The 57,671-nt window shown below is 49.4% G+C and carries 46 protein-coding genes (2 of these 46 running past the window's edge); 19 read left to right on the top strand and 27 right to left on the bottom strand.

Translation table 11 applies throughout. The features are described 5' to 3' along the window. Positions 1 to 961: the 5' portion of an efflux RND transporter periplasmic adaptor subunit gene (locus G441_RS18345; RefSeq protein WP_034474772.1), read on the bottom strand. It extends 380 nt beyond the left edge of the window; 961 of the gene's 1,341 nt are visible here — the first part of the coding sequence; its start codon is at positions 959 to 961; the stop codon falls past the left edge of the window. 197 nt (positions 962 to 1,158) lie between these two features. On the opposite strand from G441_RS18345, the gene G441_RS0109375 reads away from it, so the two are divergent. Next, complete coding sequence (locus G441_RS0109375; RefSeq protein ID WP_026376118.1) at positions 1,159 to 2,547, top strand: sigma-54-dependent transcriptional regulator; 1,389 nt, start codon at positions 1,159 to 1,161, stop codon at positions 2,545 to 2,547. Continuing rightward, a complete protein-coding gene (locus G441_RS0109380) occupies positions 2,537 to 3,889 on the top strand; it encodes a sensor histidine kinase (protein ID WP_026376119.1) in 1,353 nt (450 codons plus the stop codon). The genes G441_RS0109375 and G441_RS0109380 overlap by 11 nt, the downstream gene beginning before the upstream one ends. Here the strand turns inward: G441_RS0109380 and G441_RS0109385 are convergent. The 3 genes from G441_RS0109385 to G441_RS18350 are packed head-to-tail and all read right to left on the bottom strand — an operon-like array spanning position 3,886 to position 10,056. After that, positions 3,886 to 4,545 (bottom strand): hypothetical protein, encoded by a 660-nt coding sequence (locus tag G441_RS0109385; RefSeq protein ID WP_026376120.1) that lies wholly within the window; start codon positions 4,543 to 4,545, stop codon positions 3,886 to 3,888. The genes G441_RS0109380 and G441_RS0109385 overlap by 4 nt on opposite strands. 55 nt (positions 4,546 to 4,600) lie before the next feature. Then, positions 4,601 to 8,305, bottom strand: coding sequence for an autotransporter assembly complex protein TamB (gene tamB / locus G441_RS0109390; RefSeq protein WP_026376121.1), 3,705 nt, complete (start codon positions 8,303 to 8,305; stop codon positions 4,601 to 4,603). Beyond that, the gene (locus G441_RS18350) at positions 8,302 to 10,056 is read right to left on the bottom strand and encodes an autotransporter assembly complex protein TamA (protein ID WP_051275460.1); all 1,755 of its coding nucleotides are present in this window, start codon (positions 10,054 to 10,056) and stop codon (positions 8,302 to 8,304) included. Before G441_RS18350 ends, tamB begins: the two co-directional genes overlap by 4 nt. A 181-nt stretch (positions 10,057 to 10,237) precedes the next feature. On the opposite strand from G441_RS18350, the gene G441_RS0109400 reads away from it, so the two are divergent. Next, a complete protein-coding gene (locus tag G441_RS0109400) occupies positions 10,238 to 11,458 on the top strand; it encodes a multidrug effflux MFS transporter (RefSeq protein WP_034474774.1) in 1,221 nt (406 codons plus the stop codon). Position 11,459: 1 nt separating this feature from the next. On the opposite strand, the gene G441_RS0109405 is transcribed toward G441_RS0109400, so the two are convergent. Together G441_RS0109405 and ilvC are read right to left on the bottom strand one after the other, a co-directional pair. Beyond that, on the bottom strand, positions 11,460 to 11,801 hold the full coding sequence (locus tag G441_RS0109405) for a hypothetical protein (RefSeq protein ID WP_026376123.1): 342 nt from the start codon (positions 11,799 to 11,801) through the stop codon (positions 11,460 to 11,462). Between the two features lie 388 nt (positions 11,802 to 12,189). Further along, positions 12,190 to 13,674 (bottom strand): ketol-acid reductoisomerase, encoded by a 1,485-nt coding sequence (gene ilvC / locus G441_RS0109410; RefSeq protein ID WP_026376124.1) that lies wholly within the window; start codon positions 13,672 to 13,674, stop codon positions 12,190 to 12,192. A gap of 128 nt (positions 13,675 to 13,802) precedes the next feature. Here ilvC and ilvY point away from each other — a divergent pair, with 128 nt between their 5' ends. Further along, positions 13,803 to 14,669 (top strand): HTH-type transcriptional activator IlvY, encoded by an 867-nt coding sequence (gene ilvY / locus G441_RS0109415; protein ID WP_026376125.1) that lies wholly within the window; start codon positions 13,803 to 13,805, stop codon positions 14,667 to 14,669. Here the strand turns inward: ilvY and G441_RS0109420 are convergent. Beyond that, entirely contained in the window at positions 14,666 to 16,174 is a 1,509-nt protein-coding gene (locus G441_RS0109420; RefSeq protein ID WP_026376126.1) for a YifB family Mg chelatase-like AAA ATPase, read from the bottom strand. The genes ilvY and G441_RS0109420 overlap by 4 nt on opposite strands. A 404-nt stretch (positions 16,175 to 16,578) precedes the next feature. Between G441_RS0109420 and G441_RS0109430 the strand changes: the two genes are divergently transcribed. From G441_RS0109430 to ilvA, 3 genes are read left to right on the top strand one after another with little or no spacing between them, the layout of a single operon-like run. Then, a complete protein-coding gene (locus tag G441_RS0109430) occupies positions 16,579 to 17,511 on the top strand; it encodes a branched-chain amino acid transaminase (RefSeq protein ID WP_026376128.1) in 933 nt (310 codons plus the stop codon). 20 nt (positions 17,512 to 17,531) lie between these two features. Then, on the top strand, positions 17,532 to 19,385 hold the full coding sequence (gene ilvD / locus G441_RS0109435; RefSeq protein WP_026376129.1) for a dihydroxy-acid dehydratase: 1,854 nt from the start codon (positions 17,532 to 17,534) through the stop codon (positions 19,383 to 19,385). Next, on the top strand, positions 19,382 to 20,926 hold the full coding sequence (gene ilvA, locus G441_RS0109440; RefSeq protein WP_026376130.1) for a threonine ammonia-lyase, biosynthetic: 1,545 nt from the start codon (positions 19,382 to 19,384) through the stop codon (positions 20,924 to 20,926). The genes ilvD and ilvA overlap by 4 nt, the downstream gene beginning before the upstream one ends. 64 nt (positions 20,927 to 20,990) lie before the next feature. On the opposite strand, the gene plsB is transcribed toward ilvA, so the two are convergent. Continuing rightward, positions 20,991 to 23,426, bottom strand: a complete 2,436-nt coding sequence (plsB, locus tag G441_RS0109445) for a glycerol-3-phosphate 1-O-acyltransferase PlsB (protein WP_026376131.1) — start codon at positions 23,424 to 23,426, stop codon at positions 20,991 to 20,993. A 133-nt stretch (positions 23,427 to 23,559) separates the two neighbouring features. Between plsB and G441_RS0109450 the strand changes: the two genes are divergently transcribed. Next, positions 23,560 to 24,531 (top strand): FAD:protein FMN transferase, encoded by a 972-nt coding sequence (locus G441_RS0109450; RefSeq protein WP_026376132.1) that lies wholly within the window; start codon positions 23,560 to 23,562, stop codon positions 24,529 to 24,531. Between the two features lie 80 nt (positions 24,532 to 24,611). Further along, positions 24,612 to 25,595, top strand: a complete 984-nt coding sequence (locus G441_RS0109455; RefSeq protein WP_026376133.1) for a catalase family peroxidase — start codon at positions 24,612 to 24,614, stop codon at positions 25,593 to 25,595. Between the two features lie 72 nt (positions 25,596 to 25,667). Here G441_RS0109455 and G441_RS0109460 read toward each other — a convergent pair whose 3' ends face one another. Beyond that, entirely contained in the window at positions 25,668 to 27,689 is a 2,022-nt protein-coding gene (locus G441_RS0109460) for a S9 family peptidase (protein WP_034474776.1), read from the bottom strand. Positions 27,690 to 27,735: 46 nt separating this feature from the next. Next, positions 27,736 to 28,164 (bottom strand): Lrp/AsnC family transcriptional regulator, encoded by a 429-nt coding sequence (locus tag G441_RS0109465; protein ID WP_026376135.1) that lies wholly within the window; start codon positions 28,162 to 28,164, stop codon positions 27,736 to 27,738. 181 nt (positions 28,165 to 28,345) lie between these two features. On the opposite strand from G441_RS0109465, the gene G441_RS0109470 reads away from it, so the two are divergent. Together G441_RS0109470 and G441_RS0109475 are read left to right on the top strand one after the other, a co-directional pair. Next, entirely contained in the window at positions 28,346 to 29,365 is a 1,020-nt protein-coding gene (locus tag G441_RS0109470; protein ID WP_026376136.1) for an arginine N-succinyltransferase, read from the top strand. Between the two features lie 22 nt (positions 29,366 to 29,387). Further along, entirely contained in the window at positions 29,388 to 30,191 is an 804-nt protein-coding gene (locus tag G441_RS0109475) for a DUF1338 domain-containing protein (RefSeq protein WP_026376137.1), read from the top strand. A gap of 63 nt (positions 30,192 to 30,254) precedes the next feature. Here the strand turns inward: G441_RS0109475 and G441_RS0109480 are convergent, their stop codons facing one another. Beyond that, complete coding sequence (locus G441_RS0109480) at positions 30,255 to 30,683, bottom strand: hypothetical protein (protein WP_026376138.1); 429 nt, start codon at positions 30,681 to 30,683, stop codon at positions 30,255 to 30,257. 111 nt (positions 30,684 to 30,794) lie between these two features. Between G441_RS0109480 and G441_RS0109485 the strand changes: the two genes are divergently transcribed. Then, the gene (locus G441_RS0109485; RefSeq protein WP_026376139.1) at positions 30,795 to 31,964 is read left to right on the top strand and encodes an E22 family MetX-like putative esterase; all 1,170 of its coding nucleotides are present in this window, start codon (positions 30,795 to 30,797) and stop codon (positions 31,962 to 31,964) included. A 14-nt stretch (positions 31,965 to 31,978) separates the two neighbouring features. Here G441_RS0109485 and G441_RS0109490 read toward each other — a convergent pair whose 3' ends face one another. The 5 genes from G441_RS0109490 to G441_RS0109510 all read right to left on the bottom strand — a co-directional run bounded on the left by G441_RS0109490 (position 31,979) and on the right by G441_RS0109510 (position 36,302). Continuing rightward, a complete protein-coding gene (locus G441_RS0109490) occupies positions 31,979 to 32,266 on the bottom strand; it encodes a TMEM165/GDT1 family protein (RefSeq protein WP_026376140.1) in 288 nt (95 codons plus the stop codon). 13 nt (positions 32,267 to 32,279) lie between these two features. Continuing rightward, entirely contained in the window at positions 32,280 to 33,863 is a 1,584-nt protein-coding gene (locus G441_RS0109495) for an AMP-binding protein (RefSeq protein ID WP_026376141.1), read from the bottom strand. 7 nt (positions 33,864 to 33,870) lie between these two features. After that, on the bottom strand, positions 33,871 to 34,947 hold the full coding sequence (locus G441_RS0109500; RefSeq protein ID WP_026376142.1) for a methyl-accepting chemotaxis protein: 1,077 nt from the start codon (positions 34,945 to 34,947) through the stop codon (positions 33,871 to 33,873). 120 nt (positions 34,948 to 35,067) lie between these two features. Next, entirely contained in the window at positions 35,068 to 35,517 is a 450-nt protein-coding gene (locus G441_RS18355; protein WP_051275461.1) for a protein tyrosine phosphatase family protein, read from the bottom strand. After that, complete coding sequence (locus tag G441_RS0109510; RefSeq protein WP_026376143.1) at positions 35,514 to 36,302, bottom strand: sulfite exporter TauE/SafE family protein; 789 nt, start codon at positions 36,300 to 36,302, stop codon at positions 35,514 to 35,516. Before G441_RS0109510 ends, G441_RS18355 begins: the two co-directional genes overlap by 4 nt. Before the next feature lie 122 nt (positions 36,303 to 36,424). On the opposite strand from G441_RS0109510, the gene G441_RS0109515 reads away from it, so the two are divergent. Then, a complete protein-coding gene (locus G441_RS0109515) occupies positions 36,425 to 37,354 on the top strand; it encodes an ATP-grasp domain-containing protein (protein WP_026376144.1) in 930 nt (309 codons plus the stop codon). A 5-nt stretch (positions 37,355 to 37,359) separates the two neighbouring features. Then, entirely contained in the window at positions 37,360 to 38,112 is a 753-nt protein-coding gene (locus tag G441_RS0109520; protein ID WP_026376145.1) for a sulfite exporter TauE/SafE family protein, read from the top strand. A gap of 87 nt (positions 38,113 to 38,199) precedes the next feature. Here G441_RS0109520 and G441_RS0109525 read toward each other — a convergent pair whose 3' ends face one another. Genes G441_RS0109525 through G441_RS0109540 form a run of 4 tightly spaced genes read right to left on the bottom strand, consistent with a single transcriptional unit; the run spans position 38,200 to position 43,085 of the window. Further along, the gene (locus tag G441_RS0109525) at positions 38,200 to 38,415 is read right to left on the bottom strand and encodes a YgaP family membrane protein (RefSeq protein ID WP_026376146.1); all 216 of its coding nucleotides are present in this window, start codon (positions 38,413 to 38,415) and stop codon (positions 38,200 to 38,202) included. Positions 38,416 to 38,424: 9 nt separating this feature from the next. Continuing rightward, the gene (locus tag G441_RS0109530) at positions 38,425 to 39,747 is read right to left on the bottom strand and encodes a hypothetical protein (RefSeq protein ID WP_026376147.1); all 1,323 of its coding nucleotides are present in this window, start codon (positions 39,745 to 39,747) and stop codon (positions 38,425 to 38,427) included. Positions 39,748 to 39,751: 4 nt separating this feature from the next. Next, the gene (locus tag G441_RS0109535; RefSeq protein WP_026376148.1) at positions 39,752 to 40,540 is read right to left on the bottom strand and encodes an outer membrane lipoprotein-sorting protein; all 789 of its coding nucleotides are present in this window, start codon (positions 40,538 to 40,540) and stop codon (positions 39,752 to 39,754) included. 10 nt (positions 40,541 to 40,550) lie between these two features. After that, positions 40,551 to 43,085 carry an efflux RND transporter permease subunit gene (locus G441_RS0109540; RefSeq protein ID WP_026376149.1) on the bottom strand — a complete coding sequence of 845 codons (2,535 nt, stop codon included), beginning with the start codon at positions 43,083 to 43,085 and terminating at the stop codon, positions 40,551 to 40,553. 126 nt (positions 43,086 to 43,211) lie between these two features. On the opposite strand from G441_RS0109540, the gene G441_RS0109545 reads away from it, so the two are divergent. Together G441_RS0109545 and G441_RS0109550 are read left to right on the top strand one after the other, a co-directional pair. Next, the gene (locus tag G441_RS0109545; RefSeq protein ID WP_026376150.1) at positions 43,212 to 43,811 is read left to right on the top strand and encodes an IMPACT family protein; all 600 of its coding nucleotides are present in this window, start codon (positions 43,212 to 43,214) and stop codon (positions 43,809 to 43,811) included. A gap of 65 nt (positions 43,812 to 43,876) precedes the next feature. Beyond that, entirely contained in the window at positions 43,877 to 44,497 is a 621-nt protein-coding gene (locus G441_RS0109550; protein WP_034474781.1) for a sulfotransferase family protein, read from the top strand. 2 nt (positions 44,498 to 44,499) lie between these two features. Here the strand turns inward: G441_RS0109550 and G441_RS18360 are convergent, their stop codons facing one another. From G441_RS18360 to G441_RS0109570, 4 genes are all read right to left on the bottom strand, one after another. Next, positions 44,500 to 45,396, bottom strand: coding sequence for a YcjF family protein (locus G441_RS18360; protein WP_051275462.1), 897 nt, complete (start codon positions 45,394 to 45,396; stop codon positions 44,500 to 44,502). Positions 45,397 to 45,410: 14 nt separating this feature from the next. After that, on the bottom strand, positions 45,411 to 46,787 hold the full coding sequence (locus tag G441_RS0109560) for a YcjX family protein (protein WP_026376152.1): 1,377 nt from the start codon (positions 46,785 to 46,787) through the stop codon (positions 45,411 to 45,413). A gap of 240 nt (positions 46,788 to 47,027) precedes the next feature. After that, positions 47,028 to 49,064: an NADPH-dependent 2,4-dienoyl-CoA reductase gene (locus G441_RS0109565; protein ID WP_026376153.1), complete on the bottom strand. Its 2,037-nt coding sequence runs from the start codon at positions 49,062 to 49,064 to the stop codon at positions 47,028 to 47,030. Positions 49,065 to 49,068: 4 nt separating this feature from the next. Beyond that, on the bottom strand, positions 49,069 to 49,935 hold the full coding sequence (locus tag G441_RS0109570; protein WP_026376154.1) for a crotonase/enoyl-CoA hydratase family protein: 867 nt from the start codon (positions 49,933 to 49,935) through the stop codon (positions 49,069 to 49,071). A gap of 94 nt (positions 49,936 to 50,029) precedes the next feature. On the opposite strand from G441_RS0109570, the gene G441_RS0109575 reads away from it, so the two are divergent. After that, positions 50,030 to 50,629, top strand: coding sequence for a TetR/AcrR family transcriptional regulator (locus G441_RS0109575; protein ID WP_026376155.1), 600 nt, complete (start codon positions 50,030 to 50,032; stop codon positions 50,627 to 50,629). 446 nt (positions 50,630 to 51,075) lie between these two features. On the opposite strand, the gene G441_RS0109580 is transcribed toward G441_RS0109575, so the two are convergent. From G441_RS0109580 to G441_RS0109590, 3 genes are all read right to left on the bottom strand, one after another. Then, on the bottom strand, positions 51,076 to 51,939 hold the full coding sequence (locus G441_RS0109580; RefSeq protein ID WP_156896333.1) for a hypothetical protein: 864 nt from the start codon (positions 51,937 to 51,939) through the stop codon (positions 51,076 to 51,078). Between the two features lie 43 nt (positions 51,940 to 51,982). Next, positions 51,983 to 52,558: a gamma-glutamylcyclotransferase gene (locus tag G441_RS0109585; protein ID WP_026376157.1), complete on the bottom strand. Its 576-nt coding sequence runs from the start codon at positions 52,556 to 52,558 to the stop codon at positions 51,983 to 51,985. A gap of 84 nt (positions 52,559 to 52,642) precedes the next feature. Then, complete coding sequence (locus tag G441_RS0109590) at positions 52,643 to 55,573, bottom strand: TonB-dependent receptor plug domain-containing protein (RefSeq protein ID WP_026376158.1); 2,931 nt, start codon at positions 55,571 to 55,573, stop codon at positions 52,643 to 52,645. 230 nt (positions 55,574 to 55,803) lie between these two features. On the opposite strand from G441_RS0109590, the gene moeA reads away from it, so the two are divergent. Both moeA and G441_RS0109600 read left to right on the top strand, forming a co-directional pair. Further along, on the top strand, positions 55,804 to 57,045 hold the full coding sequence (gene moeA, locus G441_RS0109595; RefSeq protein WP_026376159.1) for a molybdopterin molybdotransferase MoeA: 1,242 nt from the start codon (positions 55,804 to 55,806) through the stop codon (positions 57,043 to 57,045). Continuing rightward, on the top strand, positions 57,042 to 57,671 hold the 5' portion of the coding sequence (locus G441_RS0109600) for a HesA/MoeB/ThiF family protein (RefSeq protein WP_026376160.1). Its footprint extends 129 nt past the window's final position; 630 of the gene's 759 nt are visible here — the first part of the coding sequence; it begins with the start codon at positions 57,042 to 57,044; its stop codon lies off the right edge, out of view. The genes moeA and G441_RS0109600 overlap by 4 nt, the downstream gene beginning before the upstream one ends.

Consider the following 57,671-nt stretch of genomic DNA (forward strand, 5'->3'; position numbering starts at 1 on the left):
CTCTCTGACCAATGTCAACGCGATCCAGATAGTACTCGTCGATATTGGCGGTTAATTTGAAATCATTTGGCGTATCGATTTGGCCCAGGCGTTCGCCGCGTGGAATGCTTTGGCCGATTTCAACATCAAAGCCTGACAGCTTGCCATCAACCGGCGCGCGTACATTCATGTTTTCCAGATTCTGGCGGGATATCTCTAAATTGCCTTCCAGCCGTGCACTGGTTTTTTTCAGGAAGGCCAGCTGCTCTTCCTGCATGCGCGTATCCGTTTGCTGGCTTTCCAGGGTGACTACTTTACGATTGCGGTACCACTCAAGTGTGTCCCTGGTGTCTTCATACTGGTTCTTGGCAAATGTGCCGTTTTCGACTAACTGTTTTTCCCTGGCTTCCTGACGGGTCAGCATTTTTATTTGATAGTCGATGTCTACCAGATTGCGTTTATGCTGCAGGCGGTTTTGTTCAAGGCTGAGCTCGATAGAGCGCATGTTATTGAGCTGCTCGGCAACGCGCGCCTCGTTGCTCAATACATTGAGCTGCAGCTGGGCGTTGGAGAGCTTAACGATAAGTTCGCCGGCTTTGAGCATGGCGCCATCTTCAACCAGGATTTCTTCTACCCGCCCACCTTCAATCGCATCCAGGAAAACGGTTTGTGCTGGCGTTACCCGTCCACGTACTGGAATAAAATCGTGAAATACGCCCGATGTCACAGTAGAAATCTGCATCCGGCTTTCGTTTACCTGTAGGCTTCTACCGGTGGATGATTCAATGACTTGTATGACCATATAGATGATCAGCGCCACGCCTACACCAATCAGCGTCCATTTCTTCCAGGGCGACGTGCGCTTTTCAACGCGCCTGTCCATATCTGCACCTGAAACAGCACCTTGTGTTTTCGTACCTGAGGGTTTGCCGGAGGCAAGCTTGAGTTTGTTAGGTGTCGCTGACAACTTTTCCGTGGGCATTTGATGGTTACCTTTGACGCTTTGTAATGACTTCGTTTTTCAAACCTGTTGATACAGTTGAGCAAGTTACAGACCAATTTTTTAACTGTTTGATAAATATAGGAAAGGTGGTGTACTTATTAGATTTTTAGAGGATTGAGTGTACGATTTCGAACATCGGGTGTACGATATCGAACAGTACAAGCAGAGGAATTGGCATGAAACAACAGGGACGCATACTCATCATTGATGACGATGAAGACATCCTGGCTGCAGGTAAGCTGTTACTAAAGAGACACTTTACCCAGGTCACGGCCTGCAGCACGCCCGAGTCGATTGAGCAGTTAATGGCGGATGATCATTACGATGCTATTTTACTGGATATGAATTTTGGCCCAGGTGAAAGTAGCGGCGAGCAGGGTTTTCATTGGCTAGGGGTTATCAAGCGAGTCGATCCTCAGGCTGTGGTCATCATGATCACCGCTCATGGTGGCGTGAATGTTGCGGTAGAAGCGATGAAGCTGGGCGCAACCGATTATGTTGCTAAACCCTGGGAAAATGAAAAACTTGTTGCCACGCTGTCCGCTGCCGTACAGCTTGGCCGCTCTAGAACCGAAGCGTCTGAACTTCGTGAGCGCAATAAAGTATTAGCCGAGGTCAGCGCATCTTCCAGCGATCAGCTTATTCTGGGTAACAGTCCCGCTATGCAGGACGTGCAGTCGCTTATTGACCGCGCCGCGCCGACAGATGCGAACGTGTTGGTACTTGGTGAAAATGGCACAGGTAAAGAGCTGGTGGCTCGCGCCCTACATCAACGAAGTAAACGCGCTGATCAGGTATTTCTTTCCGTCGATCTTGGCGCGCTGTCCGAGACCTTGTTCGAAAGTGAGCTGTTTGGTCATAAGAAAGGCGCGTTCACGGGGGCCAAAGAAGACCGTGTCGGGCGTTTTCAGGCCGCATCAGGAGGTACCCTGTTTTTGGATGAAATAGGCAACCTTCCTATGCACTTACAGGCGAAGTTACTGACCGTGCTGGAGCAACGAGAGGTGGTGCCTTTAGGTGCAAACAAACCGATTCCTTTTGATGTCAGGATCATAACGGCGACCAATTTACCACTTGCTAAACTGCAAGATGAAAGCGTATTCAGGCAGGATTTGTTGTTCAGATTAAATACGGTAGCAATAGATTTGCCGCCCCTTCGAGGGCGTGGAGATGATATCAGGTTGATAGCCGAGCATTACGTCCGGCAGTACACACAGAAATATCAGAAACGCCTTAAGCCTATTTCGCAAAGCGCGTTAACGGCAATGCTTCAGTATGCATGGCCCGGCAATATTCGCGCGCTTAGACACGCCACAGAACGCGCAGTGATTCTGTCTGAAAGCGACGAGTATGTAGCGCAGGATTTTCAGCTAAGGCCTGACGCTGACGCGGGGCGACCCGCTGCCGAAAACGGTGAGCCAAAGGAGTTAAATCTGGAAAAGCTGGAGTTGCAGGCGATAAGAACGGCACTCAAAAAGCATCGATACAATATTTCCCATGCTGCAAAGGAGCTCGGACTGACTCGCGCGGCGCTTTACAGAAGGATGGAAAAGCATGGACTTTAGGCGTTTCTCATTTCTGTTAGCGGCCCGCATTTTACTGCTTGTTCTCACTTGTGCGGGTGTGATTGCTGTCATTAACCTGCAAGGGTACGTCGCCGTGACTATCTTACTAAGCGGACTGCTTACGGCACAATCTCTGGACATTTACCGCTTCGTGAGCAAAACCAATAAAGAGCTTACCCGGTTTTTAGATGCTGCCCGATACGCCGATTTCTCACAACGCTTTGAGCTTAAGGGGGTCGGTGCAGGGTTTGACGAGTTGGGTGCGACATTAACCGATATTTTGCAACGTTTTCATGAGGTTAGGGCCGCACAGGAAGCGGAACTGAAATATATTAGAGCGATGGTTGAGCACGTGCCCGTGCCGTTAATCGTTGTGCAGCAAAATCATCAGGTTTCTCTATTAAATAACAGTGCCAGGCGGCTGTTTGGCAATCATGCCATCAGTAAGCTTGCTGATTTGGAACAATTTGGTTCAGACATTACCAGCACGCTTGCTAATGCCGTGCCCGGAGAACGGCAGCTGGTTAATTTTGAGATCGATGGCATGACACATCAATTATCTATTGCCACCACGCAGGTGGTGATAGGTCCGAAAAAACAAAAGCTCGTCAGTTTACAGGATATTCAGGGAGAACTAGATAGAGCGAAACTTAGCGCCTGGCAGGATTTGGTTCGGGTACTCACCCATGAAATTATGAACAGCATTACGCCAATCGCTTCATTGGCAACTACTGCCAAGGCGCTGGCTGCCGACACGGAGGAAAAGACCCGTGATCTGCCAGACATTCATGATGATGTGCAGGATCTGGTAGATGCAGTGGGGACGGTCGCCAGGCGCAGTGATGGCCTGATGAACTTTGTCAGCAGTTACCGGCAATTAACGCGGTTACCTGAGCCAAACAGGCAGCCCCTCAAAGTACGGGAGGTTTTCGATAATGTACTGGGTATCGCCACACTGAACTGGCAACAGTTAGGAATAGCTGTCGATGTGAATATTCAGCCTGAAGGGCTGCAGTTAACGGTTGATCCTGGCATGGTTGAGCAAGTGCTGATAAATCTGCTTAAAAATGCAGAGCAGGCTCTGAGCAGCGTTGAAAATGCCCAGGTAACACTGCGCGCGTTTCTTAATAAACGCGGGCACGTGGTGATGGAGATTGAGGACAATGGTCCCGGCATTAGTGACGAATTAAAGGAAAAAGTCTTCGTGCCCTTTTTTACTACCAAAAAACAGGGTACCGGGGTTGGCCTGGCGCTAACGCGGCAAATCATGATTGCTCACGGTGGTGGCATTAAACTGACATCGGCTAACGAGACCGGATGTATATTTACTCTCACGTTTTAAAGCACGTCTTCAATAATGCCGTTGCGATGCGTATCCCATTTATATACCTGTTCCAACGACGCAAAATTCTTTTTCGCAGACTCGCCCGGTTTGCCCAGCATCAGGTTCCGTTCACTGATACCGCGTATTTTGCGGTCGACATCATGACTCATTTTGCGGGAAACAAAAAAGAATATGCCAGCTGCACAAGGTAACGGCAGTAATTGCATCAGCACGATGGTTGCTGCTGTTAACGAGTCAAGAGATCTGACGATGTCAAAGTCCAGGCCGATAATGAACAGGACCGTAACCGCATATAAAGCCACCAACACGGACAACGTGGTCAATACTGTCAGAATACGCTTTAGCACTTTAATTTGACCGTTTACGTCCTGACGCAGTGCATAAAGCTGGTCGAGCAGCTGATCATTATGCTTGAGCCATACCGGATGAGTAATTGTTACGTAGCCGAGCTGCAGTTGAAAGTCAGGTCCTGGCTGGCGCTCTTTGTCTATTATGAACTCTTTAAAGCGCTCCAGTGACTTTATCCGGGCACTGATCCTTTCTAGCCGCACGGGTAGCTGTCTGGCGTGAATTCTGTCCAGAAAGGCCACGGCAAAATGTAAAGCAAACCCTATTTCGAAAAGGCTGGTGAACTGGCTAAGATTTACGGTCATGTTGGATTAGGCAGACAACGATTCAAAAATTGTGTGGTTTATCATGCCTGTTCAATTAGTCGCGAGTAAAGGTGTAATACAAGTCAAGCGCGTTGCTGATGCCGCTGACCGCTTCCAGGTAGAGTCGTGGCATCCATTCATAGCGCAATGCGACTTCAGGTGCTGAGTCAAACACGCCCACGCCATATCGGACTTGCAGGCCCGGCGCCAGATAACCGCTTACGGTCAGCATTGTCTGCTCGCCCTGACCCGTGGTGGTAAATTGCAGGTTTTCGATACCCAGTGAATTTCCAACCCGGGTTGACAATGAATCGCTGCCCTTGAGGCCGTAACTCAACAGTAAATTGGTTAGCAGCACATTGGACTCTTCGCTTTGCTGGTTACCCGGGCTGCTGCCGGTCAGTAAATAATACAGTGCGACGTCCTGTGCCATATCAGGCTCAGAGAATACCGTTACTTCCGGCTCCTCGGCGGGGCCGGTTATTCTCAGGCCAGCAATGACATTATCGTTGGTATACGCCGGGTCGCGAATCGCTTCAACATTCAAAAATGGCTGCTCAAGCGGGCCATTGAACTGGATCATTCCTTCACGAATGAGCAGATTCTGCCCATAGGCCTTAAACTTGCCCTGATTTAGTGACATCTGTCCGTTGGAGTTAAGCAGTCCCTGTGATTGTGTTAACGCTAATTCACCCTGAACCTGCGTTGTCAGGCCGAATGCGTCAAAGCTGACTGACCCGAGTTTTTGAGGGTCGACCATGACATTGATATCCAAATTCACCATCAGTCCTTCCTGCTTAGTCTGCTGCTCTTCAATAATTACAGTGTCAGCTGAAGGACTGATAGCTGTCTCTGGCAGACTGTCGATAACAAAAGCGGCTTTATCAACTACCACATCGCCATTGATGTCCAACGTATTGTTACGGTAACCAAGCGACAGGTGTGGACTCAGTGTCGCGTTTACCAGGGGGTCAAAATGGAAGGTCAATTGGTCGGCGTTGAGGGTCATGTCCGCTGTAACTGCATTCTGCCAACTCACGCTGCCAGCAAGATCACCGACGCCGTCTGGGTGTGCAAACGTGCCTTCTAGTTGAAGGGCCTGCCCTTTAAATAGCAAAGTGCTTTGAATATCACTGAAAACAAGTTTGCTCGGTGAGTGGTGAATAGCGCCCTTATCAAAAGATAGCTGTCCGTTGACGTTTGGCCGGGTGAGCGTGCCGTCTACTAATAACCTGCCATTCAACACCCCTTCAAGCGTGTCCAGCTCCTTCTGTAGCGGTGCCAAAAGAGCTAAATCGAGCTGCGCAATATCAACGTTACCCTTTGTTTGATAGGTGTCTTGGGCGGGAGTGAGGGTAATGTCTGATGACAGGCTACCGAGCAGAGGTCCCTGTAAGGAAGAAGACAGCTGAACTTGGTCGTTGTCTAGCAGTACGTTGGCACGAAGCTCATCAACGTTGACGGATAACGGATTATCCGCGTTCAGCGTCCAAGTGGAGGGACTGAAGTGCAGCTCTGTGGTGGCGTAAATGCCGTTTTCCGCTTGCCACTTTCCACTGCTTGAAAACGACAGTGTACTCAAGGTGTCGACGATAGGGTTCTGGGTAAAGAGCCAATTCGCCCAGGGTAGGAACGCAATATCTGTGGCATTCACCAGCCAGTCTGCCTGGCTCTGATGGAATTGGGATTTGGCGATGCAGAATGCGCTCTGCCCGGCGCGCCAGCAATGTTCGCTCCATGTAGCTGACGGTGCGGATGTGTCGATATCAACCAGCACAGTGCGATCTGGTGAGAATTTTCCGGCTGGCGTTTTAACATCCGCTTCTACTAACTGCCCGAGCCAGCGAGAACCCTCTGCTTCTCCCTGCCAGCGCTGGTAAAGTTGTACGTCGCCAGCACTCATGTCAATGGTAAAGTCGTGCTCCTGCTGCGAGCCATTTAACGACGCGCTCACTGACTCGATAAGCACAGATTGCAATGTCAGGTTTTCTGCCTCGACACGAAATTGACTGTCCTGTACCTGTGCCGCATCCAGAATGCCTTGAAGTCTCAGGGTGTCGATAAAGCCCCATTGAGAGTCCAGATAAGAAAGACGCAGGTCCGTGTTTACTTTGGGTGCGGAAACCTTGTTAGAAATTGCAACACTGCCACTGACCTGCCCGCCGACATAAGGCTGCGCATGATATAAATCATCAGCCTGAATGTCAGCGTTGAGATTGATGATGCCATTGGCGCTTGATACGTCGGCCTGGCCATGCAGCGACACCAGGTTGCTGCCGTTGACTAACTCCATGTTAACTTGCTGGATATTGCCTGAAAGCGCCGCTACCAGATCGCCCCCAACGGCAAGTGGAACGTCACGGAAATGGCCGCCAAAACCAAAACGTGGAAGTGTAATACGGCCTTGATTATCTAGTCCTGAAACTTCTAAGACCGCAGTGCCGTTGATATTGGCAACATAATCTGGCCACTGCAGGCCAGGGTTGACATGAGACAGTGTCAGCTCACCAACAAAATGTGGTTGCGCGTTCAAATCCAACAGGCCTTGTAAAGAAGCCGTGCCGTCTAATAGTTCGAGATCTAGCGCCTGTATGTTTATCTGGTTTCCTGCCACCACGGCACTGGCAGTAATAAGGGTGCTGGGAACTGTTGTTGCGCTGATGCCTGTTTCAACCGTCGACGTAATGCGCTGCGTAATACCACTCGCCGTCAGGTTACCTTGATGGATTTCTGCGGTCATATCGTCGTTACGATAGGAAAATGCTTCCCAGTCTAGTTGTGCGGAAAAGGGTAAATCAGGATCGGTAAGGTTTGCGCTCAGTGTTGCTTTCGCATTGGTTAATGACTGCAAGAAAAGTACGATATCCAGGTCGGCCAGTGAGCCATGAATGGTGCTTTCAACGGTATTGCGTTGAAGTTGGGGATCATAGTCCGAGAGATCTGCTGTGGCGCTTAGTTGCAGATTTAACGGCAGATTATCCTGCAATGCCAACCATCCGTTGACACCCAGTTGACCTTTCTCACTACTGAGATTCAGGGCGCTGATATCGATTCGCTGTGCCGAGGCGGCAAGTTCGCCTTGCAGAGATAATACGGGCAGTAGTGACGTCTTGGACTGAGTCACTGAAATGTTGGCCAGCGACAGGTCGTTGAGTTCGATATCAAGTGGCAGCTGCATCGCATCGAATTTCACACCAGTAGGCTCAGATGTCGCAGCGCCGTTTGATTGTGTTACTGCAAGCGCAATATCCAATGCACTGACTGACAACGTCGTTAGCTCAATTGCGCTGTCCTTTGCTTTGCCGCGGATGAACAGATCATCAAGTGCTAACGCGGTTTTATCCGGTAAATTTACGGTAAAATGTTTCACTAACAGTTCATTTAGCGTCACTGCGACGGGAAGTACGACACGCTGCGCAGCCGACGATTCGCTTGAGCTGTCGCTGCCAGAAGCTGCTACCGTCAGACTAATATGCTGTGCAGACAACGTTTCAATGCAGGCTTCACGAGATAACAGGCAGGTCCATTGGTGATTGATATGAAATTCTGACACCGACAAGTCTATGCCCTGCCCCGAGAAGCGCACTGTATCTGCGCGTAGGTCAGCAAACAGTGAACCACTTGGGTTGTCAATCTTAAGACCGTCCACAAACTGACTGGCCAGGCTTATCCAAATGGGTGTGGCAAAAGGACTTAACGCAAACACAATCATTAGCAATATCGCTGACAAACTGATTAACAGATGTCGTTTAAGCTTCATAACGCCGGCCCCAGTGAAACGTGGATTTCCGTGCCACCTAAGCCATTAAAATCACTGTCACCACGCGCAATATAAACGCGCACCGGGCCAATAACACTGAGCCAGGTGGCGCCAACGCCGTAGCCCACAGCAAAACCTTCATCAAAGTCGTTCGTCGCCGTGCCGGTGTCGACAAAAACATTGGCTCGCCATGATTCGGACAGGCGGTAGGAGTATTCGGCGCTGGCGACCGCCAGGTACTGACCACCTGTTAAGTAGCGCTCGCCACTTCGTTGATTAGTCTCTATTGGAGACAGGGTTTTATAATCAAATCCGCGCACGGTTTGATCACCACCTGTGAAAAACCTAAGTCCAGGTGGAATAGCATCAAAATCGTCTGTAGCGATGGCACCCAGTTCTGCGCGCAGTGTAAACCTATGGTCTGAGTAGCTGCGGATCCACTTTGTCAGGGCATTGATGCGAACCATGTTGATATCTGACGCGACATCCTTACTGGCAAATTCGGCAGTAACAAGGTGCTTATTACCGTACGCAACATCCAGGTTGCCGTCACTCTTTAGATAGCTACCGCTGTAGCCTGGAATAAAAAGGTCGCTGGTCTGCTCAGGCTGGTCGCCCTGAATGAACTGTTCCCTTTCATAGCGTAGAAACCCGGCGTGTTGCCAGTTGGAGCCTTCGTCTGACCAATGCCGCATAAATGTCAGGGAGTAATTATCTGACAGTGTGTCGTTATCATCCGTGCGCTGAAAGCCAGCTTTAAAGCTCATATAGTTGCTTTCCGTATCCCTGAGCGGGATCTTATAGCCCATTGCCACGGACTGCTCCGGCTCGGTGATGTATAGCTCACTTTGAATCGAATGCCCTCGGGTGTTGACCCAGGGACGTTGCCATTTGGCACGCAAGCGCGGACCCACGTCTGACGAAAATCCTCCGCCAAGCTCGTATCTGTCTTTGGGTTTCAGATACGCGATAACTTGAATGGGGACAGTCTGCCCGACTTTCTGTGCGACAACCGGCCTGACAATCGTGCGCTCAAAATAACCTGAGCGGGACAATCGCTGGTGAAATTTGGCCACTGCGGAGGCGATATAGGGTTGGCCAGCTTCAAATGTTTTAAGGCGATGAATCAACATGCTGGTTTCAAGATCACCGGACAGCATCAATTCTCCGAACTGATGTCGTTTTCCGGAATTAGCATGTAATGTAATGGTTGCCTGCCTGGTTTCTTTGGCGACCGATATTTCTGTTTTTACCCAGGTAAAATCAAAGTATCCATGTGACAGCGCAGCGTTGCTGAGGCGTCTTTTGGCATCTTCGTAATCAGGGTGAAAAAGAATGGCGCCCTGCTTCAGAGAAAGTGAAGCCAACGGTTTCTGAAAAACAGCGTCTTGATTTCCCGGACCATCGATAACGATATCGACTGCAGCGATGTGAACGGGGTCGTGCAAAGTGACCGTGGTCGTCACGATCCATTTGTCGGGGTTATCCGTGTTGACGGAAAAAGACAATTCACTGTGGTAGTAGCCATAGGCCTGCAATGCTGGTACAGCGAGTTCGGTCAGTTCCGCTTGCAGGAGAGCAACATCGTTATCCTCGGCGGGCCTTTTTACGCCTTGCCAATACAAGCGGATATTATTGATGACATCTGTGGGCGTATTGCCTTCGAATTGATATTCAATCTTGCTCGCCAGACATGTCGGCTGAAACAGCAGCAGAAAAACTACAGCAAGTAAGCCCTTCCTTGACATCATACGTTAGCTAGACACCTTCAAAATTGGCGGTTGGAGTAAACACGTTTTTTCTGTTTCATAGTAACATGGCAACAACCTATTATGGCATGCAATTACTGAACAAATTCTTAATACGCGTATTGCAAAAACACGCTACACTGCGCAGCCCTGCTGCAATCCTAAAACGGTTATCGTGAATTCCATGCAAACAGAAAAGCCGGCGCTGCCATTGCCGGAGTTTGTCGCTTTGATGGCGCTGATGACATCGTTAGTCGCGTTAGCCATCGATGCCATGCTCCCCGCATTGAATCAGATTGGTCAGGAAATTGGAGATGGCAGTCAACAGCAAGCGCATCTGGTGGTGTCTTTGTTTTTCGCCGGAATGGCGCTGGGGCAGTTGTTCTTTGGTCCCCTATCTGATGCTCGTGGGCGTCGGTTCACTATCCTTGTGGGTCTGGCGATTTTTATTTTAGGTACGCTTATTTGTATGTTCGCGACCGACATGACGACAATGCTTATGGGGCGGTTTGTTCAGGCATTTGGCGTGTCTGGTCCGCGGGTAGCGTCGTTGGCGGTGATACGAGACCAGTATCAGGGTGCGGCGATGGCACGGGTGATGTCCTTTATCATGATGGTCTTCATCCTTGTGCCCATGGCTGCGCCCATAATAGGACAGACAGTATTGCTGTGGTTTGATTGGCGGCAGATTTTCACACTTTTTTTAGGCGTTGCAGCCATAGCCGGTGGTTGGTTTATGATCAGGCAGCCCGAAACTCTCAGTAAAGAGAGGCGTATTCCATTTCGCTTCAGTCAGTGCATGGCTTCTGCAGGGTTCATATTGAGTCACAAAGCGGTGATGGGCTATGTTGGGGCAATGGGATGCATCTTTGGTGCGTTTTTGGCCTACTTGAGTGCGTCACAAACTATTTTTCAAACCTTTTACGGGTTGGGTCAATTATTTCCGCTGATTTTTGCGCTATTGGCATTTTCGATAGGTCTGGCTTCACTATTTAATGGACGTATGGTGATGAGGGTCGGCATGGCAAGGCTATGTCGCTCTGCGCTGATAGGCTGCGTGTTTTGGTGCAGCTATATGATGGTGCTAGTGCTCTTATTCGATGGGCTGCCGCCCATATGGCACTTTGTTGCGGTGCTGTTCGCACTGTTTTTTTGCATCGGTATTTTGTTCGGTAATCTGAATGCAATGGCGATGCAGCCGCTTGGTCATGTTGCCGGAATGGGAGCTGCCATAATTGGCTCTCTTAGCAGCCTGCTGTCCGTACCTATTGCGATAGCAATAGATGCATTTATCAGTACAGATGTGTTGCCCGTTGCTATTGGGTTTAGCGTGTTCGTGCTGATATCCTGGGCGTGCTTTGAATTCGCGCGCTGTGGTGAGCAGAGCGAACACACTCCTGACTGACTCAAGCTTGTTTGACGAGTTCTACAACGGGTTTAGTGGGACGTGTATTTTCAACGATTTCAATCGTTCTGGGAATGCGTTGACCATTTTTAATCTTGTCGTAACTTACGCTTTTCATTTCCAGCATTTGACAGAATTCATAGAAGGCTAAAAAGTCCTTGCGCGTAAACTCTTCACCTTCCCTGGTCATCTGTGTGTCGATGTAAATTTGGTCTCCGTTCGCGGTCATATTGGCGACTGCTGAATACGGTTCGCCATAGGTGTTAACCCGCAATGCTCTAACCATCTTCACTTCAAAAATCCAGTCACCGACTTGAGTAAAACGAGAAATTGTCTGTTTCATTCAGTAGTTCCAGAAGAAAAAGGATAAAAACAAACCTCGATTACCCAAACTAGGAATAACACATGGGTAAACAACAAAAGGCTATGGATGCGCAGCAATTTCTAGACCATCACTGCAAAGCCTGAAAACAAAGGGATTCTACTGGCGATTATCACAAACAGGTCACCTTTATGCGACAGTTTTGTGTATTTAGCCGTGAATTCAGACTAAAAAGTCAGAAAAGGTATAGCAAAGGCTAAATTGTCGACGTTTTCTGCTGTTGTTGTGTGTTTTTTAAACATCTGTCGTGTCGCAATTTGGCAACATACGTTAAGTGTTGAAAAAAGCCCGGCCAAAATGGCCGGGCAAAAGGGCTTGGTAAAGCACCTAACGACAGAAACTGTTTTCGCTATGCGGACTCGACAATGGCTTTCATGTCGGTCATGTAGCCGCGCAATGTTTCGCCAATATTTTCCACGCCGTGCTGGCGTATAGCGGTGTTAACTTTCACCAACGTCATGTTATCTACTCCATTTGATGGATTGGATAGACCTTTGCCGATATGTTGTAGCGATATCTTCGGCATGATTTCGTCTCTCAGTTGCGGCACAGCCTGGTTGGCGAACAGGTAGTTACCGTATTCTGCAGTATCCGAAATCACGACATTCATCTCGTACAAACGTTTACGCGCAATGGTGTTGGAGATCAGTGGCGTTTCGTGCAGAGATTCGTAATAAGCAGACTCTGGCAAAATGCCGCTTTCCACCATGACATCAAACGCAAGCTCAACACCGGCTTTAATCATCGCAACAAGGAAGATACCTTTATCAAAGAACTCCTGTTCACTGATAGAGCCTTCGTAAACCGGCGCTTTCTCGAACCCGGATTGACCGGTTTCTTCGCGCCACTTGAGCAGATTTGCATCGCCGTTTGACCAGTCTTCCATCATTCCGCGCGAGAATTCGCCACTGATAATGTCGTCCTGATGTTTTTCGAACAACGGTCTCAGCGTTACCTTTAATTCTTCTGATAATTCATGTGCAACGATTTTTGCCGGGTTGGACAGACGATCCATCATGTTGGTTACGCCACCAATTTTTAATGCTTCCGTAATGGCTTGTAAGCCAAATTGGATGAGTGCAGCGGCATAATCTGCGGGCATGCCCTCTGACGTCATTTTATCGAACGCCAGTAGCGCTGCTGCCTGTTGCATACCGCACAGAATGGTCTGTTCACCCATCAAATCTGACTTAACTTCGGCGACAAAGGACGATTCGAGAACGCCCGCCCTGTCCCCGCCAGTCGCTGAAGCAAGTGCTTTGGCGATGTCCCATCCGTGACCCTGAGGGTCATTTTCAGGATGTACCGCGATTAACGTTGGTACACCAAATCCGCGTTTGTATTCTTCTCTCACTTCAGTGCCAGGGCATTTTGGCGCGCACATCACGACGGTGATGTCTGGGCGGATCTGCTGTCCTTCTTCAACGATATTGAAGCCGTGCGAATAGCTCAGTGCTGAGCCTTGTTTCATTAAAGGCATTACCGCTTCAATCACACTCGAATGCTGCTTATCCGGTGTAAGGTTGTATACCACGTCAGCGTCAGGAATGAGTTGCTGGTAAGTACCCACGGTAAACCCGTTTGAGGTGGCGCGTTGATAGGAGTCACGCTTTTCATCGATTGCCGATTGTCTTAATGCATAGGCAACGTTAAGGCCTGAATCGCGCATATTAAGGCCCTGATTGAGGCCTTGCGCTCCGCACCCTACGATGACGATCTTTTTGCCTTTCAGGAATTCGCAACCGTCGCTGAATTCCTCTCGTTGCATAAATCTGCAGCGACCCAGCTGGTCGAGCTGCTGTCGTAACGAAAGGGTGTTGAAGTAATTAGCCATGTCTATCTTGTTCCAGTCAGTCGAAATCGACTTGTTTTGTGATGATGTTACGGCTGCTAGATTAACCGAGCTTTGTTGTTGTGAAAAATGATATATTGGCAATACTGTGTTGCATAAAGTGAAACAATATGGACCTTAGAACCTTAAAGCTTTTTCAACATCTGGCCACGTCTTTGCATTTCAGTCATACCGCTAATGCCTTGTATGTGTCGCCATCAACGCTTAGTAGAACAATACAGCGACTAGAAGAAGAATGTGGTGCCGTGTTGCTGGAGCGGGACAATCGCAGTGTACGTCTAACGGCGGCTGGCCAGAAAATGTTGGTGTTTGCAGAACAGACACTACTCGCCTGGCAACAGCTAAAAAGTGAGCTCGCCAATGACCTGCAAGTACTTACCGGCGAATTAAGCCTTTATTGTTCGGTAACGGCCAGCCAGTCACACTTGCCACAACTGTTAGAGACCTTCCGGCAGCATTATCCTGCGGTTAATTTTCACTTGTTAACCGGTGATCCCGCGCTGTCCGTGAGCAAAGTCAAACAGCAGGAGAGCGATGTTGCCATTGCCATTAATACGCCAGACTTCCCCTCTGAACTTGAGTTTGTCAGCCTGGATAACATTCCGCTTGTTTTGGTCGCGCCGCGGGCCTGGGGAATAACCAAACTGCAGCATCTGGACTGGCGTCAACACGAAGTGGTAATGCCAGAATCAGGACCAAGTCGACGGATTGTTTACCATTGGTTCGCTGAGCATGGAATCAGGCCCAAGATTTACGCGGATGTCGGCGGTAACGAGGCACTGCTGAGCCTCGTTGCATTAGGTTGTGGGGTAGGCATCGTGCCTCAGGTGGTGCTGGATAATTCGGTCAGTGCCAATTTGGTAACGCGTATCGGTCTGGATGATATTGAGCCCTACGAATTGGGTTTGTGTTATCTACGTAAACGCCGCGATGATGCGGTGATTAAAGCCCTGATTGAGTTAGTAACACAGCGTTAGTCTCTACCGAGTTGGGCGACCATTCTCTCCACTGCGCGATATTGCATGGCCTCTTTAAGCTGACGATTGTTGACTTGCCTGGTCTGTTCAATATCGGCAACGGTACGTGCTACACGCATAACCTTATGCAGCCCACGCATTGACATGCCAAGTTTCTCGCATGCAGCATGTAAAAAACGGCTGTCTTGAGTACTGAGCTGGCAAGCATCAACGAGGTCACTGCCACTTAGTTGCGCATTGAGCTTGTTGGCGCGCTCATATTGCACCTCTCTGGCATGATGTATTCGCGCGAGGCGCGCCGTTTGCCCATCTGCTTCCTGAGAGTGAGGTTGTTCAGTCAAGGGTACTCGTGCGACCATGATTTGCATGTCAAATCTCTCAAGTAAAGGGCTGGATAGACGCCCGATGTAACGTAAAATTTGCTCGTTTGTGCTTCGCCCATCGTTAATGTCGCCAGTTGGGGACGGATTCATTGCAGCGATTAATTGAAAAGTCGCTGGGTAGGTTACGCTGCCTGATGCTCTTGAAATATGCACTTCACCAGTCTCCAGCGGCTGCCTGAGTGCATCAATAACTGACCTGCCAAATTCGGGTAACTCATCAAGAAACAACGCGCCATGGTGAGCCAGTGAAATTTCCCCAGGTTGGAGTTGCTGACCACCGCCAATCAGTGCCACTGAAGAGCAGGTGTGATGAGGCTGACGGAAAGGTCGTAAGTGCCAATGCTGGGTGCTGCGGGTGACCCCAGCCGCTGAATATATACAAGCCGTTTGCAGCGCTTCTTGAGTATTCAGCGGCGGAAGCAGAGACATAAAGCGTTGCGCCAACATACTTTTGCCACTGCCTGGCGGACCACACAGCAGCATATGGTGGCCACCCGCCGCCGCAATTTCCAGTGCTCGTTTGGCTGCATGCTGACCGATGACATCATCGATAGTGGGTGTACTTGGACACAGTGATACAGATGGCGAAGTGTCAACCTGATTCAGGCGTTCCCTATCGGTGAGATGATTATACACGTCGGCCAATCTAGGTGCGGCATAAACAGTACAGTGTTCGGGCATGACAGGCTCATTGACTTGTTCACTGGCGATCAATGCGGCTCGTTGAGCCCGTTGACTAGCCATCAGAAATGGCAGGGCAGCGTTTACTGAGCGTAACTCTCCTGTAAGAGATAACTCTGCGAGCAGCTCATAGTTATGCAGCGTTTGTTGGGAAATTAGCCCTGCTGCAGCAAGGATCCCTATGGCGATAGCCAGATCATATCGTCCACCGCCTTTGGGTAAATCAGCAGGTGCCAGATTTACGGTTATTCGCCGCGCTGGAAATTCAAAGCCGCTGGCCATGATCGCGCTTCTCACTCGCTCCTTAGCCTCACGCACAGAGGTGTGCGCCAGGCCGACCAGATTAAATGCGGGCAACCCACGGCTAAGGTGAACTTCAATACACACCAGTGGCGCATCGAGCCCTACACTGGCGCGACTGTAAACCCTGGCAATGTTCATTAATGTTTTCCCGTTACTACCACTCATCACAAATTTAGGCATATTTCGCTTGTCTGCCTACTGGACAGAAGATCTGTTTTGTGTCAGCGTAAAAGAGTGATGAAGCCTAAATCTTGTTCCTGACGGCATAAACGCGTGATGCGTTTGCGCCGGTAACGCGTTGGTATTGCAACCAGTACGCGGGGCAAGTGTGGCATTTTCAACGTAATTTGACACAACCCCGCTGACCAGCGGGGTTTTTTGTTTGTGTTGTCTGGTTGGACTGACAATTCTGCTTTACGCACTGAATGTGTGAATTTGCTGACCAGCAGCCTGCGATGCATGTATGATCAGCGTGTTGATTAATTGAAGATTCACGCGCGTTGCCATAACACTTAGGTGGCAGCGGCATAAAAGGAACAATTATGGCTAAAAAACCAGCAGATCTGATTTGGTTCAACGGTGACATCATTGAGTGGGAAAAAGCCACCGTGCATGTCATGACCCACGCTATTCACTACGGCTCATCGGTATTTGAAGGGATCCGCGCCTATAACACGCCGGACAGAGGTACCTGTGTTTTTCGTCTGCAAGAGCATAATCGCCGGCTGTTTGATTCGGCTAAGATTTATCGTATGACCATTCCCTATTCTCTGGAACAGGTCAATCAGGCGACACTCGATATTATTCGCGCGAACAAATTGCAGTCTGCTTACATTCGACCTATTGCGTTTTATGGTGATATTGGCATGGGTCTGCAAGTTCCCTTTGGTCAGGAAACAGAACTGACGATAGCAGCGTTTGAGTGGGGCGCTTACTTAGGTGAAGAAGCGCTTAAAAATGGGGTGGATGCCGGTATTTCTTCATGGAACAGGCTCGCAGCCAACACGATGCCGACGGGCGCTAAAGCAGGCGGTAACTATCTGTCATCACAGCTTATTTCAATGGAAGCGCGCCGTCACGGCTATGGTGAGGGTATCGCCCTGGACCGCAATGGTTACATCAGTGAAGGTGCCGGTGAAAATATTTTTGTGATCCGCAATGGCGTGGTTTCTACCACACCAAAGACGGCGGCTATCCTGCCTGGTATCACTCGAGACACCGTCATTACGCTACTGAAAGAAATGGGCTATGAAGTGCGGGAAGAAAATATTCCTCGTGAATCGATGTATCTGGCCGACGAGATCCTTATGTGTGGTACCGCCGCAGAGGTCACGCCAGTGCGTAGCGTCGATGGTATCGCAGTAGGCAACGGAGGCCGTGGGCCGATTACCGCAAAAGTCCAGGATATGTTCTTTGGATTATTTAACGGCAGTACAGAAGATAAATGGGGCTGGTTAACACCGGTCTACGAATGATGAAAGAGTAGGAGGCATCTATGCCCAAGTTACGTTCTGCAACGACCACTCACGGTCGCAATATGGCTGGAGCCAGAGCTCTTTGGCGGGCGACCGGCATGACAGACAGTGATTTTGGTAAACCGATCATAGCGGTAGCCAATTCATTTACGCAGTTCGTTCCTGGGCATGTGCACCTGAAAGACCTTGGTCAGCTGGTAGCGCGCAGTATCGAGAAGGCTGGTGGTGTGGCTAAGGAATTCAATACTATTGCCGTAGATGATGGTATTGCGATGGGGCACGCAGGCATGTTGTACAGTTTGCCCTCACGGGAAATCATCGCTGACTCAGTTGAATACATGGTCAATGCCCACTGTGCGGATGCGCTGGTGTGTATTTCAAACTGCGATAAAATCACGCCCGGAATGCTGATGGCAGCGATGCGTCTGAACATTCCTGTCATTTTTGTATCAGGCGGGCCGATGGAGGCGGGTAAAACCAAGCTTTCAGAAAAACTGATCAAATTAGACCTGGTCGATGCGATGGTGGCCGCGGCAGATCCCACGGTTGCAGACGATCACGCTGAGCAAATTGAACGCTCAGCATGCCCTACCTGTGGATCATGTTCGGGCATGTTTACCGCAAATTCTATGAACTGCCTCACGGAAGCGTTAGGTCTGTCGCTGCCCGGCAATGGCTCGTTGCTGGCAACCCATGCAGAGCGTGAAAAGTTATTCGTGCAGGCTGGCACTCAGATAGTAGAGCTATGCCGACGCTATTATCAGCAAGACGACGCGTCGGTGCTACCGCGCAACATTGCTAATTTTAGTGCGTTCGAGAACGCCATGAGTCTGGATATTGCGATGGGCGGCTCAACCAACACCATTTTGCACCTCCTTGCAGCGGCGGTTGAGGGAGAAGTCGATTTTTCCATGCAGGATATCGATAGGCTGTCACGAAAGGTTCCCCACTTATGCAAAGTCGCCCCCTCAACGCCTGAATACCACATGGAAGATGTACATCGTGCTGGTGGTGTGATGGGGATATTGGCTGAACTGCATCGAGCAGGCTTGCTTAACGACGATGTCAATCATGTGCTCGGGAAACCCATGTTGGATGTTATCGCCGACTGGGATATCACCAACCCCGAAAATACAAGCGCGCAAACTTTTTACCGTGCCGGACCTGCGGGGATCCGCACAACACAGGCATTCAGTCAGGATTGCCTATATCCGACGGCTGATACTGACCGTCAGCAAGGTTGTATTCGTGCACGTGAATTTGCTTATAGTCAGGATGGTGGTCTCGCCGTATTGTTTGGCAACCTTGCGGAAAACGGCTGTATCGTGAAAACCGCCGGCGTCGACGAATCTATCCTGACATTTACTGGTCCTGCCAAAGTGTATGAAAGTCAGGAAGACGCTGTACAAGGGATCCTCAGTGATGAAGTCAGTGCCGGCGATGTGGTGGTGATCCGCTACGAAGGGCCGAGAGGCGGACCGGGCATGCAAGAAATGTTGTATCCCACCTCGTATCTCAAATCTAAGGGCCTGGGCAAATCTTGTGCGTTGATAACGGATGGTCGCTTTTCAGGTGGCACCTCAGGTCTTTCGATAGGACACTGTTCGCCTGAAGCCGCTAGTGGCGGTGGATTAGCGCTAGTAGAAGACGGTGACCTGATAACCATAGATATCCCCAATCGTCGAATGGAAGTGCAACTGAGCGATGAACAGCTTGAAGAGCGACGCAATAAGCAGCTCACTCGTGAGCGTCCTTTTACACCGCTGACCCGCCAGCGCCATGTGTCCGTATCGTTACGTAACTTCGCCATGTTGGCGACCAGTGCAGACAAGGGAGCGGTGCGCGATCCTTCTAAGTTGACGGACACATTATGACGACGCTCAGCGCCCACGATTACCTGAAAAAGGTCCTGTTATCACCGGTATATGATGTGGCGGTGAACAGTGACCTTGTTACCATGCCGCTGTTGTCGCAGGAACTATCGAACACTATTTACCTGAAACGCGAGGACCAGCAGCCAGTTAAGTCTTTCAAGCTGCGCGGTGCTTACAATAAAATCAGTCAGCTTAGTGATGCGCAATTACAGGCCGGTGTGATAGCTGCATCGGCCGGAAATCACGCACAGGGGGTGGCTTATGCAGCACGTATGAAGCGCATCCGGGCGGTAATTGTGATGCCTGAGACGACACCTGATATCAAAGTTGACGCGGTGAAGCGCTTCGGTGGTGAGTGGGTGCAGGTGGTTATGCATGGCACCAGCTTTGACCAGGCCAGCGAACACGCCCGGCTGATAGCTGAGCAGCAGGGCCTGACTGTAGTGCCGCCATTTGACGATCCTGATGTCATTGCGGGTCAGGGTACTATTGCTCGTGAATTGCTGGAGCAACAGCCTGATCTCGATGTGTTATTTGTGGCAGTTGGTGGTGGCGGTCTGGTCGCCGGTATCAGTGTCTATCTTAAACAGTTAAAACCGGATATTCGTATCGTTGCCGTAGAGGCTGAGGATTCGGCCTGTTTGAACGCAGCATTGCAGGCCGGACAGCCAGAAACCTTACCAAGCGTGGGCATTTTTGCCGATGGCGTGGCAGTAAAAACTATCGGTACCGAAACGTTTAGACTGTGTCAGCAATTTGTTGATGAAGTTGTCACGGTCTCCAGTGACGAAATTTGCGCCGCTATCAAAGACATTTTTGATGATACTCGCGTTATCGCTGAGCCTGCAGGTGCTTTGTCTGTTGCCGCAATACGCAAATACGTGGGTGAAAATAATCTACATGGCAAGAAAATAGGCGGCGTGTTGTGTGGAGCCAATATCAACTTCCACACGCTGCGTTATGTCTCTGAGCGCTGTGAGCTGGGTGAACAAAAAGAAGCCGTGTTCGCTGTTAAAATTCCCGAGCGAAAAGGCGCGTTTCGTGATTTTTGTAAATTGTTGGGTGGAAGGGTCATCACCGAGTTTAACTACCGATATGCCAGTGGTGCTGAGGCGCACATTTTTGTAGGCGTTAAACTGCGTCGTGGGCGCGCTGAATATCAGGAATTGCAGGAGCAGCTTGTTGCCGAAGGTTATGCCAGCTTTGATCTCTCGGATAACGAGTTAGCCAAACTTCACGTGCGCTATATGGTAGGTGGGCGCCCACAAACATTGTTAAATGAACATGTATTTTCGTTTCAGTTTCCTGAATATCCTGGGGCGCTGATGAATTTCTTAAATACTTTGGGTGAGCTGTGGAATATCACCTTGTTTCATTATCGCAACCATGGCGCGGCAGATGGTCTGGTGTTGGTCGGTTTTGAGCTACCGGAGGGCAGTCGGGCGGAATTTGAACGACATCTGGATAAACTCGGCTATGCACATGTCGAGCAGACTGGTAATCCTGCGTATCAGTTCTTTTTATCCGATACCACTTCCTGACGCACCGTAAACATCACATGGAAATGAGCAGCACATAACGTTATTTGTCAGTGCTGCTATGTGATCAGAGCTTCTGTAGCTGTTGTGCAACTTCTGGCGCAATCAGCGTCATTACCTGAGATTTTAATGCCTGGCTAGCATCACTGCGTGCCAGTTGACCCTCGTCACTGCTCAGGATGATGTGCTGTTCGCGCAGAGCTGAAATGAGCGTCGCAAACACGCTCTTATCATAGTACTCCGGCGAGTCCACACCATATAACTGACATAGGCGCTCGGCGACGGCCCGCGATTCTTTCTCCAGACTGGCGCGGCTGGTGGTAGGTGACTTATCCAATAAGCACATTACGATTGCATAGCGTTGTAACGTGTCCTGAATACTGCTTTGCAATAACCACAGACTATTAAAATGCGCAGATTCAGAGTCAATGACGTTAAGACTTTCGCCGTCCTCAGTGAGCAATCCAATTTCTATCATTCCAGCAATAACACGTTCGCTGTATTGCAGCGCTTGCTCTGTCGACATGTAAATAAACAATTCACGCTGTAGCAGTGGGTACAGGCGTTCCACCAGATCCATGATTTGCTGCTTTTGTGCACCGCGATAGGCGAAAATGATGGCGGCTATCAGACCCGGAATCGCAAATAGATGAATGGTGTTGTTACGGTAATAAGTCAGCGTCGCCGTTTTGCGATCGTTGAGACTGATTATTTTACCGTAATCATCTTCACTGACATCCAGCTTCTGTAGCCGCAATACGTTATGTAGCAGCTTGGATGCGTCTATTTGAGGGAGTGAAACGTCATCACTAAATGGCGCAGATTTGAACAGAGCCAGGTAATCGCTCATTGCCTGGACTAATTCATGTTCGCTCATGGTGTGGGTGCGAGAGGATAGCAAGCATGTGGCTGCCAGTGACATTCCATTGACCGCTGCCGCGCGGTTAATGCGTAGCATGACAGTATTGGCTAGCTCGTTAACAGCCGGAGTCAGCCAGCTCGGCTTTTTGTCCGGATCGGCTGACTGACTATCTCGCCACTCAGGTACCTGGCTGTCTAAAAAATGCGAAATCTGGACTGGTTCACCGAAGTTCAAAAAACCATAACCATAGTTTTTGAGTTTTCTGACCGCAGAGAAGATTTGCCAGAACGATTCTTTCTGCTTGGAGCGGCCACGGAGCTCGCCAAGGTAACTGTTGACCTCCATCACATGCTCGTAGCCGATGTAGACAGGCACAATACTTACCGGGCGATTGACGCCTTTTAACACTGCTTGCAGTGTCATGGCCAGCATGCCGGTTTTGGGTGGCAACAGTCGGCCAGTACGGCTACGTCCGCCTTCTGGATAATATTTGACGGAGTAACCTTTATTGAATAAAAGCTCAAGGTATTCTCTGAATACCGCCGTATACAGCTTATTGCCGGCAAAACTGCGGCGTAGAAAGAACGCACCGCCTCGACGGAATAGCTTGCCTACGGGCCAGAAATTCAGATTAATTCCAGCTGCAATATGAGGCGTAACCAGTCCCTCGTGATAGATCACGTAAGTCAGTAGGAGGTAGTCCATATGGCTGCGGTGACAGGGCACATAAATAATTTCGTGACCATTTTGTGCTAGCTCTCTGACTCTTTCAGCGTGCTTTACGTCGATACCATTATAGATTTTGTTCCAAATACGCGTCAGTAAGCGGTCGCCAATTCTGATCAGCCCTTCCCGATAGTCTGCGGCGATTTCATCAATATATTTTCGTGCCTCGATGCGCATATCTTCATGGCTGGTATTTTTCTGTCGGGCCTGCTCAATGATGGCGTGCTTAACGGCTTTCGAACCCAGCACTGAATTGTATAATTCCTGGCGTTCGAGCAATGTAGGGCCGGTCAACGTCTGACGGCGACGGTGGAAGTGTGTGCCGGCAACCCTTAGCAGTTTATGCGCAATCTGTTCATCAGAGCCATGCTGATTGGCCATGATGCGCGATGATACGGCTTTGCTGTAACAGACAAAATTATCGCGTCCCAGGAACAACACGATAAAAAATTTTCTTAACCAGCTGGGTGAGACTCTGTCAGCAATGAGATCTGCCCACCCTGAACCGCTTTTGCCTGGCGCGCGTCCCCAGCTAATAAACACAGGGACGATTTGTAAATCTAAAGACTCATTTTCACGGTGCAACTGGAATAGCTCAATGAACTGACGTGCGATCCCAGTCTGTGTTGCATTTTTACGAAACAGAGGCTGAGGTTGTTCAAGGAACATGCATGCTGGTTTGTTGGTGTCCCCAATCGTGACCTCTTTAAATGGGTTCGGCAGTCCTAGCTTTTGGGCCGACATTTCAAGGGCTAGCTGATCGGTAAGCGATTCAGTGCGCAGCAGATAAAGAATGGGCCTACTTTTATCTATCCCCAACTCTGCTTCCAAATCGGCGGGTATGCTCTTCGCTTTAACCAGCCATCTGACCGGATATCGAATGAGTAGAAGCAGCAATTTCTGCAACCAGTGCATAGCGTTCCTCTTTACACGACAAAACGCGCGAAATATAGCAGAAGCAGTATCAAAATTCCTTTCTTTGTCGTAACCATGTGTTAATGCCATGTGCTAGGCTTGCTGCATCGATTCGTTCATTTCGTGGTGTGATATGCGCATTGGTTTTATCTGTATATTAGGCGCGCTGGCGGTCCTTGCCTGGCCATGTCACAGCAAATGGTTTGTTGCGTCTGAAGGGATTATGGGGACGAACATACACACGGAAATATGGAGTGAAGATGAGGCTCTGGGGCAGAAGGCGGTCAAACTCGTTATGGGTGAGATGGAGCGTATCAACCAATTAATGAGTCCTTATATAGATACCTCAGAATTATCCAGAATTAATGCGCTGGCTGCACGAGAAGACGTGATTATCAGTGATGAAATGTTTGCGCTTTTATCATTGTCAACAGAGCTTTCGGAACGTTCTAACGGGGCGTTTGATATCACCTTTGCAAGTGTCGGCTTCTTATATGACTATCGAAATCGCATAAAGCCGAGCGACGCCGACATAGAACAAAAACTCGAGGCAATAGATTACCGCCTTGTGGAATTAGACGCGCACACCAAGTCCGTTCGCTTTTTCCATAAAGACGTAAAAATCGATTTGGGTGGTATCGCCAAAGGGCATGCTGTGGACAACGCTATCGCGTTACTGGAAAAGAACGCTATACAACATGCTTTAGTGACAGCGGGAGGAGATACCCGCCTGCTCGGTGATAGAAATGGTAAGCCTTGGATCGTGGGTATCCGAGATCCGCGCGATAGAGAAAAACAAGCCGTTGTCGTGCCGCTGGAAAATACGGCCATGTCGACTTCAGGCGATTATGAACGCTATTTCGAGCAGGATGGGCAGCGTTATCACCATATCCTCTCCCCTAGCAGTGGCAAGTCAACGCACAGTGTGCAGTCAGTGTCGATTATTGGCCCATCTGCAACAATCAATGATGGGCTTTCAACCGCGGTATTTGTGTTGGGGTTAGAGGATGGAATGGCGCTTATTGAACGCATGCCCGGCTATGACGCTATCATTATGGATAACAATCGAAGTATGCACTTTTCAAGCGGGTTAGCTGATCATTGACAAGAAGATGAAATTTATTTGCACGAATTGACCACTTATCCCGTAACTAACTGTACTGTGTCTATGGAATGTAAATCACGATGAAAATAACCGCTCTCGCTTCTGCTATTACCTTAGGTCTGACGCTTTGTTCAGGCGCCTATGCTCAAACAAAGCAACCCGTTCAGGCTGCCGATTTGGTCGAACTTTTTGAAAAGTTAAGTGGCAAGCATCCGGGCGTGCGCAAAGCGCATGCGTCTGGTGTCTGTGCAACCGGTCAGTTTGAGCCAAATGTACAGGCCGAGGAATTTGCCACTGCGCCATTACTGTCGAATGGCCCTCTTTACGCCCAAGTACGTTTTTCACTTGGTGGTGGCAACCCGAACGCTGACGAGACTGCGCCGGGTACGCGTGGTATGGGAGTGCAGATAAGTCTTCCGGACGGCACCAGACATATCTTCACCGGTAATAACTTCCCGGTTTTTGCGGGTAAAGATCCAGAGACATTCTATGGCTTCTTGTCCACGTTATTGCCAGATGAAAATGGACAGCGTAACCCGCAGAAAACCATGGAATTTGTCAAAGCAAATCCCAGTGTGCAGGCAAATGTGGCCTGGAATCAGACTGCAAAAGCAGCTGCTTCATTTGCCAATACAGAATTCTTCGGTTTACACACGTTCTATTACGGACAGGGTGATGACAGAGTGAAATTCCGCTGGCACATGACACCAGACCTAGGTGTGGAGACCCTCAGTGCGGAGCAGGCCAAAGCAACGAAAAGTCCGTTTTTGAAAGACAAACTGGCAGAACAACTCGAGCAGTCGACTGTAAGCTTCACGCTGCATGCCATCCTTGGCACTGATAATGACGTGGATAACGACCCGTCCGTACAATGGCCCGCTGAAAGAGAAAAAGTGGTTCTGGGTAAAATTATCTTGACCGATTCAGGCGGCGAGGCGTGCACGCCACTTAACTTTGACCCGAATGTTCTGTCCGCCGGATTTACCCCAAGTGATGATCCCGTGCTCAGAATGCGGTCTCTGGCTTACGCTATCTCGTTTGGCAAACGCCTGAGCGGGCAGTGAGCAGTATTGGTTAATCAAATCGCGTCCTAGCACGCGGAAGAAATTCCCGTTACGAGCAATTTGCGAAATGCTTCACTCATACCTACCAAACCACGCCAGGATGTGCTCGATTTTCGAGACCAACTGGCTGGGGCGGCGGGCGATAAAGTGCGGTGCGCCGGGCATTTCGACTAGAGCGGTATCAACCTTTCTGAGTTTTAGCGCGTTATAGAGTTGTTTCGCCTCTGATAGTGGCGTGCGGAGATCTTCTGTGCCAACCATGACCAGAGTTGGCGTTTGAATATTACCGACTAGCGAGACGGGTGAAAATTTCCAGTAATCCTGCCAGCTTTCCCATGGCTGACCTGGGATGCGGTAATCGGCATATGCATAATAGTTATCGGCTACCAGTGTTTTGCTGATCCAGTTTATGACGGGCTTAATCACTGCTGCAGCTTTAAAACGGTTATTTTTGCCAATCATCCACGCGGTCATGATGCCGCCCGCGCTACCGCCTGTCACGTAAAGCTTGTCTTCTGTTGTCAGCTGTCGTTTGATGAGTTCGTTCACACCGTCCATTACATCGTGATAATCGTCACCTGGATAGTTGTTGTAAAGCAGGTTGCCGAACTCTTCACCGTAGCTGGTGCTGCCTCGCGCATTAGGATAAAACACCAGATAGCCCGCTGCGGCATAAAGCTGCATCTCGGGTGAGAAGCGGTCACCATAATTGGCAATTGGTCCACCATGATTTTCAACAATCAGTGGTAGAGGGCCTTCACTCTTCTCATAGCCAGGAGGGAATACCAACCAGCCCTGTATTTGCCTGTCATCGACACTGGAGCGATACCAGATTTCCTGTACCTCGCCGAGTGTGCGATATGGCAGTAAATCATCGTTTAATGCAGTTATGTTTGAAGGCACTGCGTTTGGTCCTTCAACCAGTGCCACATCCGCTGGCGAATAGGCCGTACCGCGGGTGTAGGCAATGTGCCCATTGTTTGCAACGCTGTAATTGCCTCCAGGGTAAGGTCTACCAATTGATGTTCCGCCAAGGTTTTCTGCCAATAACGTAACCTCGCCTTTAAGTGAGGTGCGCGCTAACTTTGTGTCCCCTTTGTCATCATATTTGAAATGGATACCAGAATTCGTCCACTGAATTTCCTGAATACTGCGGTCCAGCCCTGTACTTACTTCACGCTTGTTACCACCGTCGCGGTCCATTATGTATAATCGCGTCACCTGATAGGTTTGCACCTTATCGTCGTAACCCAGATAAGCAATCTGTTTTCCATCCGGTGACACAACAGGTGAATAGTCAGGTCCATTGCGGTCAGTCAGCGCTATAATCTCTCCGCTGCCAAGATCTACACGATATATCTCCGAGTTACGAAACGCATATTCCCAATCTTCATTACGGTTGGCGGCAAAGTACAAAGCACCTCCGTCTTTACTCCATGCGGGGGTACCACGATGATGAAAATCACCACTGGTAATCTGACGTGCTGTACCGCCTTCCGCAGGGATCACAAATAAATGTGAATAGCCTGTTTCCAGGTAACCCCGACCGTCCTGCTCATAATTGAGGCGTGTGGTTACCCGAGGAGACTCTGCCCACTTGGCCCCTTTAGGTTTGCTCAAGCTAGTTGAAACGATAACCGGCGGCTGTTCAGGTACCAGCATGGAAAACGCGATATGCTTGCCATCAGGAGACCAGCTCAATCCCGAGGGCGAGCGTTCAAGTTGAGTCAGACGTGCTATCTTGCCGCTGGCCAACCAATACACGTAGATTTCACTGCCGTTTTCTGTACTGCTGGTAAAAGCAATTCGAGTCCCGTCTGGTGACCATGCCGGAGAGGATTCTCGAACATCGTGGGAAGTGAGTTTTACATGGTTCTTCGCATCCCTGGATACAAGCCACAGTCTGGACTGACGCGAATCCGACATGACATCCATATAATTGCGCTGATACACCACGTTCTGTCCGTCTGGCGAAATCTGCACTGACGACGCCCACTCCAATTCAAACACATCCATTGGTGAGAACGCGGAGTGTTGCTGCGCAAATACTGAAGTTGCTGTGATTAATATAAGGCTAGAAAGTAAGACGCGCATGATGATTTCTCGACTGCCAGAGATTGAGGACGTGTCATGTAAGATACTAGCGCTCGAATTTAGTCTCAAGAATAACTGAGGAATTGGTGCGTTCGACACCGTCGAGATTACCAATATCGTCCAGGATCTGACTCAACTGCTGTAAATTTCCCGCATGCACAACGGCGATGAGATCGTATTCTCCACTAATGGAATACAATGCGGAAACGTGACTGTTATTACGCAGCGCCACATTGGTTTTTTGGGTTAGCTTTTGTCTCACTTTTATTGAGACGTGAGCGCCGACCTGTGCATCTTTAAACTCGTCGCTGAGAGCCAGCACATATCCCTTTATAACGTTCTGCTGCTCAAGACGCTGCATTCTGCTTTGCACAGTTGCTCTCGATACCCCAAGCGCCCTTGCCATGTCAGAAATACTGGCGCGAGCATTAGAACGCAAGATAGAAATGAGCGACCAGTCTTTTTCTGATAACAATGCACACCTCAATATTCATATTGCAACCTCAGATAATCATTATGATAACTTTTATGTTTCTTTATGCCAATTTTGAGTATTCAAACTGACCTAGCCTGATAGCACAATAGTGAAATAACCGCATTAACGCAGAGTAGTAAAGCATGAATGCGCACAATACTTACTATTCCGGTCGTCACTGATGATCTGTTTAAGACCGATACGACAAGCCGATTTGCCAGAACTTGAGCAGATTGCGAAGCTATCTGGACCAGGTTTCACATCCTTACCTGATGACATCAGCGCACTCAATGCCAAAATCAAACACAGCATTGAATCATTCAAGCGCCACGTCACAGATCCAAAGGATGAGTGTTACCTCTTTGCATTAGAAGACCAGCATACCGGTCAATTGATTGGTACCACCGGGATCATCGCGAAAACCGGGCTCGGTTCGCCGATGTATCATCTGCGTCAGGTTAAACATGCGCTGACATGCCACGACATGGCGCTGCGCAATGAGTTTGAGTCGCTGATACTGACAACCGACTGCAGCGGCGCAACGGAAGTGTGTTCGTTGTTTCTTCATCCAGATTATCGGGTCGGTAAGAATGGACGGTTTTTATCTCGTAGCCGTTTTTTATTTATGGCGGAGCAATCTCAGCGCTTCAATTCACGGGTCATAGCAGAGATGCGTGGCGTATCATGTGCACAGGGAACCTCGCCATTCTGGGATTGGATGCGTGAACGCTTCACCGACATCCCATTTTCCGAACTGACGCATCGGGTCGGCCTCGGCGAGACTGCATTTATTCCTCATATCATGCCAAGGCACCCCCTTCCGCTGTCATGTTTGAGTGATGATGCGCGCGCCGTGGTCGGCACCGTTCACCCTGATACTGAACCAGCTAAAAAATTGCTACAAAAAGAAGGATTTTGCTTCCGTGGCTGTGTTGATGTTTTTGACGCTGGCCCCACCTTGGAAGCAGAACTGAGCAATATCCACACTGTTGTGGAGAGTCGCCGAACTAAAGTCCACATTGAACACGTAAAACCGGGTGAGACACTGATGGTTGCGAATTGCTCACACGCTGACTTTCGTGCCACGTTCACGGAACAGGCCATTTTCGATAAGGCGCAGAATACGCTTTTATTGTCACCCGTAGCGGCCGACCTGTTGCGCGTCATGAATGGTGACGATGTAAGAATTTGTACACTTTGATTTAAAAACGGGAAAACATTTTATGCACAACGATATCAATACGTTGTTTGACAACCTTTGGCAGAACTATCTGGACGTCACACCGTCTGCACGAAAAGTGCACGCGCTGCTCGGAGACGAAGAACAACAAGATCTGATTAATGATCATATTGCGTTGCGCACATTCAATCTCGACAAGGTCAATCTTGAGAAACTGGCTGCGCACTTTATTGCATTGGGATATCAGGAGGCTGGTGAATATCATTTTGAGGCCAAGAAACTTTACGCTAAGCACTTTGAGCATCCTGATCCCACCCAACCCCGCGTATTTATTTCTGAGCTACTGGTCGAGAAGTTCTCTGACGCGCTACAAAATATCGTCAAATCTCTTGTTGACCAAATTGATGAAGCAGCTGTCAGTGCTGATAACTTCCTGTATTCGGGTCGTCACTGGGATATCAGCTTTGCTGACTATCAGGCTTTGCTGGCTGAAAGCGAGTATGCGGCATGGATGGCGGCGTGGGGCTACCGGGCTAACCACTTCACGGTCAGCAATAACCACCTGAACCGCTTCGATTCAATTCAGGCCATCAATGAAACACTCAAGGCGCATGGCTTTAAGCTCAATACATCCGGCGGGGAAATAAAAGGTTCTCCAGACTGTTTACTCGAGCAGTCATCAACCATGGCTGATAAGCACCCGGTTGAGTTTTCCGACGGCGTACATGCCATACCAAGCTGCTTTTATGAATTTGCCAGACGCTATCCAAAGCCATGCGGCAATCTGTACAGCGGTTTTGTTGCGGCCTCTGCCGATAAAATATTTGAGAGTACCAACGCTAACTAGTTGTATACGTTATGCAAACAATACCTCTCTCGGCTAACCTCTTGCCGGGAGAGGATTGCAGCGCTAGCGATACTCGCCTAGACATGCGTGGCACCAGTCCATGGCGATTTCCAGCTCATCAAAAAATTGAAAGCGTAATCCGGCTATTTTAGACAAAACAGAGGTTAGCTGATGCTCTGTCAGTAGGCGCGATTGAGGTTGCTCAAACTGAATTGCAATAGCGCGCATATTATTATGATGGCGTCGCTGCATGGATGTCAGCAGATCATTTAGCGCTTCAGGTGTGTATGCACTTTCACAACGCATTACCGCCAGCTCCACCCACGGACGATGATGTAGTGCCTGTTCGTGTTCAGAAAGATCGTCGCTCAGCTGTGAAATGAGTTCATGATTGAATGGTCCGGTTGCATCGACTAGCAATAACTGCCCCTGACGCTCGATACTGAAGGTGCCATGTGGAATAAATTTGTCCCTGCCAATCCCTGAATTCACAGTCACTCCTGTTTAATGGATTACTGTGCAAAATTTGCGCAGTACTTAAGTAGTATGTCGCTAAACTGAGAATTCGCAATAATAATGGGCTGCTTTTGGGGGAATAACATCATGTTTCTACGTGTACTGGGTTTGCTGATCTGTTTTCATGTGTCAATAGTCAGCGCAACAGAGTTGCTGGTCGAAAAGCAGGCTTTCAGCATTGACAACTTTGCGACATTTAATGGCAATGTGATCGAGGAAGTGACGGTCGGGTGGGAAAGCTATGGCGAGCTCAATGAAGAAAAATCCAATGCTATCCTGATCACACACTACTTTTCTGGCACTTCACATGCTGCAGGAAAGTATTCACCAGACGACCCACAGCCTGGTTATTGGGATGCCATTATTGGCCCCGGAAAAGCCATAGATACCAATAAGTTTTTTGTGATCAGTTCAGACACGCTGATAAATGCTGGCGTGCACGATCCTAATGTCATCACGACTGGTCCTGCATCGATCAATCCGGCAACGGGCAAACCCTACGGGCTGAATTTTCCAGTGGTGACGATCCGTGATTTTGTGAATGTACAAAAAGCCCTTGTTGAGTCATTAGGGATCAGCAAACTGCATGCTGTTATTGGACCGTCTATGGGGTCAATGCAGGCCATTGAATGGGCAACCGCGTATCCAGACTGGGTAGAGCGTATGGTATCAGTAATTGGCATGGCACAAACTGATGCATGGACAACGTTGGCGCTGGAGCACTGGGCACTGCCTATTCGACTGGATCCGGATTGGAATAATGGGAACTACTACGGTAGCACGCCACCCCTGCAAGGCTTAACGCATTCACTTATGCTGATCACACAGCAGGCACTGTATCCAGACTTTATCAATCAGATTCAGCCTCAGCATTCTCCCCTTGAACAAGCGCCCTTAAATGATATTAATGCATCCCACAGTGCAGTGCAGTGGTTGCATGTAGCTGCAGCGCAAAGAGCAACGATTATGGATGCCAACCATATCTTATATCTGGTCAGGGCCTGTCAGTTATTCCTGGCAGGGCACAGTGGCTCACTGGAAGAGGGGTTGAGTAAGGTCAAGGCTAAATCGCTGTTCCTGCCTGCCAGCAGCGACTTGTTACTTATGCCATACATGGCCAGATTAGCCCATGACACTCTGGCCCGATTAGGTAAATCAACCCAGTATGCTGAAATCAATGGTATCCAGGGACATCTGGATGGCGTTTATCAGGTGCAGCAGCAGGCAGAGAAAATCAAACAGTTTCTTGAGAACTAGTTAAACAGTGGGTGCTACGCACCCGCTGTCCAGGCGCGCACAAAAGTAACGCAACCAATTACGACAAATAACACGCCAGCAATCAGTCCCATGGTGCGTTCGTCGATGTAGTTAGATAACACGTGTCCCAGCACCACACCTATACCCGCTGCCAGCACCAGTGCTCCTGACGAAGCAAGAAATACGGTCCATTTACTGACCGCTTTATCAGAGGCGAATAGCATCGTGGCTAATTGGGTTTTATCACCTATTTCGGCAACAAAAACGGCGATAAAAACCGTTAAAAAAGCTTTCAGTTCCATTTCAAAATCTCAATCAGTCAGTACTATCCCAAGTATCCGTCGTTACGCCCTGTTCGCGCAATGTGACTTTACGGATTTTATTGGTCGCAGTGCGTGGTATGGCGCTCTCTTGCATAAACCTGATATAGCGGGGTAAGGCATAGGCCGGCACGCAGGTTTGGCAATGACTAAACACCTGTTGCGCAGTAATGTTCCCATCCGCAACAATAATGGCCATTACTTCTTCTTCGCCACCAGGAATTTCCGACGGCACACCAATCACAGCTGACTCTTTGACTCCATCAAGTGCATTGATCGCGGTTTCGACCTCATACGATGAAATATTTTCTCCGCGACGACGTAGACAGTCCTTTAGGCGGTCGACGAAATAATAATACCCATCCGCATCACACCTACCCGCATCACCGGTGTGAAACCATAAATTTCGCCATGCTTCGACGGTTTTATCTGGCATTTGGTAATAACCACTCATGAAACCCGAAGCAAGTTTCGGTCTCACCTGTATTTCGCCAACCTCTCCTGCAGCACATGGTATGTCACTCTCTGGGTCAGCAATACGCACTTCAAAATATGCTGAGTATGGCTTACCACAGCTTCCTGGCCGACTGTCTTCAAGGGGATTGCAAAGGGGAATATTGACCTCGGACATCCCGTAAAGCTCTATCATCTTTACGGCGAATCGTTGCTTAAATCGCGTTATCATAGCCGGTGCCGCCGGCGCTGCGGCGATGACTCTGAGATTATGCTCTGTTTCATTGCCCATGACAGGCTGCCGGTCAATAAACTCGGCCATGACACCTAGCAAATTAGTATGGGTTGCCCGCACACGTTGAATGTCCGTTAACCACTGACTGGCGCTGAAACGGGAACGAATGACCGCTTTCGCGCCAGCAACTAAGCATGCGTAGAGCTGCATGAATAAGCCATTGGCATGAAACAGCGGAAGACAAATGTAATAGCAATTCGACTGTTTCAAATCGAGGTTATCTATTGTCCCTTGTGCGAATAGATAACAATGCGCGTGAGGCATCATCACGGCTTTGGACGGGCCCGTTGTACCAGAGGTGAAAATCAGTGCGGCCAGGTTGTTAAATTGAGATTCAGGCTCAGCAATGTTAGCCGGATCGACATACAAAGAAGATACCGGCATAACGTTAATGTTGGGGATGACGCTGACATCTTTGCCATCGATAATGATGACGGTAGTAAGGTGCGTCAGCTTTCCGGCAATCTCAGACAGTTTAGCTGCCTGATAAGCATCACACACCAAAACAGATGCTTCACTCAGGTTAAGGGCATGCAGCAAAAACTGACCAATTAATTCCGTATTTAATGCCACCAGTACACCGTCGGCTTGATGACATCCGAGCCACATATCAACAAACTCGGGCCCGTTGGGTAGCAGACAGGCCAGTTTGTCTCCAGCCGCAAATCCAATGTCATTAAGTCCGGCGGCAATAGATTTAGCGCGACGGTAGAGCTCAGAATAGGTAAAAGAGGGGCCATCAATAAACTCGATGGCTATTGCATCAGGGCGGCATTGCGCCTGTCTTTTTATAACCTGGGACGTTGTCCACTGAGTGACATTCCGTGTCACAGGTAAGCTACCTTTCTAATTGATCCAGACAGGCCATCACTTCACTGCTGGCTTTTTCCATTGCAACCAGCATGTTATTGGTCGTGTGTTCGTCGCCCGCCTGTGCTGCCTTCATTGCGGCAAAACCGCAGCGATGCACTTCTGCATGGGGCCTATCTAGAGATTTAAATGCTGAATGAGTGGAGAACTGCTGACGTCCCTCTTGCTGGTACCACTGGCCCAGACGGCATGAGGCGTGGTCCGCAAAATCATCAGGGCGTTTGTTACTGTTGCCACTGATCACGGCATACACATCGCCTTTCCAGACCACATGATCCAGCTTCACGGTCTGAATAAACGAATTCAGTGCCGCATTACTGATCATGCTGCGCATGCTGTCACAACAAGCAATGATAGATTCATAGTTGCTACTCAGGGTACCCACACCCTCGGCAAGGTGGTCATTGTTGTCTTTCAGTTCGGCCACCGAGTCTACTGCAGTGCGCGTCGACTGAATGATGCTTTGCACCAGTTCCGATACTTCGCTGGCAGACTTATTGGTCTCATTTGCCAGAGCCCTGACCTCGTCCGCAACGACGCTGAATCCGCGTCCGGCATCACCGGCCCGCGCCGCTTCAATTGCCGCATTCAGTGCCAGCAAGTTGGTTTGATCAGAAATGCTGGTAATGGTGCTAACGAATTTATTAATACTGTCGGCAGTGTCAGACAAGCCAGAGATGCTTTCACTCATGATGCCCATCTTGCCGCTCAAACCATCCATGTCCTTGGTGATCTCATTCAGTGAGCCGCTGGACTGCTCAAACAACTCATGGATATTGGCCATGGAGTCGTTTTCCTGACTGATTTGTTGATAAGAACCAAGCACGGTGTCTCGTACACCTTGCATCTGCCTGATAGAGTCGAGCATACAGTCTTGTAATGCTGAAGTTGACTCTGTTTTCTCCGATGCTGAGCTCTGCGCTTCTCTTAGTTCTTTGATCTCCTGCTCAGCCTCAGACAGTGACTGTTTCAATGCATGATGATCTTTTTTTAAGTTCTCGAGTTCTCTTTCAAGAGATTCATATTTCGATTTGCTGACAAACATGGATGTTCCCGGATAACAACGCGTTCTAGTCTACGATAGCACTTATTTCAAAAACCGCATCACAAAAAGTGGTGACACCGTAAATGAGGTTATCGGTCGACCGCACACCTAACTTAAGCATTAAATAAAGGCGCCTTGCCTGGGCTTCTGCTCGCGCAAATACGTCAGCTGTTCGGTGATTTTCGACACATCGCAGTCATGCGCTGCACACACTTCCTGTACCGATGAAATATCCTCATGAATAGCCCTGGTTAATGCCCACAGATGTATTGCGCGGTTACCGGTTCGACAGAAGGTATGAACGTGACGGTTTGGGTCGCTGATCAACGAGTAAAACGTTGAGATAGATTCGAGGCTGTATTCGAACGTGGTGACCGGAAGATAATAATAGGCGAAGCCAAACCGCATCGCCTTGTCGCGCCAGAAACTGTTGGGCATCTGATTCGCTGCCTCATTGTCGGGTCGCACATTAATCAGTGTATCCACACCCTGTTGCTTCAGGTACTGCCAATCTTCATCAACCAACGGACCTGAAACTGAGAAATTATCGGTGAGCTGTCGGATCGTCATGCCATTGTCCTCAAAAAACTCATACCGGCGTCGACCGCGGTGAACAGCCCTATCGCCAGTAACAGAAATGCAAAACCTTTCTTTATTGCCGCCTGAGGCAAACTTTGACCCAGCTTCCCTCCAGCCAGCACCCCCAGTATAGCAACGCCACCCACCACAAGCACCAAGGGCCAGTTAATGGTCACATCTACGGCAGCGAATTGATGTTGATACTTAAGCGCGGCAGCGACCGACTGCATACAAATAATCATCAAGCTTGTGCCGACCGCCATGGACAAACGGATCTTCATCACGTTCAGTAATACTGGGACAATTAAAAAGCCACCGCCAACACCGACAAAGCCTGCCATTGCGCCCACGCCGCTGCCACTGATAATGCCTTTCAAGGCTGACGCACCGGGAGCCGATGTGTCCTGACCAACTTCTTCTTTCTTGCTGCCCCGCAACATGAAAATAGCCGCAGTCAGCATCACTATACTAAACACCAGTAACTGCACTGCGCCGCTCACAAACTGACTTGCCCATGCTCCCGCGACTGCCGCAAACATGCTGGGTATGCCAAAGCGGAGGGCCAGCGCAATGTCGGTGTTTTGTTTGCGCATATTGCACCATGCACCTACGGCAGCCACCATCGCGACAATGATTAATGATTCTGCAATGGCTTGCTTTTCAGGCTCTCCTGCCAGGTACACAAGGACAGGCACAGTTAAAATCGAGCCGCCCGAGCCAAGTAGACCCAAGCTGAGCCCCATCAGAATAGCGCCGATCAGTACAGCAATGTTCAATTTGGCTTCTCACATCAGACATAATGTTTAAAGGATACTGTACACCATTGTTCGAGACACATAGGATCAATTTTCTGAATCAAAACGTAGTCCAGTTAAGACTGATATTAGCGAGCGATGTAATGAAAAAAATCTATGTATTACACGAGAACAACGAGTGGACTATACACCTGCAGAAAAGGCTTGATGAGTTGTCACTCCCATATGAACTATGGCACCTAGATGAAGGTAAAATAGATCTCTCCAGCGAGCCTCCACTAGGCGTGTTTTATAATCGCATCAGCGCATCGTCCCATACCCGCGATCATCGCTATGCACCTGAATTTACCGAAGCTGTGTTAGCCTGGTTGGAAAAACATAATCGCATCGTAATCAACGGCACCCGCGCATTGCGTCTGGAGGTGAGCAAGGTTAATCAATATATGGCGTTGAATGCAGCCGGTATTGCGACACCAAAAACCATTGCCGCTGTGGGTAAAAAGCACATTATTGAAGCCGCAGAATCACTAGGTATGGACAGCTTTATCACAAAGCATAATCGTGCCGGCAAGGGGCAGGGTGTGCAGCTGTTTCATTCGGTTCAGGCACTACAAGACTATCTGGATGGCCCTTTGTTTGATGACCCGGTCGACGGTATTACCCTGATTCAGCAATACATCAAAGCGCCGGAGCCGTACATTATTCGCCATGAATTCATTAACGGTAAATTTTTCTATGCCGTCAGAGTCGACACATCCGAAGGCTTTGAACTATGTCCTGCCGATGCCTGTTCCATCGACGACATGTTTTGTCCCACAGATGGCGCAAGTTCAGCACCCAAAGCGAAATTTGAAATCCTGACCAATTACAGACCAGATTTCATTGACGCCTACGAGGCGTTTCTTGCAGACAACAATGTGAAAGTGGCGGGCATTGAGGCAATTCAGGATGAGGACGGAAACGTTTACACCTATGACGTCAACACCAATACCAATTACAACTCTGATGCCGAAAACGTAGCAGGCAAATTTGCCATGCTGGAGTTAGCCAGGTATCTGGGCAGCTTGCTGTAGCGCTGGTGGTAAGCGACTTTTTATTACTGTTGCTGGCGGGCCTGTTAGGCGGTGTAGTGAACACGCTTGCAGGTGGTGGCAGTTTTATTACTTTCCCCGCTCTGCTCGCCGTGGGCGTGCCGCCAGTGAGTGCCAATGCCACCAATACGTTTGCTTCACTGGCAGGTTATCTGAGCGGTGCGTACGGGTTTCGGGAGGAGCTTAAAACCTATCGCACCGAGCTATGTATATGGATTCCAGTAAGTGTGATAGCCGGAGTCATAGGTGCCTTGCTGCTGTTGCACACAAAAGAATCGTCTTTTAATGCCGTTATTCCCTGGCTCCTGCTGTTCGCTACCGTGCTTTTCATATTTGGTGGGCGCATCAATGAAAAACTGCAACGTATCTCCTTAGCCTCGACAACGCCCTGGCTAATATTGCTGTGCGTCGTTTGTGTATACGGTGGCTATTTCAACGCTGGGTTAGGGATCATTTTGCTATCCATTCTTATGCTGGCTGGATATCGGAATATCCATTCGATGAATGGTATCAAGCTGTTGCTATCATCCAGCGTGTCCGCATCGGCAGTGATTATTTTTATCCTCCAGGATGCCATCGCCTGGCAACAGGGAATCGCAGTACTTACAGGCACACTGCTGGGGGGCTATTTTTCCGCTGTTGTAGCAAAGCGCATCGGACAAGAGAAAGTGAGATACGCTGTCATAGCAATGAGTTGTGCTATCACCAGCTATTTCTTTTTAGAGACGTATTTTTCGTAAGTTGGGGGCCTAGCAAGAGAGGCAACCGCCTGTTCAATTTAGTCTGTCATTCCGGACGCCGCAGGGCGGCTGTCCGGAATCTTGTTTTTATTGTCCCGTCGCCAGCTCTTTTTCAGTTTTAAAACCAAACACTTTGCGCAACACGATGGTGGCGGGGCAAAAGCCGGTAAAGCTTTGTTGAAACAAGTTGGCACCGATAAATACAGTGAACCAGATAAAGTTCTCGTGTACCCATACCGTCAAGGCGACGGACAACAACACCATAAATCCGGCAAATGCGGTTAAGGCTCTTTCTGCAGACATACTCTACTCCTAGTAATAATAACGAAACGCCATATAAGCATTGCTGGCGTCTTCAAATTGATTGAAAAAAGTGTGCGACTCATCGCCATAGAACCAGTTCAACCCACCTGATACGCTCCATTCATCCACCGGTTTATAGGTAGCGCGAAAACGCATGTAGCCATCGCTATCGGTCGGCGAATAAAAGTTAAACCAGTTTAGGGTCAGAGTCTGTCGTAACGCCCTGTACATCAACTGTGTAGTGACCACGTGACGGTTTTGCTCTGACTCATATTGAGGCCAGGGCGAAGCGTTAAGTAACGAGCTATGGTCGTGGTTATGCTCAAGATACCACTGCACTGAGCCGGTAAGATTTGCCACCAGCTCATGCTCATACCCGACCAGGAAACGACTCTGACTATTAGGCACAAGAGGATTGGAGCCGTCGCTATCATCCATAGAATCATGGAAAGCATACTCAACCTTGGCCAGGCCACTGCCAAATGGCGAGATGGCACTCGCGCCATACACATTAAGTCGAGTAAACCGGGGCCGGCCAAACTCGTCAGTGGCATTAGGTGATTTGTGATAGCCCCTATAGCCGTAAAGTGCGATATCAGTGGTATCGACACTGCGGTAATAACGAAGCGCCACTTCGGCTCCTTCCGGACGATTGTCATCGGAAACAACAAACTCTGGCGCAACGTTACTCTGTGCCATGGGATTAAAGAATGAAAATACCTCACCGTTGATATAGTTGTCCGGCGCAAAACGTGGTGTCACCACGACATCCACATTACCCCAGTCAAAATAACCAGAGACTTTGGCAGACAGGGAAGGCGCTTTAAGGTATTCATCATCACGCCCGGAAAAAAATGACTGCCAGTCTTTGGGAAACAGATCGTTAAGAAACAGATAATCACCGGTCCCCCAGGTCAGCACCTGCTGCCCGACCTTGACATCAAGGTTGTCGCCCCAGCTGTCTAACGCTGAAAGTCTGCCTTGCCATGCCAGTTCACGAACCTGAATTTCCACATTATCTTTGACCCCATCGTAATAAAGATCAGAGGTGAAATGTAAAGAAGAGGCGTCAAATAGTTTCTCCCATTGCACCTGCACGCGCAGGTCGCGCAGGGTTTTATTGCCGGAAATTGCTGGATCACTGCTGAAACGCTGTCCCACAGCCACGTCGAAAAAGCCGGTTACAGGTAAGACACTTTGCTGTTCCTGTTCTTCCCAGTCTCCCCATTCATCCATTTGCCATTCATCGTTACTGCCGGTACTTTGCGTTTCCTGCGCATAAACAGACCATCCCAAGAGGCTGGCAACCAATATGAGTGCAACGACTTTCATGGGCTTAATTCAACCATTGACGAGGTGGCGTGCGCAGGCTTCGCTCACTGAATAAGTCATCCGGTAAACCAAGATCATATTCTGCACCACGAAATTCCATCAGGGTATAGCCACCGGAGGCAAGATCGGTCACTTTGGAGCGGACCACAGTTGGATAGCCCTGAATGGTCTCTATTTGTACTGCTTCAACCTGTCGGTAATGTTCACCACTGGCTTTATAAAAGTTAATCAACACTGGCAACGATGTGGCTTTGTCTATGCTGACGTCGTAGTAGGCAAACTCGACGGTATCGGGCTTCTTGGGCTCAGCGCGCAGTACATACTGGGTGTCAGTTTCCTGCTGCAACGAAAAGCTGTCCTCAGCGATGGCTCTTCCCGACACGTCTTCATAGAAAAAATGCGAGCCGACAAAGGAGGTACGTTTATCCCCGGCTGAAATACGTTTAACCAAGTCCAGCGCAGGGAGATACAGCCAGCGATCGTCGTCCTGATCCAGCAGCGCATGTTTTTCAACTCGGAAAACGGTGTCTTTCACATCAGTAGGACGGTCGAAAAACACCAGCATTTTTTGATCGCCGTTATCCTCGACATCTTTGCGCAAGATAGTGAACTGACGCATTTGTTTTCGCCCCTGACCATCAACAATCATCATCCGCGCCTGGCTGCGTCCATCCTCTCCGGCATAATATGCCGCGCGCTCTGCCTGCTGCACCAGTTCATCGAGATTTACATCAGCGACTGCAGGAAAGTTCGCTGCTAAGGTGAGTAATGCACCTGTTACTAATGTTTTCATTACCGTCTCCTTATCTGAATACCCAGCGCCGGGCTTTGCTCATGACCGCTGGAAGTACCAGCAGCGTCACCAGCGCTGAAATCGCCATAATACTGGCCAGAAATACGCCTACGGTGATGTAGGGCACCAATGGCGCAAACAACAGTGGTGTGAATCCCAGTGCGATCACCAGTGCATTGCGACTTATCGCTGTAGCAGGTTCACCAAACATGGCTTGCAAGGTTTGCTTTAAATCGCCTGTTTGTTGGTAAATCGCGCGGGTACGTTCCAAAAAGTGAATTGCAAAATCCACCGACAAGCCAAGCGTTAACGCCGACAATACGGCGATGGGCATGTCATAGTCTTTACCGACAATGCCGATCAGGCCGTAGATAAAGGTGATGGTGATGGTCAACGGCAGCATGGCTAACACGCCAAACACTACTGAACGGAACAGCAACACCATCATAATGAACACAATGACAAACGCACTTAACAAACTGTCTAGCATGCCGGCAACCATATTGTCCTGCCATACAACGTTCAGATAGGCTTTACCTGCCCAATCGACGCTGAGCCCCTGTGGCAAAGGATTCGCCTCAACATAGTCAGACACCAGTTGCACCACGTGGGTCATGTCCTGGTTATCACCGCTGGTCAATTGCAGCCAGATTAGGGTAGAACGATAATCTGGCGTCACAAAGTGCCACAGATCCTGAGGGCGATGTGACGACTGATACTGCAACAGAGTCTGTGCAACGGCGGCCGATGAATTCGGCAACACATAGTCGTTTGGCTGTCCGGAACGCAGTTCACGGTTCACGACTTTAACGACATCGGCCAGTGAATTTGATTTGCCCACTAATCCCGAAGCCTGCAAGTGTGCCTGCAGTTCCTGAATAGTATTTAACACCTGTGGTGACTGGAATGTCTTGGCAGAATTGAGTGCGCTGTCAGCGGTATTTAACGTCTTTTCTAACCAAGCGCTCTGTTGCTCAGTTACATCGGAAAATAACTTGTCATCAATGGCAATGATCAACTGCTGTAACTGCTCTGTGGCAGACAGGTTTTGCAGGCTTTGTTGTGTCTCAACAACCCAATCAGACAAGCCCTGTGGCGGGGTGTCGCTTAATAATGCCTGTGCGGATGGCACGTCAGACCTGTCCTTTATAACGATATACGCATCATAAGTACCAGCGAAATGGTGGTTAAGCACCCGATCAGCAACGCGGATCTCATGGTCTGATTTGAACCAGCGTACCGGGTTATCGTTGATTTGTATCTGTGTGATCCCCCATACAGAAATCGCAAACACGATAGCGAAAACGCTCAGCAAACTGCTCTGGAAACGATTTGCGATGGTACCCAATCCTCGTGCTACTCTTGCAATACGCGATTGCTTGTCGCCATCGCCATGCAGCACTGCCTGTAACTTTTCCAGTGAGCTGTCGCTCATTCGAGCAAGATAGGCAGGGATAAAGGTCACGGTGATAAGGAATGCCAGCAGAATACCTGTACCGACAAAGGCACCGAATATCTGTACTGGTGGAATAGGCGTAAGCATTAGAGAATAGAAGCCTACTGACGAAGTGACAGAGGTATACAGCATCGGCGTAAACAGATGGCCAATCACTTCATTGACGACATCATGGAGATTTTGTCCAGGCTTATAGCGGTCGCTGAACTCCGACAGAATATGTACCGAATCCACCACCGCAATCGGCATCAGGAATATTGCAATCATGGACGACATGATATGCACCGTAAAACCGAGCCCGATGAGTGCGCCCATGGTGATGATCACGGTTGCCATTGCCACCACCATGGGGGCAATGATCAGCGGCACGTTGCGAAAGAATACAAACAATAAAATAAAGATAGTCAGGCCCGCCAGCGGAGCTGAAATGCCCATTTGCACAAACATTTCAAAGCCGAACTGGTCCTCAGCCACAGGCAAGCCGGTGATGTACCAATTGTCACCGTGTGTAAAACCATTGGTACTGGCTCTGATCGTTTCTGCTATACGATAGCTTTCATTTTTATCGACAATAGGTACGTAGATAGCGGCCGCTTTGCCACTTTGCGACGTCAGCGTGTCGTATAGCAAGGGCAAGCGTTCAACTTTGTCTCGTATCTCTAATGCCTGCTCGTCGCTAGAAGGTGGGGTTTTCATCATCCATTCAAAGCGGATGGTACCCGGCGCAGCCTGATCGATGTTGTCTACGGTAGATAGCGCCATTACATCGGATGCGACAACGCCGTCAATATCAAGAATAGTCTCGGTCAGGCTATGTACGTCGTTTAGCGTTAATGCGTTATACACACCTTGAGGATGATCGCTGACGACGCCAACAACAATGGCGTCATGCATGCTGAATTGCTGTTTAGTCTGATTATGCAAAACTCTGGCAGGATGACTGGCGTCGAGCATGTTTTCAGGATCGGTGTCAATCTGGATGCGCGGGATCTGGCTGCCAATCAGCAACGTCAACACCAGCAACACCAGGTAAATGGTTTTGGGTTTTTGCGTGCAAAGGACAACCATTGCGGCAGAAAATCGAGTCATGTCCGGTATCGCCTTTATATATTCAATACATCTAATATTAGTTTTTACTAATATATATAAAAAAGTGTAAAAAGCAAATAAATCGAACGCTTCGATGATCGCGATCAAGCACGTATACTGACCGGCATGAGTTACCCAATACCCGCTACCACGCTTGAGACCAGCCTGGACATCAAGAAAAGCGCTTTTCATGCCTGCGCAGGTTATGCGCCGGACAGAGCGTCTGCCATGTCTATTCTTGAAGAATGCAAGAAGCGCTATCCCGATGCGCGACATCACTGTTGGGCATATCTGCTTGGCGACCCGGCCTCTGCCAGCAGCGCTGCGATGTCAGATGATGGCGAACCTTCAGGTACCGCAGGCAAGCCCATTTTCAATGTACTTCAGCACAAAGGTGTGGGTGACATCATGGTGGTAGTGTCGCGCTATTTTGGCGGTATCAAGCTGGGCGCGGGTGGTCTGGTCAGAGCGTATTCCGCGGCCACACAGCAAACCATGGAACAGTTACCGGTTATTCAGCATATTTCATTATGCCAATGCACCGTACGCTGTGACTTTAAGCATGAGCAATATCTACGGCTGTGGGTCGAGCAACAGCAAGGCAACGTGACGGATTGTCAGTACTCGGCGCAGGTTGATTTACATATTGCGCTACCTGAGCCGAGTATCGCTGCACTAGACGGGTTGTTGGCGTCGTTGCCTGATGCCCATAGGCTGACGGGATAAATTGCTTATTTTGCGAATCACTGTCTATGCTTGAATGACACTTTTCGCAACGGTAAGGACGCAATATGAAAGTATTTGGCGCGGGCTTGGGAAGAACCGGCACGATGTCGATGCGCGTGGCATTAAACGATCTTGGATTCGGCCCGTGTCATCATATGAAAGCCGTCATTGAGGACATGCCTCAACAGCTTCCGGCCTGGAATGATGTGGTGGCGGGAAAGCCAGATTGGGCAGAAGCCTATAAAGGTCAGCAGTCAGCCGTTGACTGGCCTACGGCATCATTTTATGAACCTCTGAGCCAGGCTTTCCCGGATGCTAAATTCATTCTTACTCATCGCGATCCCAACAACTGGGCAGACAGTATCAGTGAAACCATTTTGACAGCGCTCGCAGGTGTCAATGATGCGCCTTCGCCCGTTAAGGAATGGATGCAGATGTGTCTGAATGTGCTGGCGCTGGCCGGTGTTAAACCGGGCATGAGTCATGCTGACCTAACCGATGCATTTCATACCCATAATGAGCGGGTGAAAACCGTGATCCCTTCACATCGATTACTGGTTTTTCAAGTCAAAGAAGGCTGGGCACCACTGTGTAATTTTCTTGGCGTAAGCGCGCCTGATACCAACTTCCCGCGCACCAACGACCGGGAAGAGTTTTTCCGTCACGTAAGCGAAGCGGGTCAGTAAGGCTACCTGAGCAACCTGATAAGGGTTTTTCCCAGCCTGACATTCAATGCACCGGCAGCTACCGCTTCGGCGGAGTTTTCCATAAACTTGGCACTTAAGGAGCCGCTGATTTGATTGGTCACCTCGTCCGTAGCCAGGTCAAAAATACTCTGCGCGGCGAGATTCTGAGCCAATACTTTAAGTAGCTTCCAGTTGCCAAGCCGACCGGGACGCAAGCCGAATACCAAAGACACGCGGCGAATGGTTCGCAGGCTGATCCACACAATTACCAGCGTCTGAATAAGATGGTTGGGGCTAATGAAGGTCATGCTGCCCGCTGCCACCGATTCTTTTTTCAGTACTTCCTGCGCCTTTTTCTCAACCGCATCGGTGACGCAGTGTTTATAGAGCTTGCGCACTTCTGCAGCGCTATGGTCATCTTGCAGCGATTGTTCGAAGCGAGTAAAACACTGCGCAGCGTAGCTGTGTTTTGAAAAGTGACGAGCATGGTCTCTTAACGCAGTAAGCAGCGGCGCCTTATCCATCTCTGCCAGCACGTCCTCCTGCAGTCGAGATTGCGTGTACTGGCTGATATTAGTAAAACCCTGCCACTCACGGAACGTTAAAACAGACAGTGTCAGAGTAAACACGCTAAGCAGTGCGCCCAGCAAAGACGTCGCAACAGGATAAGCACTAAAATTTACGATGATGCTTTGCATAGCATCGAACAGTGCAAACCCCAACACACACAGCGCACCGCTCATCAGAGCGATGCTGCCCAATGATAGGCGCGAAGCGCTGCCATCGGCCTGCCATTCGAGCCTTTCTACGCGGACGGGCAAATCCACCTTCGGCTGACTTTGCTCGAGCGTTCGCTGCGATACTTTTGATCGCAGTGGCGTGGGTCTTTCAGCTGACATAAGGTACGCTCCTGTTATTCCAGTAAAAATTGCAACAGCCGATCCAGTCCCCGACCGTTTAATATGCGCGGCAGGTAGTCATCAGGCACCTGCGCATTTAACAGAGGGAAATGCTCATCTGCTGGCATCGCTTTAATGGCGTCTGGGATGGGTTCAAAACTGGCTTCAACATATTCGCGGTTGGCATTCAAAAAGCGCAGACTGTCAGCCTCGCTATCGGCATCAGTGGTTTGTATGGCTGATACCAGAAAATGCTCAAATTTTATGGGCTTATCTGCAAACTTCGCTACCGCTCCAGCGCTTATATCTTTGAGTAATGACAGCATGTTGTCATGCTGAGCAGCCGGGGCCAGATCCATTTTTGTTGCCACGAAAGCGACCTTGCCAATTTGAGATTTGTTTAGCACATGCCGACTAAACCAGTTCGGATTGCCGTACACGAAGGTTTCTGCCAAATGACTGAGGGTTTCTTTTAACTGATAAAGATGCTGTTTGCTGTGGTTAAGCCCTTCAAACAAGTCGATCAGAATGATCTGCTTATCCGCCTCTTTGAAGGTGCTTTGTTTAAGTGGGTTCAGCCATTGCGACTGGAACTGCAAAAAATGTTGGCTGAATAACTGATTCCAAGGATGGCTGACGTCGCTGGTGATTTTTGCTGGAAGAGGGGTAAAACCCGCTTTGCGCCAGTCATACCCATCGCTATCAAGCAAAAAACTGCCTGGTTGTAGCATCGAAATGCCCTGCTGTTTTGCTTCATGCAGGTAGCGCAGATAGGCATCCAGTAGTTGCTGAACCTTTTCACTAGTAGGGCTGGATTCGAAATCAAACTCACGCACAAACTGCTGCCAGCCCCCGGCAAAATGAGATTGCGGCTCACTCGCCTGCTGCGCCCAGGTAGAATCCGACCACTGGCTATAGGTCTTATTTAACATGGGTAAATCTGTCACCCACTCGCCCGGATAGTCGATGAATTCAAACACCACGTCGGTGTAGGGCAGTAGCCATTGCTTGACCCTTGCTATCTGCTTCAGACGAACGATCAGTTTAAACCCATAAACCTGCTCTGTTGGTTGTGGCCAGCGCCGATTATCCAACTCGCTTAAGTGTTCCTCGAGTGGAAACAGGGTATAGCCATCTATTGGCTCCAGTCGCATATGCTCGACCAGTTCCATCGGTAAACGGGTCAACAGCGGTAAACAGTTGTATTGGCCCTCGCTACGATGTTTAAGGATGGTCATCAGGCTGGTGAACAGCATGGATTTGCCACTACGACTTAAACCGGTGATGGTAAAGCGATGGGTATCTTGCAAAAACCACTGGTCAAACTGCTCCCGTCCGGCGCTCGCCAGCTTTTTGAATGGCTTGGTGACCTTATCGAACACAGGATACATCGATAACCCAAATTAACATGCAGTTATACAGAGTATGTAGTGATGAGGACGGAGAAATCAAAGCGATAGCAAAATTCGCTTACATATTAGTAGAAGAGCGGGACTCTTGCATACGCAGGGGTGACAAGTATAAGTGGTGTAGGCCCCTGCCTGTGCAGGGGCGACAGGTATAAGAAGGAGCGACACACGCTAAAGTCACCCCGGGAAATGCGAAGCATTTGCCCGGGGCCTCTTCAACAATTACAGTGCAGCCGCCAGACGGGTACCCTGGTCTATAGCCCTTTTAGCGTCAAGTTCAGCGGCCACATCGGCACCACCAATCAGGTGATAAGGAGCATTTAGGCCCTCAACCAGTTCTTTGCGCGGCTCCTGGCCAGCACAAATCACAATGTTGTCGACTGGCAATACTTGCTCTTCATTTTGCACGCGAATATGCAGCCCCTGATCATCGATCTTCAGGTATTCCACGCCAGAGAGCATTTTTACCCCTTTGTTGAGAAGGCCCAGTCTATGTGCCCACCCGGTGGTCTTACCCAGTCCTGCACCCACCTTAGTGGATTTGCGCTGCAGCAAGTAAATCTCACGGGCGGACGGGTGAACCTGCGGCGTCATACCTTCTACACCACCGCGGGCGTTAAGCTCCATATCAATGCCCCATTCCTGCATAAATTGAGGAATGTTGACGCTGCTGGATTCACCTTCATGACTAAGAAACTCAGATGTGTCAAAGCCAATGCCGCCAGCACCAATAATGGCCACCCGCTTGCCGACAGGCTTCTTGTCGCGCAGCACATCCAGATAGCCGTATACTTTTTCATGTTCAATGCCCGGGATATCTGGCGTGCGTGGCACAATACCGGTCGCCAGTATCACTTCATCGAATTCACCGCTGTTCAGATCAGATGCTGTCACCGGGGTATTAAGACGGACATCAACGTGAGTGAGCTCAAGCATGCGCTTAAAGTAGCGAATCGTCTCATAAAACTCTTCTTTACCTGGGATCTGTTTGGCGATATTAAACTGACCGCCAATTTCACTGCTGGCCTCAAACAGCGTCACTTTATGACCGCGTTGCGCAGCGGTCGTGGCAGCTGCCAGTCCAGCCGGTCCCGCACCAACCACAGCAATGCGCTTAATTTGGTCAGCAGGCAGAATATCCAGCTCTGTCTCATGACAGGCGCGCGGATTCACCAGGCAGCTGGTCATCTGACCGCTGAACACATGGTCCAGACAAGCCTGATTACAGCCGATACAGGTATTGATTTCGTCTGCTCGCCCTTGTTCCGCTTTATTGACAAAGTCGGCGTCGGCCAGGAAGGGGCGCGCCATCGACACCATATCTGCGTCACCACGAGCCAGTACTTCCTCAGCAACGTCAGGCATATTGATACGGTTTGAGGTGATCACAGGAATCGACAATGCATCACGGAATTTCGCGGTGACCCAGGTAAACGCAGCACGCGGTACTTTTGTCGAAATTGTCGGGATACGGGCCTCATGCCAGCCAATGCCTGTATTGATAATGGTCGCACCGGCCTTTTCGATTTGCTTGCCCAACGTGACCACTTCATCATAGCTTGAACCGCCCTCCACCAGATCCAGCATCGACAATCGATAGATGATGATAAAGTTCTCGCCAACCGCTTCACGCACGCGACGCACTACTTCAATGGGCAGACGAATTCGGTTCTCGTACTCACCACCCCAGTCATCATCACGATGGTTGGTACGTCTGGCGATAAACTGATTGATGAAATAGCCTTCTGAGCCCATGATCTCGACGCCGTCATAACCGGCTTTTTGCGCCTGCCTGGCAGTAAACACAAAATCGTCAATTTGCTTTTGAATACCCTGCTCATCCAGTGCTTTGGGCTTGAACTGGTTGATTGGTGCCTGCACGGCAGAGGGAGCAACCAGATTCGGATTGTATGCATAGCGTCCGGTGTGCAGTATCTGCATACAGATTTTGCCGCCGTTCTCATGCACCGCATCAGTGATCTCTTTATGTTCAGAAACCGCTTCATCACTGTCCAGACGACGGGTTTTTGCGTGTGTTGCACCCTCGTCATTTGGGCCTATACCGCCGGTAACAATCAGGCCCACGCCACCTTTGGCCCGCTCGGCAAAAAATGCAGCCATGCGTTTATGGCCGTTAGGCGCTTCTTCCAGACCGGTGTGCATCGAGCCCATCAACACGCGATTTTTAAGCGTCGTGAAACCCAGATCTAGGGGTTGAAATAAATGAGGATAAAGCTGGTGTCCTGGCTTAGTTGTCATAAGGTTACTCCTTATCCGCCATCATGCGGACGGTATTGGGATGAAGTTCTTCAAATTCGGGTCGTGTTTTATTTTTTTGTGCTTGTAGCGCTGCCTGCAAGTCAGGCAACTGGAACATGCCGCTCTGCCAGGTCGCCATATAGTCAAGACTGTCTTGTACGCTATGGTCGCGCGTATAGTTGATCATATGCTTGCAACCAGCCACTGCCATCGGTGAATTCGCGGCGATCTGTGCGGCAATCTTCATTACACCTTTTAGCATGTCATTCTGAGATTCAAATACGTGGTTTACGAATCCACAGTTCAACGCCTCGGTGCTGTCCATATTGCGGCCGGTGTATGCCAGTTCGCGGATCAGCCCCTGTGGCATAAGATGGGGTAAGCGCTGTAGCGTTCCCACGTCAGCCGTCATGCCGATTTGTGTCTCTTTTATCGTGAAAAATGCATCCTGAGTGCAATAGCGCATGTCACAGGCACTGAGCATATCGACAGCACCACCAATGGCACCACCCTGCACTGCGGCGAGCACAGGCATGCGCACGTCTTCCAGTGCATTGAAACTGTCCTGCAACTCCAATACCAATCGACGCAAGCGTTCAGCGCGACGTGCAGGCTCACCTTCAAAGTCTTTGGCCATACTCTCAAACACCGATAAATCCATGCCGGCACTGAAGTGCTTACCTGTTGACGAGATAACAATAACGCGGGCTGCCGAGTGTGCGTCGATCAGCCTGACTGCGTCGGGCAGCTCATGCCAGAAGGCGGGCACCATGCTATTAAGTCGTTGTGGCTGATTCAGCTGGATATGAGCGATCTTATTTTCAACAGATACGGCAAAGGTAGAAAATGAGTGTGCGGGCAACGCTGCCATAACGGGCCTCTTTTTGTCGGTGGCAAGTTAAACTAGACCACGTCAAAATAGGGGTTAATATTGACGCTGTCAAGATATGTGATAAGTTGCCGCCATGACATTACAAAAAGCCCGCTACCACCACGGCGATTTGCATCAAAGCCTGCTAAATGCCGCACGAGAAATGCTGCGTGAACAGGGCATTGAAGGCTTATCATTGCGCAAGCTCGCAGACCGCGTGGGTGTCTCACGCACCGCGCCCTACCACCATTTCAAAGATAAGAACGCACTTCTTTGTGCGATTGCTGAGGATGGCTTTCGTTATTGGCATGCGATGGCAAAAGAGATATTGGATCAATCAGCGCTTAGTGCCCGACAAAAGTACGCCAAGTTTATTCGTGCCTACATTGGCTATGCCGCTGACAACCCTGAACTTTACGACCTGATGTTTGGCCGTACCATATGGAAACAGGCCAGTCCGACACAGGCGCTAAAAGATGAGGCATACCCTAGTTTTCAGTTTCAGGTTGAAATGACCCGCGAATGGCAAAAACAAGGACTGATGCCAGCGGAGGAAGATACCTTGAGGCTAACACAGGTTACCTGGGGCACCTTGCACGGCATCGCGCGTTTGCTCATCGATGGTATTTATGCAGATAGCAGCCACATTGATGAGATGTGTGAAACAGCGCTAAACCTTTTCACAACACACTAATAGTTTGCGCTGCCGTCGAGACACTTGAGCAAATGTTGGGGCACGCCTTCAGTAAGATAGGGTGACACATTGATGTAGTGGGCGACGAGTATTTCAATAGTGCCCTCTTGCTTTAGCGTATCCAATGCACGGTTTCACGGCGTGATGCTTACGAGACAGTTTAATTGAGCCCTTTTACATGCCTGTAAGACAAGTTCTGTATTGATGCCCCTAATGGTGCCGTTATCAAGAACGTTATAGGGAGGGAAGAGTTCGGTGTAGAGTGAGATCGTGGAGCTAGTTGCGTGACCTGCAGCGGAGATACCCATGGACAATAACAATACTAAATGTCGGAGGCTTATCATGAGGGTCATTACTGTGATAAGCAGTCTTGATAGGACTGCTATGTCATTATAACACGGTCCGAAGTTATCATGTTTGAAGTAGTTTTGCACATGGACTGACTATTATCTGTCCATTCGTCTGGCTTCATCTACCTTTTCAATCGCCAGCGCCGATAAACCAATAACACCGAGCGCCATCCAGTACAAAGATGTAAACAATAGTCCCGCAGCATCGCCGTTTGTCGCGGTAATAGTATTAATAAAAAAATATACTATGGCCGCAACAAACAGAGTAACTGCAAGCAACTGAACCCTGGCTATTATTCCGCCTATGTAGGGACTGAGGACCGCTCGTACCACCCCAGTATGAGCGGTTTTACACAACAAGCTAAAACAAAGCATAAAACTCATGGTGGCAGTCAACAATGACATATGCCCATAAAAATCCGTCAGTTCGAATATATAACCGAATAAGCCAAGCAGGGGCATGAACAAAGCACAAAGGGCGAACAACTGTGAACGCTTGTACCTGTCAGTGTATTGTGCCAGCACTGATAGTCCGACAAATAACATTAACAATGCTGTATTCATACCCATGCTGTTATCCAAGCCCGCATCTCGCTCCCTGATAACATTTGAAGAAAAGGGCGTGATGACGTTTGTGATGTTTGTATCGGTGAATTTTTCAACAATGACCATTAAACAGAGCAGGACGCTCAGCGTGAGCAGGCCTAGCCCTAACTGTCGCGTAGAGTGCTGCTCTTTATCGAGTAAAATGCAAACTCCATAAACGATAAGAAAAACACAGGTGAGTGGGTGCGTTGCGGCACCGCCTTCTATGGGACGGTAGAATATTGGCACACCAAGCATATAGCCGAGCATTGCCAGCGTCCCCGCCAGCAATACCATCCATGCCAGTGGTTTGGATACGGCCAGGGCACTATCGACATAAATCCACGGTCGACCGGTGTCGAGCGCACTATTCATATTTTGCTTATCGTCAAAAATCATACTGCTAAGAGTAGATCAATTACTTCTGCTCGTGAATACGACAAATTGCTGATTCAATATCAAAAACATGGGCATCAATTTCGTTATGTTCACGCAGTGCATCCGCCAGTTGAAAAACGTAGTCGCGATTTGGCCCGCTGGGTCCTGAGGAATGATAAATTTGTCTGGCTATGTCATCGCTACTGGCCTCACCCAGAAAAGCTGCGTTTTCAGGGCTGGCAATGTAAACCAGGCCTTCAACGATGCGATTTTCGGTGACTAACTCAATCTCCACGATCTCTCGGAGATAACCATTCTTTTCGCGGTGATCGAGATGATCAAACACCTCCCGCTCAACCTGAAAGGCCCTGCCGAAACAACGAGCTTGCGGAACTGGGGTAAGGGTGAGCACCCTGCCCGGATTTTCTGGTGTACCACGATGGTCGTGACTACCCTGCCAGAATCGACGTTCATAACCATAGAGATGCGCAACGCTACTTTTCAGATAGGGAAAATCCACCTTATAAATCAGGGAGCCGTAGCCAAATACCCAAATTTCATCAAACGCATCGAGGTTTTGACGCTGCTTGTTTATGTGCTGTGTATCATGTGCCATAGCGCGTTTTTAACATAAAAAACCCGCTGTCCCAAAACGGGCAGCGGGTGTGGTCTACCAGGGAGTGTAGACGTTTACAACTGCTTACTCGAAGCGTACGACGACAGACGCGTTCACGCGACGACCAACCAGATCATACAGCGGGTCAAAGGTATAACCCGGTGGAACCTTGTTAAATGCGTTGCGTATACCCACGTTGAACTCAACGTTTTCGCTGTAGTAGTACTCTACACCAAAGTCATGAGTCCAGATCGAACCCACGAAGCCTGGATCAGCATCTTCAGGTGAACCGCCACCCGGTGATACGTCGAATAATGCAACGCGGTCGATGTAACGGCTGGTATAGTTGAAGTTCCAGTCGCCCAGACGATAGTCGATGATGGTACGGAACTGCCACTCTGGATCACCGACTTCACCGACTTCTACGTTAATTTCATCAGGGCGATCCTGGAAGATGAACTCGTCGAGCTCTGTAACCTTGTTACCCTGAATATTGAAGCGCAGTTCGCCCGGCAGGTCATACTCTTCAAGCTCTGTTGAATAACGGATCTGGAATTCAACACCGGCTGTAGTCAGCGCCGACGCGTTAACGAAGCCCGAACGTACCAAGTCGATGTCGAAATCTGCACCACGATCAATTTGGCTACAGAAACCGGTGTCCGGACCACCCGTCGCGTCAACACAGTTGTCGAGAATGTCCTGCGCAGATACCGAGCTAATCGCATCTTCGATTTCGATGTCATACCAGTCAACTGTCATTGAGAAGTTCTCAATGAACTCTGGCGTCCACACTACACCCACGGTGCGTGATTCACTGGTCTCAGAGATCAGGTTGGGGTTACCACCAGACAGAATTTGAATACTAACGTTATCGTTAGCCTGGAAGCCATCAGGAATACCCAGTGCTGCACAGTTAGCGCGACGATCCGGATCATCATCGATATTGTCGGCGTCACAGGGGTCAGAAATGTTGGCAAAGCCTGGAGATAATGGGCTAAACGCTTCATCTACGTTTGGCGCACGAACCGCTTCACCGATTGTACCACGCAAACGAACATCATCAATCGGCGCCCACATAAAGCCAACCTGCCACGCATCGGCGTCACCAGCATGAGAGTAGTCAGCAGCACGGAATGCCGCATCAAATGACAACTCTTTAGCCAGGAAAGCGTCTGTCAGCAGTGGTGCACGTAACTCAATGAAGTACTCTTCTACGTCATAGCCACCCGATGAATCTGGCGTTGCGGCGCTAGTGAAGAAACCCGCTTTAGTGAATTCGTCAGTCACTGTATCCACTGTCTCTTCACGGTATTCATAACCCAAAGCGATGCCTAGAGGACCACCTGGCAGTTCGAACAACTGCGCTGAATCAAATGACACATAACCGCCGTAGTAAGTCTGTGTAATTTCATCTTCACGTTGAACGTTACCCGATACAAAATCGACGGCCTCAGCCGAGGCTTGACCGAAGCCGAACGGGTTAAACGGCGCACAGGCACCGCCATTAACGGTAGCAGGATCGGTGTAACCCTCGCCTTGTGCACTGGCTACCTGGCTACGACAAGCAGCTTCACCTGTTGCAGGGTCAATCACGGCATCCAATGCGGCCAGGAAATTGCCTGGGATTAAGTCGTTGAGCGTACGACGAGTATTTGATACTTCGCCACGGCTGTAGTACACATCGTAGTCAAAGTCAGTTTCGCCGAGCGTGAAGTAGCCTTCAAAACCCGTCACGACTCGCCACAGTTTACGGTCATTAGATGCTGAACGGTTGCCAATGTCGTCGAAGAAACGTGAGAAGCGCACCGCACCTGTTTGTCCTGCATCGAACAGCATCTGACGTGCTTCTTCCGGCAGGAACGGGTTATCCGTCGCGTTGATGGCCACGTTGCCAAAACGGAACGAAGGTTGGAACTGCTGCTCGATATATTTATCAACGTACTTCACATCGCCGTAGAAGCGAACGTTGTCAGTAAAGTCGTAACGGAAAGTGCTTGCCAGTGTCAGAGTTTCCTGGTCAGGCACATAGTTCTCGTAATCCTCGGTGAAAAACACCGTGTCATAGGCGCGGTCAAAATTACCGAAAGCGAAACTGTTGGTGCCAATCCGGTCCACCTGAGCAATGGGGTCACCATTTGGTGTAAATGTGATGCGCGGGGGCACGCCATTGGCTGAACCAAAGAAAGGGTTCAAAACGCCAAACGCGTTTATCATTTCAGAGCCTACATTAGGAACACGCAGGCGATCAGGAATACCGTCGTCCTCACCGCCATTTTCTGGGTTAAGGATAGTCCCCCAGTTTGCAGCCTGCTGCAGGTCCGGAATCATCACTTCGTTGATTTGCTGTTGTTCAGCGAAGAAGGTGACGTTACCGCGACCGTCAGAGGTGGTTGCACCGACTAATGCACTGTAATTGTATGTTTGATTACCGATGCTTTTTGTATCAGTGCTGCCGGAAGCTCGCAGCTCTACGCCTTCAAAGTCATCACGGAGAATAAGGTTAATGACCCCAGAAACGGCGTCAGAACCGTAGATCGCTGATGCACCACCGGTGATAACTTCGACGCGGTCGATCAAGGCCGCTGGGATCGACCCCGTATCAACCGCATTGCTGAAAGGAGAACCTGCCACATGACGCTTACCGTTGACCAGTGTCAGTGTGCGATTCTCGCCCAGTGAACGCAGGTCTGGTGAACTCAAGCCCGCATTCGCGTTCGAGTTGTTATTACCGATAAGTGTAGAGCCTGCTGCAACAGCCGGAAGCTCTGCCAAGATGCTACCCAGGTCAGGGTTGCCGAAACGCGCAATCTGTTGCGCATCAACGGTCAGTACAGGAGCAGGTGATGACAACTCGGGACGACGGATACGTGAACCCGTTACTTCAATTTTCTCTACACCCTCTTCAGCCGCTGCATCTGCGTTCTCCTGTGCGTGCACAGAAGTACCGATGGCTGATAGCGAACCGAACAGCAAACCGTACTTAACGGCCTTTGTTAACTGCTTTACTTCAAACATGTTTGGTTACCTAGAATGTGTGTTTACAACAGCGGTTACAGTTTTTATATTTTTGTAACACGATGTAAAAAAACGGCGGTGTGATTAAATTAGATCATCAGAAAATTTCGAAGTATTAGATTTTGATCATCAGATCTTATTGAAAGAATTGATTATTTTTTTGCCTGACTTGACGCTAATATAAAAAACTAAAGGTTCGAGATAATGTGCCATTCAGAATAGGAAACACGATGTCGAGTCATTGCGATAGGCCAGGTTTGTTGCCAGTTTCATCTGCTCTTACAACATTACTGGACGCCGTAAATCCCGTTCACGAAAGTGAACATTTGCCACTTCATAAGCTTAATGGAAGGGTGATAGCTGAATCGATCACATCTCCCATCAACGTGCCAGGGTTTGCCAATTCGGCAATGGATGGCTACGCGTTACGCAGCGAAGATAATCATCATCAGTCATCACTTCGGGTTATCGGTAAGTCATTCGCTGGACAACCTTTCACAGGTCAAGTCAACCAAGGCGAATGTGTACGGATCATGACCGGTGCGAAAATGCCATCTGGCGCAGATGCCGTTGTGATGCAGGAAAATACTACAGTGCATGGCGATACGATTGCTGTTTCTGAGTGGCCGAAAAAAGGCGAATCGGTCAGGCCGGTGGGCGATGACATTGCTATAGGCAGCACGTTACTTGAGAAGGGGCATAAACTAAGCGCCATCGATATCGGTCTCATTGCGTCAGTAGGCATCACTGAAGCGCTGGTGTTTCGCCCCATAAAAGTGGCGCTGTTCTCCAGCGGTGATGAACTTCGGCAGCCAGGAGAGGCACTGCCAGATGGATGTATTTACGACTCTAATCGCCGCGCTTTACATGCGTTGCTTGCGCAAATGGGCGCAGAGGTCATCGATTTAGGCGTGGTAAAAGATGATAAAGAAGCGATTCGTGACGCCTTCCTCAGAGCAGACAGTCAGGCCGATGCGGTTATTACCAGCGGAGGCGTCTCTGTCGGTGAGGCAGACTTTATTCGTGATGTGCTCGATGAAATTGGCAGCATTAATTTCTGGAAGCTCGCTATGAAACCGGGCAAGCCACTGGCATTTGGTAAGTTACCGAGCAGCTATTTTTTTGGTTTGCCTGGTAACCCAGTTTCGTCCATGGTGACATTCCATCAGGTTGCGTTGCCCGGGCTTCGTAAACTTTCTGGTCAGCAGCAATTTACGCCGTTGAGATTGTCGGCGGTAGCCAGTAAGCCTTTCAGAAAGCGCCCCGGCAGGCTTGATTACCAACGTGGGTTGTTTGAGCTCGCTGCTGATGGCTCACTTGCTGTTGCTCCCCACGGAAAACAAAGCTCTGGCGTATTATCTGCGATGTCACAGGCAAATTGCTTTGTGGTACTGGAAGCGCAAAGAGGTGATGTAGAAGCGGGGGAGAAGGTGATCGTTGAGCCTTTCGATGAATTTCTGAAAGCACGATGAAAACGTCACTTAACACTGCGCAAGCCATGCGGTTTAATCGTCAGATCCTGATGCCTGACTTCGATATAGACCGTCAGGAATTGTTGTTAAACAGTCACGCCCTGATGGTGGGGGTTGGCGGTTTAGGCTGTGCCGCAGCTCAATATCTTGCCGCAGCGGGAATAGGACAGCTAACGCTGGCAGATGACGATAATGTCGAGATGACGAATTTACAGCGTCAGATTTTGCATCGCGAGTGTGATGTGGGAACGGCAAAGGTGGCGTCCGCCAAGCAGGCGCTGCATGAGCTCAATAGTGAATGTCAGGTGCATACTCTGCTGTCTCGTGTAGATGACAATACTGACAAAACACTGCTGGCTGATATCGATATCATTGTCGATTGCAGTGACAATCTGGCAACGCGTCGGTTTTTGAATAACCTTTCACTCACCTACAGTCTGCCGTTAGTGTGCGGCGCTGCAATCCGCAGTGAAGGTCAGTTAACCAGCTTTATTCCTGGCGCTGACTCCCCTTGTTATGCATGCCTTTGCAGCCTGTTTGGTGAGCAACAACTAAGCTGCGTAGAGAGCGGTATCCTCTCCCCTATTGTCGGCATTATCGGTACGATGCAAGCACTGGAAACCATT

Source organism: Aestuariibacter salexigens DSM 15300 (assembly GCF_000429145.1).
GTDB classification, from domain to species: domain Bacteria; phylum Pseudomonadota; class Gammaproteobacteria; order Enterobacterales; family Alteromonadaceae; genus Aestuariibacter; species Aestuariibacter salexigens.

Excerpts from the sequence above, each read along its gene's own strand:
- G441_RS0109375 (WP_026376118.1), top strand. The coding sequence starts at position 1,159 with ATGAAACAACAGGGACGCATACTCATCATTGATGACGATGAAGACATC.
- G441_RS0109380 (WP_026376119.1), top strand. The coding sequence starts at position 2,537 with ATGGACTTTAGGCGTTTCTCATTTCTGTTAGCGGCCCGCATTTTACTG.
- G441_RS0109385 (WP_026376120.1), bottom strand. The coding sequence starts at position 4,545 with ATGACCGTAAATCTTAGCCAGTTCACCAGCCTTTTCGAAATAGGGTTT.
- tamB (WP_026376121.1), bottom strand. The coding sequence starts at position 8,305 with ATGAAGCTTAAACGACATCTGTTAATCAGTTTGTCAGCGATATTGCTA.
- G441_RS18350 (WP_051275460.1), bottom strand. The coding sequence starts at position 10,056 with ATGATGTCAAGGAAGGGCTTACTTGCTGTAGTTTTTCTGCTGCTGTTT.
- G441_RS0109400 (WP_034474774.1), top strand. The coding sequence starts at position 10,238 with ATGCAAACAGAAAAGCCGGCGCTGCCATTGCCGGAGTTTGTCGCTTTG.
- G441_RS0109405 (WP_026376123.1), bottom strand. The coding sequence starts at position 11,801 with ATGAAACAGACAATTTCTCGTTTTACTCAAGTCGGTGACTGGATTTTT.
- ilvC (WP_026376124.1), bottom strand. The coding sequence starts at position 13,674 with ATGGCTAATTACTTCAACACCCTTTCGTTACGACAGCAGCTCGACCAG.
- ilvY (WP_026376125.1), top strand. The coding sequence starts at position 13,803 with ATGGACCTTAGAACCTTAAAGCTTTTTCAACATCTGGCCACGTCTTTG.
- G441_RS0109420 (WP_026376126.1), bottom strand. The coding sequence starts at position 16,174 with ATGAACATTGCCAGGGTTTACAGTCGCGCCAGTGTAGGGCTCGATGCG.
- G441_RS0109430 (WP_026376128.1), top strand. The coding sequence starts at position 16,579 with ATGGCTAAAAAACCAGCAGATCTGATTTGGTTCAACGGTGACATCATT.
- ilvD (WP_026376129.1), top strand. The coding sequence starts at position 17,532 with ATGCCCAAGTTACGTTCTGCAACGACCACTCACGGTCGCAATATGGCT.
- ilvA (WP_026376130.1), top strand. The coding sequence starts at position 19,382 with ATGACGACGCTCAGCGCCCACGATTACCTGAAAAAGGTCCTGTTATCA.
- plsB (WP_026376131.1), bottom strand. The coding sequence starts at position 23,426 with ATGCACTGGTTGCAGAAATTGCTGCTTCTACTCATTCGATATCCGGTC.
- G441_RS0109450 (WP_026376132.1), top strand. The coding sequence starts at position 23,560 with ATGCGCATTGGTTTTATCTGTATATTAGGCGCGCTGGCGGTCCTTGCC.
- G441_RS0109455 (WP_026376133.1), top strand. The coding sequence starts at position 24,612 with ATGAAAATAACCGCTCTCGCTTCTGCTATTACCTTAGGTCTGACGCTT.
- G441_RS0109460 (WP_034474776.1), bottom strand. The coding sequence starts at position 27,689 with ATGCGCGTCTTACTTTCTAGCCTTATATTAATCACAGCAACTTCAGTA.
- G441_RS0109470 (WP_026376136.1), top strand. The coding sequence starts at position 28,346 with ATGATCTGTTTAAGACCGATACGACAAGCCGATTTGCCAGAACTTGAG.
- G441_RS0109475 (WP_026376137.1), top strand. The coding sequence starts at position 29,388 with ATGCACAACGATATCAATACGTTGTTTGACAACCTTTGGCAGAACTAT.
- G441_RS0109485 (WP_026376139.1), top strand. The coding sequence starts at position 30,795 with ATGTTTCTACGTGTACTGGGTTTGCTGATCTGTTTTCATGTGTCAATA.
- G441_RS0109490 (WP_026376140.1), bottom strand. The coding sequence starts at position 32,266 with ATGGAACTGAAAGCTTTTTTAACGGTTTTTATCGCCGTTTTTGTTGCC.
- G441_RS0109500 (WP_026376142.1), bottom strand. The coding sequence starts at position 34,947 with ATGTTTGTCAGCAAATCGAAATATGAATCTCTTGAAAGAGAACTCGAG.
- G441_RS18355 (WP_051275461.1), bottom strand. The coding sequence starts at position 35,517 with ATGACGATCCGACAGCTCACCGATAATTTCTCAGTTTCAGGTCCGTTG.
- G441_RS0109515 (WP_026376144.1), top strand. The coding sequence starts at position 36,425 with ATGAAAAAAATCTATGTATTACACGAGAACAACGAGTGGACTATACAC.
- G441_RS0109525 (WP_026376146.1), bottom strand. The coding sequence starts at position 38,415 with ATGTCTGCAGAAAGAGCCTTAACCGCATTTGCCGGATTTATGGTGTTG.
- G441_RS0109530 (WP_026376147.1), bottom strand. The coding sequence starts at position 39,747 with ATGAAAGTCGTTGCACTCATATTGGTTGCCAGCCTCTTGGGATGGTCT.
- G441_RS0109535 (WP_026376148.1), bottom strand. The coding sequence starts at position 40,540 with ATGAAAACATTAGTAACAGGTGCATTACTCACCTTAGCAGCGAACTTT.
- G441_RS0109540 (WP_026376149.1), bottom strand. The coding sequence starts at position 43,085 with ATGACTCGATTTTCTGCCGCAATGGTTGTCCTTTGCACGCAAAAACCC.
- G441_RS0109545 (WP_026376150.1), top strand. The coding sequence starts at position 43,212 with ATGAGTTACCCAATACCCGCTACCACGCTTGAGACCAGCCTGGACATC.
- G441_RS0109550 (WP_034474781.1), top strand. The coding sequence starts at position 43,877 with ATGAAAGTATTTGGCGCGGGCTTGGGAAGAACCGGCACGATGTCGATG.
- G441_RS18360 (WP_051275462.1), bottom strand. The coding sequence starts at position 45,396 with ATGTCAGCTGAAAGACCCACGCCACTGCGATCAAAAGTATCGCAGCGA.
- G441_RS0109560 (WP_026376152.1), bottom strand. The coding sequence starts at position 46,787 with ATGTATCCTGTGTTCGATAAGGTCACCAAGCCATTCAAAAAGCTGGCG.
- G441_RS0109565 (WP_026376153.1), bottom strand. The coding sequence starts at position 49,064 with ATGACAACTAAGCCAGGACACCAGCTTTATCCTCATTTATTTCAACCC.
- G441_RS0109570 (WP_026376154.1), bottom strand. The coding sequence starts at position 49,935 with ATGGCAGCGTTGCCCGCACACTCATTTTCTACCTTTGCCGTATCTGTT.
- G441_RS0109575 (WP_026376155.1), top strand. The coding sequence starts at position 50,030 with ATGACATTACAAAAAGCCCGCTACCACCACGGCGATTTGCATCAAAGC.
- G441_RS0109580 (WP_156896333.1), bottom strand. The coding sequence starts at position 51,939 with ATGAATAGTGCGCTCGACACCGGTCGACCGTGGATTTATGTCGATAGT.
- G441_RS0109585 (WP_026376157.1), bottom strand. The coding sequence starts at position 52,558 with ATGGCACATGATACACAGCACATAAACAAGCAGCGTCAAAACCTCGAT.
- G441_RS0109590 (WP_026376158.1), bottom strand. The coding sequence starts at position 55,573 with ATGTTTGAAGTAAAGCAGTTAACAAAGGCCGTTAAGTACGGTTTGCTG.
- moeA (WP_026376159.1), top strand. The coding sequence starts at position 55,804 with ATGTCGAGTCATTGCGATAGGCCAGGTTTGTTGCCAGTTTCATCTGCT.